Annotated in this window: 39 protein-coding genes, 2 tRNA genes and 1 riboswitch; of the genes, 8 read left to right on the top strand and 33 right to left on the bottom strand. The window is 30.1% G+C overall.

Features of this window, described 5'->3' with window-relative positions:
• Together Q0V67_RS07325 and Q0V67_RS07320 are read left to right on the top strand one after the other, a co-directional pair.
• A partial coding sequence (locus Q0V67_RS07325; RefSeq protein WP_297598297.1) for an ABC transporter permease subunit occupies window positions 1–495 on the top strand: 495 nt, incomplete at its 5' end.
• Window positions 495–1,559, top strand: coding sequence for an ABC transporter ATP-binding protein (locus Q0V67_RS07320; RefSeq protein WP_297598296.1), 1,065 nt, complete (start codon window positions 495–497; stop codon window positions 1,557–1,559). The genes Q0V67_RS07325 and Q0V67_RS07320, both read left to right, overlap by 1 nt.
• A 121-nt stretch (window positions 1,560–1,680) precedes the next feature.
• On the opposite strand, the gene Q0V67_RS07315 is transcribed toward Q0V67_RS07320, so the two are convergent.
• The 8 genes from Q0V67_RS07315 to Q0V67_RS07280 form a co-directional block, all read right to left on the bottom strand.
• Complete coding sequence (locus Q0V67_RS07315; RefSeq protein ID WP_297598295.1) at window positions 1,681–2,409, bottom strand: GntR family transcriptional regulator; 729 nt, start codon at window positions 2,407–2,409, stop codon at window positions 1,681–1,683.
• Window positions 2,410–2,509: 100 nt separating this feature from the next.
• Window positions 2,510–4,126, bottom strand: a complete 1,617-nt coding sequence (locus Q0V67_RS07310) for a PTS transporter subunit EIIC (protein ID WP_297598293.1) — start codon at window positions 4,124–4,126, stop codon at window positions 2,510–2,512.
• A gap of 16 nt (window positions 4,127–4,142) precedes the next feature.
• The gene (locus tag Q0V67_RS07305) at window positions 4,143–6,707 is read right to left on the bottom strand and encodes a glycoside hydrolase family 38 C-terminal domain-containing protein (RefSeq protein ID WP_297598291.1); all 2,565 of its coding nucleotides are present in this window, start codon (window positions 6,705–6,707) and stop codon (window positions 4,143–4,145) included.
• Window positions 6,708–6,785: 78 nt separating this feature from the next.
• On the bottom strand, window positions 6,786–7,502 hold the full coding sequence (locus tag Q0V67_RS07300; RefSeq protein WP_297598289.1) for a MurR/RpiR family transcriptional regulator: 717 nt from the start codon (window positions 7,500–7,502) through the stop codon (window positions 6,786–6,788).
• A gap of 43 nt (window positions 7,503–7,545) precedes the next feature.
• Window positions 7,546–8,874 (bottom strand): 6-phospho-alpha-glucosidase, encoded by a 1,329-nt coding sequence (locus Q0V67_RS07295; protein ID WP_297598288.1) that lies wholly within the window; start codon window positions 8,872–8,874, stop codon window positions 7,546–7,548.
• Between the two features lie 140 nt (window positions 8,875–9,014).
• Window positions 9,015–10,937, bottom strand: coding sequence for an ATP-dependent DNA helicase RecQ (locus tag Q0V67_RS07290; protein WP_297598286.1), 1,923 nt, complete (start codon window positions 10,935–10,937; stop codon window positions 9,015–9,017).
• 58 nt (window positions 10,938–10,995) lie between these two features.
• Window positions 10,996–11,457, bottom strand: coding sequence for a threonine/serine exporter family protein (locus Q0V67_RS07285; RefSeq protein WP_297598284.1), 462 nt, complete (start codon window positions 11,455–11,457; stop codon window positions 10,996–10,998).
• The gene (locus tag Q0V67_RS07280; RefSeq protein ID WP_297598282.1) at window positions 11,454–12,242 is read right to left on the bottom strand and encodes a threonine/serine exporter ThrE family protein; all 789 of its coding nucleotides are present in this window, start codon (window positions 12,240–12,242) and stop codon (window positions 11,454–11,456) included. Before Q0V67_RS07280 ends, Q0V67_RS07285 begins: the two co-directional genes overlap by 4 nt.
• Window positions 12,243–12,361: 119 nt before the next feature.
• On the opposite strand from Q0V67_RS07280, the gene Q0V67_RS07275 reads away from it, so the two are divergent.
• On the top strand, window positions 12,362–12,700 hold the full coding sequence (locus Q0V67_RS07275) for a zinc ribbon domain-containing protein YjdM (RefSeq protein ID WP_297598280.1): 339 nt from the start codon (window positions 12,362–12,364) through the stop codon (window positions 12,698–12,700).
• 25 nt (window positions 12,701–12,725) lie between these two features.
• On the opposite strand, the gene mgtA is transcribed toward Q0V67_RS07275, so the two are convergent.
• The 7 genes from mgtA to Q0V67_RS07240 all read right to left on the bottom strand — a co-directional run bounded on the left by mgtA (window position 12,726) and on the right by Q0V67_RS07240 (window position 21,834).
• A complete protein-coding gene (gene mgtA / locus Q0V67_RS07270; RefSeq protein WP_297598279.1) occupies window positions 12,726–15,341 on the bottom strand; it encodes a magnesium-translocating P-type ATPase in 2,616 nt (871 codons plus the stop codon).
• A gap of 133 nt (window positions 15,342–15,474) precedes the next feature.
• Window positions 15,475–17,064 carry a glycosyltransferase family 39 protein gene (locus Q0V67_RS07265; RefSeq protein ID WP_297598278.1) on the bottom strand — a complete coding sequence of 530 codons (1,590 nt, stop codon included), beginning with the start codon at window positions 17,062–17,064 and terminating at the stop codon, window positions 15,475–15,477.
• A 26-nt stretch (window positions 17,065–17,090) separates the two neighbouring features.
• The gene (locus tag Q0V67_RS07260; RefSeq protein WP_297598277.1) at window positions 17,091–18,485 is read right to left on the bottom strand and encodes a glycosyltransferase family 39 protein; all 1,395 of its coding nucleotides are present in this window, start codon (window positions 18,483–18,485) and stop codon (window positions 17,091–17,093) included.
• 8 nt (window positions 18,486–18,493) lie between these two features.
• Window positions 18,494–19,816 (bottom strand): UDP-glucose/GDP-mannose dehydrogenase family protein, encoded by a 1,323-nt coding sequence (locus tag Q0V67_RS07255; RefSeq protein WP_297598276.1) that lies wholly within the window; start codon window positions 19,814–19,816, stop codon window positions 18,494–18,496.
• The gene (locus Q0V67_RS07250) at window positions 19,816–20,853 is read right to left on the bottom strand and encodes a GDP-mannose 4,6-dehydratase (RefSeq protein WP_297598275.1); all 1,038 of its coding nucleotides are present in this window, start codon (window positions 20,851–20,853) and stop codon (window positions 19,816–19,818) included. The genes Q0V67_RS07255 and Q0V67_RS07250 overlap by 1 nt, the downstream gene beginning before the upstream one ends.
• On the bottom strand, window positions 20,850–21,128 hold the full coding sequence (locus Q0V67_RS07245; RefSeq protein WP_297598274.1) for a lipid-A-disaccharide synthase N-terminal domain-containing protein: 279 nt from the start codon (window positions 21,126–21,128) through the stop codon (window positions 20,850–20,852). The genes Q0V67_RS07250 and Q0V67_RS07245 overlap by 4 nt, the downstream gene beginning before the upstream one ends.
• A complete protein-coding gene (locus Q0V67_RS07240) occupies window positions 21,121–21,834 on the bottom strand; it encodes a glycosyltransferase family 2 protein (RefSeq protein WP_297598273.1) in 714 nt (237 codons plus the stop codon). Before Q0V67_RS07240 ends, Q0V67_RS07245 begins: the two co-directional genes overlap by 8 nt.
• Window positions 21,835–22,035: 201 nt before the next feature.
• Here Q0V67_RS07240 and Q0V67_RS07235 point away from each other — a divergent pair, with 201 nt between their 5' ends.
• Window positions 22,036–24,597, top strand: a complete 2,562-nt coding sequence (locus tag Q0V67_RS07235; RefSeq protein ID WP_297598272.1) for a calcium-translocating P-type ATPase, PMCA-type — start codon at window positions 22,036–22,038, stop codon at window positions 24,595–24,597.
• A 14-nt stretch (window positions 24,598–24,611) separates the two neighbouring features.
• Entirely contained in the window at window positions 24,612–25,538 is a 927-nt protein-coding gene (locus tag Q0V67_RS07230; RefSeq protein ID WP_297598271.1) for a DUF523 domain-containing protein, read from the top strand.
• 71 nt (window positions 25,539–25,609) lie between these two features.
• On the opposite strand, the gene Q0V67_RS07225 is transcribed toward Q0V67_RS07230, so the two are convergent.
• From Q0V67_RS07225 to Q0V67_RS07155, 15 genes are all read right to left on the bottom strand, one after another.
• Window positions 25,610–25,852: a hypothetical protein gene (locus tag Q0V67_RS07225; RefSeq protein WP_297598270.1), complete on the bottom strand. Its 243-nt coding sequence runs from the start codon at window positions 25,850–25,852 to the stop codon at window positions 25,610–25,612.
• A 232-nt stretch (window positions 25,853–26,084) separates the two neighbouring features.
• Complete coding sequence (gene cobK / locus Q0V67_RS07220; RefSeq protein WP_297598269.1) at window positions 26,085–26,825, bottom strand: precorrin-6A reductase; 741 nt, start codon at window positions 26,823–26,825, stop codon at window positions 26,085–26,087.
• Entirely contained in the window at window positions 26,822–27,553 is a 732-nt protein-coding gene (gene cobJ, locus Q0V67_RS07215; protein WP_297598267.1) for a precorrin-3B C(17)-methyltransferase, read from the bottom strand. Before cobJ ends, cobK begins: the two co-directional genes overlap by 4 nt.
• The gene (gene cbiG / locus Q0V67_RS07210) at window positions 27,540–28,529 is read right to left on the bottom strand and encodes a cobalt-precorrin 5A hydrolase (RefSeq protein WP_297598298.1); all 990 of its coding nucleotides are present in this window, start codon (window positions 28,527–28,529) and stop codon (window positions 27,540–27,542) included. Before cbiG ends, cobJ begins: the two co-directional genes overlap by 14 nt.
• 1 nt (window position 28,530) lies before the next feature.
• Window positions 28,531–29,286, bottom strand: coding sequence for a precorrin-4 C(11)-methyltransferase (gene cobM, locus Q0V67_RS07205; protein ID WP_297598265.1), 756 nt, complete (start codon window positions 29,284–29,286; stop codon window positions 28,531–28,533).
• Window positions 29,265–29,990 carry a precorrin-2 C(20)-methyltransferase gene (cobI, locus tag Q0V67_RS07200; protein ID WP_297598263.1) on the bottom strand — a complete coding sequence of 242 codons (726 nt, stop codon included), beginning with the start codon at window positions 29,988–29,990 and terminating at the stop codon, window positions 29,265–29,267. The genes cobM and cobI overlap by 22 nt, the downstream gene beginning before the upstream one ends.
• Window positions 29,990–30,565, bottom strand: a complete 576-nt coding sequence (gene cbiT / locus Q0V67_RS07195) for a precorrin-6Y C5,15-methyltransferase (decarboxylating) subunit CbiT (protein WP_297598261.1) — start codon at window positions 30,563–30,565, stop codon at window positions 29,990–29,992. Before cbiT ends, cobI begins: the two co-directional genes overlap by 1 nt.
• An 8-nt stretch (window positions 30,566–30,573) precedes the next feature.
• On the bottom strand, window positions 30,574–31,206 hold the full coding sequence (gene cbiE, locus Q0V67_RS07190) for a precorrin-6y C5,15-methyltransferase (decarboxylating) subunit CbiE (RefSeq protein WP_297598259.1): 633 nt from the start codon (window positions 31,204–31,206) through the stop codon (window positions 30,574–30,576).
• Window positions 31,196–32,320 carry a cobalt-precorrin-5B (C(1))-methyltransferase CbiD gene (gene cbiD / locus Q0V67_RS07185; RefSeq protein ID WP_297598257.1) on the bottom strand — a complete coding sequence of 375 codons (1,125 nt, stop codon included), beginning with the start codon at window positions 32,318–32,320 and terminating at the stop codon, window positions 31,196–31,198. The genes cbiE and cbiD overlap by 11 nt, the downstream gene beginning before the upstream one ends.
• A 1-nt stretch (window position 32,321) precedes the next feature.
• Entirely contained in the window at window positions 32,322–32,966 is a 645-nt protein-coding gene (locus Q0V67_RS07180) for a precorrin-8X methylmutase (RefSeq protein ID WP_297598255.1), read from the bottom strand.
• The gene (locus Q0V67_RS07175) at window positions 32,954–34,282 is read right to left on the bottom strand and encodes a cobyrinate a,c-diamide synthase (protein WP_297598252.1); all 1,329 of its coding nucleotides are present in this window, start codon (window positions 34,280–34,282) and stop codon (window positions 32,954–32,956) included. Before Q0V67_RS07175 ends, Q0V67_RS07180 begins: the two co-directional genes overlap by 13 nt.
• Complete coding sequence (gene cobD / locus Q0V67_RS07170) at window positions 34,279–35,334, bottom strand: threonine-phosphate decarboxylase CobD (RefSeq protein ID WP_297598251.1); 1,056 nt, start codon at window positions 35,332–35,334, stop codon at window positions 34,279–34,281. The genes Q0V67_RS07175 and cobD overlap by 4 nt, the downstream gene beginning before the upstream one ends.
• 11 nt (window positions 35,335–35,345) lie before the next feature.
• On the bottom strand, window positions 35,346–36,293 hold the full coding sequence (gene cbiB, locus Q0V67_RS07165) for an adenosylcobinamide-phosphate synthase CbiB (protein ID WP_297598250.1): 948 nt from the start codon (window positions 36,291–36,293) through the stop codon (window positions 35,346–35,348).
• Window positions 36,294–37,778, bottom strand: a complete 1,485-nt coding sequence (locus tag Q0V67_RS07160) for a cobyric acid synthase (protein ID WP_297598249.1) — start codon at window positions 37,776–37,778, stop codon at window positions 36,294–36,296. It abuts the gene before it with no gap.
• A 118-nt stretch (window positions 37,779–37,896) separates the two neighbouring features.
• Window positions 37,897–38,074, bottom strand: a riboswitch (cobalamin riboswitch).
• Between the two features lie 106 nt (window positions 38,075–38,180).
• On the bottom strand, window positions 38,181–38,519 hold the full coding sequence (locus tag Q0V67_RS07155) for a YMGG-like glycine zipper-containing protein (RefSeq protein WP_297598248.1): 339 nt from the start codon (window positions 38,517–38,519) through the stop codon (window positions 38,181–38,183).
• A 260-nt stretch (window positions 38,520–38,779) separates the two neighbouring features.
• Between Q0V67_RS07155 and Q0V67_RS07150 the strand changes: the two genes are divergently transcribed.
• The 3 genes from Q0V67_RS07150 to Q0V67_RS07140 all read left to right on the top strand — a co-directional run bounded on the left by Q0V67_RS07150 (window position 38,780) and on the right by Q0V67_RS07140 (window position 41,863).
• On the top strand, window positions 38,780–39,475 hold the full coding sequence (locus Q0V67_RS07150) for a flavin reductase family protein (RefSeq protein ID WP_297598247.1): 696 nt from the start codon (window positions 38,780–38,782) through the stop codon (window positions 39,473–39,475).
• Between the two features lie 71 nt (window positions 39,476–39,546).
• Entirely contained in the window at window positions 39,547–40,902 is a 1,356-nt protein-coding gene (locus Q0V67_RS07145; protein WP_297598246.1) for an MATE family efflux transporter, read from the top strand.
• Window positions 40,903–40,918: 16 nt separating this feature from the next.
• Complete coding sequence (locus Q0V67_RS07140) at window positions 40,919–41,863, top strand: calcium/sodium antiporter (RefSeq protein ID WP_297598245.1); 945 nt, start codon at window positions 40,919–40,921, stop codon at window positions 41,861–41,863.
• A 39-nt stretch (window positions 41,864–41,902) separates the two neighbouring features.
• Here the strand turns inward: Q0V67_RS07140 and Q0V67_RS07135 are convergent, their stop codons facing one another.
• The 3 genes from Q0V67_RS07135 to Q0V67_RS07125 form a co-directional block, all read right to left on the bottom strand.
• Complete coding sequence (locus tag Q0V67_RS07135; RefSeq protein WP_297598244.1) at window positions 41,903–42,556, bottom strand: hypothetical protein; 654 nt, start codon at window positions 42,554–42,556, stop codon at window positions 41,903–41,905.
• A gap of 109 nt (window positions 42,557–42,665) precedes the next feature.
• Window positions 42,666–42,742, bottom strand: a tRNA-Met gene (locus tag Q0V67_RS07130).
• A gap of 2 nt (window positions 42,743–42,744) precedes the next feature.
• Window positions 42,745–42,819, bottom strand: a tRNA-Gln gene (locus Q0V67_RS07125).
• Window positions 42,820–42,875: the final 56 nt, after the last annotated feature.

Below are 42,875 nucleotides of genomic sequence, written 5' to 3'. Positions count from 1 at the left end.
ACTATAATTGGTTTAGGATATGTTATAAGTTATAATGTTACCTACAATATCCCTTTTACAAATATTGTTGTTATTCCAACTCTTACAGGAACTGCTTTTATTATCATAATGGCATTTATCATTAGAAATCTTCCTGTGGGAATAAGGTCTGGTATCAGTTCATTGCAACAAATAGATCCTTCTATTGAAGAAGCTGCTCATATTTTAGGAGCTTCTAGTAGCACTGTCATCAGAACAGTAACTATTCCTATGATCAAAGATGCTTTTTTCAGTGGTTTAATCTACTCTTTTGCTCGTAGTATGACTTTAGTAAGTACAATTATCTTCTTAATTTCTGCTAAATGGAAACTTTTAACTCCTGCTATCATGAATAATATAGATACTGGTAGAATTGGTGTCGCTTCTGCATATTGTACGATACTTATTGTTATTGTTTCATTTGTTATGTTTGCAATAAAATTAACACTAGATTTTAAAAAGACAGGAGCTGAATAATGAATAATCCAAAGAAAGTAACTATAAAAAATTTAACTAAAGTTTTCACTTCAAATAAAAAAGAAGTGATTGCTGTTGATAATATTGATCTTGAAATTCAGCCTGGAGAATTCGTTTGTCTTTTAGGTCCTTCAGGATGTGGAAAAACTACAACTTTGAGAATGCTTGCAGGTTTTGAAGTTCCTACATCAGGAAATATTTTTATAGGTGATAAAGATATTGCCAATTTAACTCCTGATAAAAGAAATACTGCGATGGTTTTTCAGAACTATGCTCTTTTTCCACATATGAATGTTTATGATAATATTTCATACGGTTTAAAAATTCAAAAAAGATCAAAATCTGAAATTGAAGAGAGGGTTAAAGAAATTCTAAAAATTATGAAAATGGAAGACTTCGCTTATAGAGTTCCCTCTCAAATGTCTGGTGGACAACAGCAAAGAGTCTCTTTAGCCAGAGCTCTTATTATGAACTCAGAAGTTCTACTTTTTGACGAACCTCTATCAAACTTAGATGCCAAATTAAGATTACATATGAGAGATGAAATTAGAAAGTTACAACAAAGAGTTGGTATTACTTCTATCTATGTTACTCATGATCAGGCTGAAGCTATGGCTCTTTCTGATAAAATAGTCATAATGAAAGATGGAAAAATTATGCAGGTTGGAAGTCCTAAAGACATCTATCAAAAACCTAATAGTGAATTTATAGCAAAATTTATTGGAAGAGCTAATATAGTTAAAGGTATTGTTATTAGTCAAGACTCAAATTTCAAAGATATTGATATTCATGGGGTAATTTATAAAATTGAAAGTGATAAAGTTCTAAATGTTGGTGATAGTGTTGAAGTTGTTGTTAGACCTGAATCTATTACTACAAATCAACCTGGTCATTCTGGAAAAGTTGTAAAAAGTATTTTTATGGGAGAGGTTCACGAATATGAAGTTATTTTAAATAATCAATTAATTGAAATTTGTGTTCACAGCCCACTTGGAAAAATTATAAAGAATGTGGATGAGACATTAGATTTTAAATTTGATAATTTAGCAATGCATATAATTTAGATGTAAACTCTAAACGCCCAAATAGATGGCTGAGCTTTGCAGAAAATCTTTTCTACTATTTTTAATTTTGTGATTGTATTTGTTAAAGAGAGGAGTTTATCCTCTCTTTTTTATTTAAAGTTTAATTCCCCTCTGCTATAAACTTAAATCTATATTTTTTTTGATTATAATATATTTTAGAATATTCTAAAATATCACCATTTTTTAAATAAGTGATATTTTCTGCCAAAAGAATAGGTTCATTTCTTTTAAGTTTTAAAGCACTTGCCACATAATCACTGGGAATTTCTGCCGAAATCTCTCTATCACTATTTCCAATCTCCAAACCTAAGCTTTTTATATAATCAAATTTAGATTTTAATAAATTTTTTTCTTTTAAATTTGGAAGTAGTTTTACACTTATATAACTCTCTTCAAATACCGCCGGAACCTTATCTATTTGCCGAACTCTTTCCATTCTCCAAATACTATCTCCCTCTTTAATTCCTAAAATATTACAGATGTTTTTAGGACAAGGAATTTTTTCAAACGTTAAAACTTTATTCTCCGGAGTTAATCCCATTTCACAAACTCTTTGAGTAAAACCACGAAGTCTATTTATTGGTAACTCTATTTTCTTTTCATGACTAGAAACATACGTCCCCTTTCCTTGGGATCTTTCTACCAATCCCCTTACTGTCAATGAATCTATCGCTTTTTTAGCTGTCATTCTACTGATACTATATTTTTTTGAAAGCTCATTTTCTGATGGAACCATATCCCCTGGTTTTAATTCTCCACTTTCTATCATCTCTAATAGAATACTTTCGAGTTGATAATATATTGGAATGTGTGAATTTTTATCAATCATTATAAAAGCCTCCTAATCTATATTTTTATAATATCTTAACATATTTTCAAAAAAAGAAGCTAGCATTTTATACTAGCTTCCCAAATTTTAATATTCTGTATTAAGCTTTTGCTGAAAATATATAGTCATCAACAAGATTTCTCATTTTAGTAACTCTTCCACCATAAACTATATGAACGTTGTTGTTGTCAGGAATAATAATTCCGTTTGGCTTAGATTTTTTTATAAGTTCTTCATTAACTAAAGATTTATCTTGTATCTCTATTCTAAGTCTAGAGATACAGTTATCTACATCAACAATATTTTTAATTCCTCCAAGACCAGTTATTAAGTTTTCAGCAACTTTACTGTCCTCTGTACCCAAAACTTTATCATCGTTTGAAATCTCTTCAACTTCTTCAAAATCACTATAACTTCTTCCCATTGTCATAACATTAAATTTTTTAATTACAAAGCTGTATGCAAAGTAGTAAAGTCCAAAGAAGATTGGGCCTAAGAACAAGTATAAATACCATTTTGTCTGCATTCCTTGCAAAGTTCCAAATACAAACCAGTCAATTATTCCACCTTGAATATTTCCTATTGTAACATTAAACATAGCTGGTATCATAAATGATAGTCCTGCAAGAATTGAGTTAACAAACCAAAGCATCGGTGATATAAATATAAAAGTAAACTCTATAGGCTCAGTTATTCCTGTTAAAATAACTGCTGTTAATCCTGGAATAAAATATTTAACTAGCTGTTGTCTTTTTTCAGGTAAAGCACACTTATACATTGCAAATATAACTGCAGGCATTCCAAAGACCATATGTAAAATTTTTCCTTGAGCTAAATATTGAGTGGCTCTTGGAGAGAAAACTACATGATTTTCTAATTCAGCAAAATAAATATTTAAAGCACCAACTTGAGTATGTCCTGCCACATTTTCAATTCCACCAAGAGCTGTAAATCTAAAAGCTTGGTTTAAAATATGATGAAGTCCAGTTGGATTTATTGCTTTTTCTAAAAATCCATATAGAAAAACTCCAAAAATTTGAAATTTTGATATTACTGTTCCCAAACTCATGATAGCATCATTTATAAGTGGCCATATATGAACTAAAGCCATTCCCACTAAAGGCATAAAAAGTGCTGCAGCTATAGGAACAAATCTTTTTCCACTATAGAATGTAAGTGATGGATGTAGTTCTATTTGTCTAAACTTATTATGAATAACAACACCCAAAATTCCGGCAATCATACCACCAATAACATTCATATTATATACAAAGATTCCTAGAACATTTGTAAATTGTGAGTTATGAAGAGTTGCATCAACTGCTGACATGCCTACTGTATCCATCAAATATTTTACGCTAGTTGTAGATGAATTATATCCTTGTACCCCTAAAAGATAGTTCATACCAACTAACATGGCTATATAACCAACAACTGATGAATAAACCGCAACTTCTTTATCTCTTTTAACAACTCCAAGTGGAATAGCCATAGCAAATAATAGTGGAAGTTGTCCAAATGGGATTCCAGCTAATTTTCTGATAAACCCTAAAAACGTTTGTGCTCCACTTCCCTGAAGGAAAGGTAGGAACTGAACTATATTTGGATTTTGTAAAGCTGCTGATAATCCCAAAAATATTGCCATAAATGATAATATTGATATTGGAAATAATAATGTTTTTCCAAAACTTTGAAGACCTTTTTTTAAATTTTGCATATTAATACCCCTTTTGCTATTTTCTCTCAATTAATATATTTAAAATCTCCTGACTTTTTATTTTATATTTTTTTAATGTTTCTAACTTTTCCTCAAACATATTGCTTAAGAAAACTCCCTCGTTAAATAATAATTCTACTTTTTCTTTTGTTGGATTGAACACTCTTATAAATGTTTCACCAGTTTTTTCACTCTCTTTTATTGTACTTAATACACACCCGTTTAGTTTTAACTCTAAATTAGTAGTTATATTTTTTCTAACGTTTGGAATATTGATATTGAATCTATTAAATTCTTTTAATTGATATCCCATTACTGGAGTTAAAAACTCTTTTGCTTTCTCACTATTATTTTTATCAGTCTTTATAAAAGTAAATCCTAATTTAAAATTAAACTTTTCTTTAAATAACTGATTATCTGGAGTTTCAATTTCTATTCCAGAAGGTCTTCCAGGTCTATTTATAAGTTCTCTCTTCCCTAGATGTGAGAAAGTTCTGAATAGAGTTATAAATATTTTTTTATCTACAACCTCATACTCTTTTAATCCATATGAGAACATTGTCGCTTCTTTTTCTTCATTTTTAAGTGATACGTATGAGTTGAAAGTTTCAATGGATACTGGTTTCTCCGCCCATTTATCATCTTCCCAAATATTTAATTCTTTTTTTAAATATACTGGTTTTTCAACTACGCAAAGATGTGAATCAGATTCCACTGTTTCTGTTAAAATCTCTGTATTTAAAACAGCTCTAAACCTTGTATCTTCTAGGTAGTTTGTACAATCTATATCTAATTTTGCTACATCTTCTTTCTCTAAAGAGATGCTTACATTAAATCTAACCTCGCCATCTAAAACTTTTAAATCTCTTGAATCTTGATTTTTAGGAAGATTGTATACTAAATCATAGTTTAAAATAGATTGAATATTTGATTTTAAAACTTCACAATTTTCTATTTTTACATCCTTAGAATCTAAAACTAAATCTTTATGAGGAGGTGAATAATCGTAACTATCCCCTGCATCTCCACTAGTTTCAATATAGAATACATTTTCGACAACCCTTTTTTCATCTTTTATCAAAAGATTAAGTTTGTTATTTTCTACAGATATTTTATAGAAAGAATTTTCTATATATGTATCAGATTTTTTCTCAAACTTCAATGAGTGGTCGTCGCCATCTTTATAGTTTAAATATTTAACTGCTAACCCATCAATTTCATCTATTATAAAGGTAATCTTACTTTTGAAAACTTTAATGTCTAAAAGTCTTGCAGCCACTTGTCTATCTATAAGACCTGCATCGACAATCTCTTGATTTAATAGCAAATATTTTATTTCTTTATCTCCATTAAAAATCTTAAAATCACTAGTCCTTGTAATAAATTCAATTTCAACTTTTTCATTGTATCTTTTGTATGGCAAATAGTTATAAAGAGTTATTATATCTCTGTCTTCATTAGTAGAAGCTAAAGATATAAGTCTCATATAAAGTTCAATTTGAGTATCTAATATCTCTTTTATCTGAGTCAATCTTTGTTTTATATCTCTATTTACTAGATCAGAATTACATCCTCCGATACTATCATGAGCATGGGCTCCAAAAAGTTCTTTTAAACACTTTTCAAATATCTCATGTGGATAGTCTATATTTAATTCTTTTCCGAGTAAAGCTAGTGGCTCTAAAATATTATAAATTTTATATTCCAACTCAGTATTTAGTAGTTTTATATCCATTCTAGTCGATGTTATAGTCTTATGAATTCTTGCGTGTTTACTATGATTTAATTCACCCTCTACACTTTCTAAAACTAACCCTTTTAAACTTTCTATATAACTTTCAAAGTCCGAGATAGAAACATTATCTTCACTATAAAAATCTTTTATATTTTCCATGATTGAATGGATATTTTTTTGAATTGGCATTTGGTCATGACCATTCATTATAAGTCTAGCATCTCCGGCTGAATACTTATCCAGAACTTTCATTATCTTATCCATTCTAACTTTTAACTCATCTTTATCACTTTCTAAATATTTAGCTCCTTGATAACCAGTAGCTAAATTAACTCCAAATATGACACTTCCATCGATACCTTTCCAAAGAAAATCTGATTTTTCAGCTTTCAGTTCACTATAACCTCTCCAGAAAAAAGTACTATCTATTCCGAATTGAGAATATATCTGTGGCATTTGAGCTGAATGACCAAAAGTATCTGGTGCATATCCTACGTTCATCACATCTCCATACTCACTAGCTTTTTTTATACCATAGTATAGATTTCTAATAATAGATTCTCCATGTACTAGCAGTAGGTCTGTTTGAGTGTACCAAGGGCCCACTCTAAGTGCCCCTTTTTTCACTAAATCTTCTGTTCTCTCTCTCCATTTTGGAGCGAATTCTATAAAATCATCAAGCATTATGCTTTGACCATCTAAAATATAGATTATATCCTCATTTTTTTCTAAAAATTCAATAACTTCAAACATGTGATTTCTCAGAAGTACCTGTGTTTCAGCTTTTGTAAAATACCATTCTCTATCCCAATGCGTATGCATCAATAACTTTATATCTCTACTCATTTAATTACCTCTTTGTTCTTTTTTTAAAACTATTATAATCTAATAGAACAAAATATTGTAATCCTATTTTATGGATAATTATCCGTTTTGAATTCTATTTATTAACTCATTAACCATAATTATCATATGTAGCTGTTGTTCCCGAGATATAGCGTCTAATTTATCTATTGAAATATTATGGGTAAAGGTAAAATCACACAGTTCATCGAGTGAACTTTCAGCTTTTGTTATAGCTATGACAGTTTTTCCACTTTCTTTAAATTTTTTAGCTACATGTTTAACTCTTAAAGTTTCTCCTGAGCTCGATAAAATAAAAAGTATAAAATCATCAAACTGTTCTATCATTCTTTCCTCACTCACCACAATAGTTTGAAATCCTAGATATAGTAACTGTCTTTGAAAATATGAAGCTGTTATCTGAGAAGCTCCTAGTCCATATATCAATATTTTCCGATTTTCTTTTATTATTTCTGCTATTCCCTGAACATCTTGAAAATTTATATTTTTTATATAAAAAAATGTATTGTTCATACTTAGACTTTTTGAACTTTCCATCTTTTCTAAATCCTGCTCAATGGAGTATTTCAATTCACTAAACCCCTTAAATCCAAGTTTTTTACAAACTCTATTTACACTTGCTTGAGAGGCATAAGCTTCTGTACATAGTTTAATTACAGAGTATTTAGGAATCTTATTGAAGTTTTTTTCGATAAAATCTAAAATGCTCTCCTCACTTTTAGTAAATTTTGCTTTTAATTCTCTTGTTTGTAATAGATTTATAACTTTATACTCCATTGAAACCACCCTTTTACTTTTATGTTAATTAAATATTAACATATTATTTTAATGTTGGCCAATAATCCTTATTTGCTTTAATTAATTCGTCTAAAATCCTTCTAGCTTTTTTAGCATCAACTATTGTTCTATTCAATGTTAGTGCTTGAAGTGCTTTAGAATACGATCCTTCAAACCATGCTTCAACTGTTAATCTTTCATAAGCAAATTGTTGTTCTATAAGTCCTTTGTAGAATGTTCCAATCTTTCCTACTCCAAATGCTCTAGGGCCATTAATACCTAAATTAGCTGCTACTTCAACCATTACATCATCATCTAAGTTAGAGATTAATCCATTATTTTGAACTATTACTATATAGACTTTATTTTCATTGAAGGCGATAGATTCAGCAACTTCAACAATCATCTCTCCGTGAGCATCGTTATGAACTACATTGGATTCTCCCATACTTCCTCTTGTAGCAATCTCTTTACACTCTTCAAATACCCTTTTTTCTCTTCCATTCATAACTTCGTTAGCTCTAGTGTACTCTGGATTAAGCTTTGACTTTTTATACTCTGGATAGTAGTAATATTGTAAATATGTATTTGGCATATAGTCAGGAAAATCAACCAGCATATCTCTTACCATTGCATATGTGTCAAGCCAAGACTGATCTCTTTGCTCGGCATCAGCTGGTTTAAATCCAGAATTTAAAGTTATATCCTTTAATTTAGGAACTAAATCCACTCCATTTTTATCATATATATTTGTGAACCATCCAAAGTGATTTAAGCCAAAATAAACAGGTTCAAACTCAGTTGAATCCATTCCTAAAAGTCTACCGTATGATCTAAGAAGGTTTATTGGTTGATCACAGATATTTAAAATTTTATTATCATTTGGAAAAGCTTTTTTAAGTGCATCTGCCACGATAGCAGCTGGGTTTGTATAATTTAAAAACCAAGCATCTGGAGCATACTTTCTTACCTCTTCTATAAGTTTTATCATATCTCCAATAGATCTCATACCATAGGCAAAACCACCTGGACCACAAGTTTCCTGTCCAATAGCTCCAAGACTTAAAGGAATTTTTTCATCTAGCTCTCTCATTTTATATCCACCAGTTCTGATTTGACAAAATATAAAATCTGTTCCTGTAAAGGCTACCTCTGGAGATGTTGTATATTCGAAATCCACTGTTGGATATTCCTCTTTAAAAAGAACTTTTGCAAATTCTCCGATAACCGCTTGTCTTTCTGTATTGTTATCAAAAAGCACAACTCTCTTTAGTGGAAAAGTCCCTTTTCTTTTACAAAGAGCCTTTAAAAGACCTGGTGTCCAAGTACTTCCACCACCTGCAATCGTTATAGTAAACTCCTTTTTATTCATAAAACTCACCCCTCAAAATTTGTATAGTTGTATATACAACAAATATACATCAAAAAAAATATCTTGTCAAATTTTTTATAAAAAAATATCTAGATAAAATATATTAATATTCTATCTAGATACTTTTGATATAATCAATTTTATTTTTTTATTTTTGATTTTAAAACTTTATATATTGTATTGAATTCTATATTTTCAAATTTTCCAAAATATGGATCATTCCCTTTATTTCCAAATTTTGGAGTATTTATCCCACTCAAATATTTAATAACTCCTATTAAACTCCAAAACTCTCCCATCAAGTCTTTTAGATATGACAACTCTTCAAAGTCCAGTTTTTCTAATTCTAAAAGTTCTTTAGAATCAATCTCTGGTATTTTTATAGGTTCTCCTTTACAAACTGAACAATGCCCACACTTTTGAATTTTGTTTGTCTCTCCAAAATGAGATGATAGTTTCATGCTCAAACAATCTGTACTCTCAAAAAAATCAATCATTTTATCAAATCTTTCAATCTCTTTTTTCACATTGTTTATAAATAGGTCATAAATTGTTTCAAGTATCAACTCCACCTCTGACGGTCTATTTATTATCCTAAATAATTGATATGTTTCTTTTACCCTATATTCTATTATTTCAGTTTTCTCTAAAATTTTTATAATCTCAGTCAAATCGCTTTTTCTTATTCTTAAATCCTTATTCTCAAAGCCATCAACTTCTAAATAACTCCAAACTTTTTTTCTATCTAAAGATTTAAAAAAATGTTCAACTATCTCTTTAGATATTTTACTTTCAAGGACATTTTTTATAATTTCATCCTGCTCTAAAAACTTTATCTGTAATTTTTTAAATGAATATGACACCGGCATTAAAATATTATTCATCTCTAAATATACCATGAGCGTTTTTAATGGCAACACCTTTATATTATAATCCCGACTTGCATGATATTCACTCAGTTCAAATAGATCTCCCTCAGTTTTTTCTAAATCTATCAAAAACTTTTTCAAAGTATTTTTTTCAATAAAATCTCCATATATAAAGTTTTTAAGTATTGCTAAATCCTCTTTGGTAGCAAGTACTTTACAGAAAGATTTTTCCCCATCTCTTCCTGCCCTCCCAATCTCTTGAGCATAATTCTCTAAAGATTTCGGAAGGTTATAATGTATTACATTTCTTATATCACTCTTATCAATTCCCATTCCAAAAGCTATTGTAGCAACAATAATCTTTGTCTCTCCACACATAAATTTATTTTGAATATTCTCTCTTTGACCACTATTTTTACCAGCATGATAAGACTCTGAAATAAAACCATTACTGCTTAGAAAATTAGATAATCTATCCGCTGTTTTTTGTTGTGTCACATATACAATTGTAGACTCGTGCTTTTTTAACTCCAACTCTTTCAATAGTTTTTTATCCTTTAAATAGTTCTCTACTCCTTCTACATTAAGTTCCAAATTGCTTCTATAAAATCCTGTTATGATAACATCTTCTTCTAAAATATCAAACTCTTTTTTCATATCTTCAATAACTTTTGGAGTAGCTGTCGCAGTAAGTAGCAATACGTTTTTTATATTAAACTCTTTTTTATAGATAGGTAGCTTCAAATAATCTGGTCGGAAATTATGTCCCCACTCAGATATCGAATGTGCTTCATCAATAACCATCAAATCAACTTTTATCTCCTTCAAATGAGATCTAAAAATCTCATTTTTAAATCTTTCTGGACTGATCATCAGAATTTTAATCTGATTTTTTTTAGCTAACTCAATAGCTTTTATAAACTCATCTCTCGTTTGAGATGAATCTATTCTTACGGCTGGAATATTTTTTCTATTTAAAAAATCTAATTGATCTTGCATTAAACTTACTAGCGGAGATACTACTAAGGTTATATTTTTCAATTTCAATGCCGGAAGTTGGTAGCATAAAGATTTTCCACTTCCAGTTGCAAATATAGCAATAGCTGATTTATCATTTAAAATTTTACCTATTACCTCTTTTTGCCCTTCTCTAAAATGGGTAAAGCCAAAATATTTTTGTAGCGTATCTTCCATAATATCTCCCTTTTATTCTTAATTGGTCCTTATATTATAACATAAAAAACAATAAAGACTAATATTTCTTGTCATCATACTCTTTTTTCTTAACTATTCGATAAAAAAGTTGAGAAAAAGTTGAAACACTAAGAATACCAATTGCAATAGAACCAGATATTATAAATGTTTCGATTCCCTTCCCTACAGCTTGGGAAATATTATCTTGAACTATGTAATACATTGTATAATATATCCCCCCGCCAGGAACAAGTGGAATCATTCCAGGATATAAAAATGCTACTGTTGGAACTTTCATTTTTCTTGATAAAAGTTCTGAATATATTGTTATTGACGCGGCTGCGGCTGTATATGATATAAAATAAGTAAAACCTTTTTGATTTAGTAAACTATATACCAACCAACCTATTCCTGCTCCAAAGCTTCCAAATATATTTTTTTTGCCTCTAACATTAAAGATTATCCCAAATCCATATGTTGCAAATATTGCTGCAATGACTTGAATTATTATATAGTTCATAGGAATCCTCCTAATGTTTTTATGATAGATAATGTAATTCCAGAACCAATGGCAAGCGCAGTTCCAATCATAAACGCCTCTACCCCTCTCGCTATACCAGAAACTAAATCTCCGGCTATCAAATCTCTTATTGAATTAGTAAATGCTATTCCTGGAACTAAAAGCATAAGCGTTGAAATAACTGAAATTGAAATATTAAATATAATTCCCCATTTAAAACAAATGTATGCTGACAATGAGCAAACTATACCTCCAACTAAGTTCAAAAAGAAATTGTTTATCTGTAATTTTGCTGAATAATATCCCAACATTGAAATAGACAGCGCTCCTATTATAGAAGCTATACAGTCCCTATAATTTCCATTAAAATAAAATGCAAATGCTCCTGCAGCTAAACAGTTCCCTATCAAAGTATATACAAATCTATTTGCTTTTTGTTCATCTATCTCTTGTATTTGAGTTAAAAACTCTTTAAATGTATATTTATCTATATCTCTAACCAAATTACTTAATTGTGTTATTTTATCCACATTGATTGTCCTGATTCTAATTTTTTCTATATTTGTAAAAAATCGCCTCTCTTTGCCTCTTATTGTTGTTAAAATACTTGACAACACTGCGAAGGAGTTTGATTGGAGACCGTAATAACTACATATTTTATCCACCATATCCTCTGCTCTATAAGTTTCTCCACCAGATTCCAATATTAGCTTTCCAACATAACTAGCTAAATAAAGAATATCATTTTCATTGATCGCCGTTAAATTGTCATTAAGTTTATCCATGAATCTTCCCCTTAAAATAAGTTATAAACAAATATTCAGAAGTTTAACTTTGTTTCCTTGAAAAATTTTAAAATATGTTCTATAATATAAGTAATTTTTATATAGAATGGAGAAATAATATGACAAATTTACCAAATTGCCCAAAATGTAATTCAGAATACACTTATGAGGATGGAAATCTTCTTGTTTGTCCTGAATGTAGTTATGAGTGGTCTATGGAATCGAATGATGACTCTGAGGATACACTTACTGTTAAAGATGCAAATGGAACTCTTTTAGTTGATGGAGATACTGTTTCAGTTATTAAAGACTTAAAAATAAAAGGTAGTTCATCTGTTGTTAAAATTGGTACAAAAGTAAAAAATATCAGATTAGTTGATGGAGATCACAATATCGATTGTAAAATTGATGGTATTGGTGCTATGAAACTAAAATCTGAATTTGTAAAAAAAATCTAAGAGAGCTTATCGCTCTCTTATTTTTTTACAACCAATTTTTAAATTTTTTAATATAATATTTTTTCATAGCTAAAATAAGAAGAAAATATCCAAACAACATTAAAGCAACCCACATAAAATAAGATGGTGTAATTGGAACAAATCCTAGACTTATATTTAATCTTGTATAGGGTACAATTATTGCAAATATCATCACTATAGAGGTCAATAATATCACTTTTATATTGGCATTAGATTCTATAAATGGTATTTTTCTTGTTCTTATCAAATGAATTATCAGTGTTTGCGAAAGAATACTCTCTATAAACCAGCCCGTATGAAATAGTGCCTGTGTCTCTATCGTATTTGCCTTAAATACATAAAACATCAATAAAAATGTTAATACATCAAAAATAGAACTAATAGGACCTATATATATCATGAATGTCCCTATGCTTTCTGCACTCCAATTTTTAGGTTTTAAAATCTCATCTTCATCTACATTATCCCATGGAATTGAGATTTGTGAGATATCATACAAAAGATTTTGAAACAATATCTGGATTGGTAACATTGGTAAAAATGGTAAGAATGCACTCGCTATAACTACACTAAAGACATTTCCAAAATTTGATGAAGCTGTCATTTTCAAATATTTTGTCATATTTGTAAATACCTTCCTTCCACCAATAACCCCTTCTAATAAAACAGTTAGATCCTTTTCCAAAAGAATTATTTCAGCTGATTCTTTAGCTATATCTACCCCTGTATCTACGGATATTCCAACATCCGCCCGTCTTAAAGCAGGGGAATCATTTATTCCATCCCCCATAAATCCAACTGTATTTCCCATCTCTTGGAGTAGCTTTATAATCCTAGACTTATTTGTCGGTGATAATTTACAAAATATTGTAGTGTTGTTCAAAAGTTTTTTCAATTCGATATCTTTTAAACTGTCTATTAGCTCGCCATCTATTGTATTACTTGTATCAATTCCTATATCTCTACAAACCTTTCTAGTAACTAATTCATTATCTCCTGTAAGAATTTTAACACTCACACCATACTCGCTTAGTGATTTCAAAACATCTCCAACGCCGTCCTTAGCTGGGTCTAAAAATCCTAAAACTCCTATAAAAATTACATCTGCTTCATCTTTAACTGTAAAATTCAACTCTCTTTCCATCGATAGTATTTTTTTACTGATTCCTATAACTCTCATTCCGTCATTATTCAAATCATTAACTAAACTCTTTATTCTATTACCTACCTCATCTTCCAAAGGCATTATTACTCCATCAATCTCTGCAAATTTAGATATTGCCAACATCTCTTCAATAGCTCCCTTAGTTATCATAACTCTTTGTTTTGAGTTATTTTCTAAAATAACTGACATTCTTCGTCTATCAAAATCAAAAGGAAGTTCATCTATTTTTTTATATTCATTTTTTATATGCGAATGCTGATCTTCAAAATCAAGAATTGCTCTATCCATAAGATTTTTTAATCCTGTTTGAAAAAAACTATTTAAATATCCAAAATATAACACGTTTTCATCTTGTTCTCCATGTAAATTTAAATATTTTACAACAGATACTTTATCCAGTGTTAAAGTCCCTGTCTTATCAGTACAAAGGATATTCATTGCTCCAAAATTGTGTATTGAATCAAGTTTTTTTACTATTGTTTTCTTCTTAGATAGCTCAATAGCTCCTTTAGTCAAATTTCCAGTCACTATCATAGGTAACATCTCTGGTGTTAATCCAATTGCAACAGATAAACTAAAAAGAAGAGATTCAAACCACTCATTTTTTAAATATCCATTTATAAAAAATACAATTGGAACCATTAAAAACATAAACTTAATTAAAAGTTTTGAGATATCATCAATCCCTTTTTCAAAACTAGTTTCAATCTTCACTCCGCTTAAGCTTTCACTTATTGTGCTTAAAAACGTCATCCCACCTGTATGTAAAACTATCCCCACAGCAGACCCACTGAGTACATTTGTTCCCATCAATGCCAAATTGGATATTTCAGATATTATAATACTTTCTTTTGCTAAATTTACAGACTTCTCTACAGGATCTGATTCCCCTGTTAAAACCGATTGGCTTATAAATAAATCTTTACTTTTAATAACTCTTAAATCTCCAGGTACAATATCTCCTGCTGCTAATTTTATCAAATCTCCAGGTACAATTTTTTTTAAGTCTATATCTTTCCAAACACTATCTCTTAAAACTGAAACCTTAGTCACTATCAATGCTTTTAAATGTTCCGCTGTTTTATTGGATTTATACTCCTGTATAAATTTTATTAAACTGCTGACAAGAATCATAGATAGTATTAAAAATATAGAAACCCAACTCCTATTTTCTTTACTGACAAAAATTACATCCGTAAAAATTGAAACTATAGCTAAGGTCCCCAGTATAAAATTAAATGGATTTATAAATGCTAAAAACAATTGAATATACCACACTTTAGATTTTTGACTAGATATTTCATTTAGTCCATATATCTTTAATTTTTCCTCTGCGATATTTGAATTCAATCCCTCTTCTCCACTTTTAAACTCTTGATATAAAGCTTCTATATTAGATTTTGAATAGAATATCAATGATTGTTTTATCTGCTTTTCCATTTCATATTTTTCCATATGCACCGCCTTTAAAATTAGACTACTTATTTTTATAGTACTCCTCAAATATATTTTATCCTTTAAAAGTGGTCTTAACAAAATACGCTCTTAAGTCGTGAAATTTACAACTTAAGAGCGTATTAGAATATTTTTATTTAATTTTTTCTAAAAAATATAGATATATAATTTTATTATTATTCTTAAATCTATAAAAATCATCTTTTAACTCTATTTTATATTCTTTAAATTTTTTTTCATCTATTTTTCTTCCACTTAAATAATAAAATTTATTTGGTAATTTTTTTTCAGGTGTTAACTTAATCACTTCTTTTCCAACATTCCAAACATCTTCAATTGAAAAATCTTCAGAATATATGGGGTATTCTAATTTAGATTTTTGTAATGTTTCTAACAATAAATGTTCATTCTTATTTTTTCCTCTTATATCCTTCTCAATTATCCAAGTTAAACTCACGTTCACTAATACCAATATTAACCCACTGTATAAAACTATTTTTTTCTTAAATTTATCTTTTTCTCTGAGATAACTTTTAAATAAATCAACTACTATATATATAAATAACCCTATAAATATTAAAAATAACCAATAATTTTTAAAATTAAGCGAATATGATTTCCATTTTAATATAAATACTCCCGCTAAACTCACAATCACTATCAAAATAAATTGAATATAGAAGATAATTCGATCAAATTTTTTAAAAAGCTCCCATTTTTTATTTAGATAATAATCTAAAATTATTCCGACAGGAATGGTTGAGACTATATAAATTGGCAATCCATATCTTTCTTTCTTCATTTTTATAAGCGATAAAAAGAGCAATGTCAAAAGATTCCAAATTATTCCAAATCTAAAAAATTTATTTCTTTTTTCATCCCTAAAATTCCATTTTTTTAAAAATGGAACTATTGAGAAGATTGCCCAAGAACCCATGTATGCAAAATAATTAAAATAATAAAAAAATCCTCTGACATGTTTACTTGTCCAAGTATCTTTCTCTTTATTTAAAACCGAGAAAAAAAGGTCTTTATTCTCAATTATCATTCCAACAGGCCAAATTATTGCTAATAAAATACCTATTACAAAAGATAATAATATTCCAGTTTTGTTCTTTCGTATCTCCTCAAATTTATATATATAGATATATGACAGTACAAACGGAAGAAGCATCCCATAAATAGCTACAGGTCCTTTGCTTAAAAGTGAACAGGCAAATAAAACTCCACTCAATAAAAAATCTGATAATTTTTGAGTTTTAACTCCTGTAACCAAATAAGTTATTACTCCAAACATAAATACATACGGATATGCATCCCACGCATTTTCAGCACCTATTTTTGTTAACATAAACGTTGTTGCCGCAACAAAAGATGTTATAAAAGCTAGATTTTCAGAGTTTGAAAATATCTTTACCAGCTTATATATATAATAGATTAACAGTAAGCAAATTAATGCGACTGGTAGTCGTAGTAACCATTCATCAGAAAAATTATTAGAAATTTTCATAACTGCTGCTGTTAGCCATGTGGGTAGTGGGGGCTTTTCAAATCTATACTCTCCATTAAGTGTTGTCACAAACCACTCATTATTTATAACAATCTCTCTGGCTGAAATAAAATTTCTAGACTCCATTAAGTCCGCTCCTCTTATCCAGAGTGTACTAAAAAATGATATGACACTCAACAACGATATTAACAATATTTTTTTATTTTTTGACACAACTCCTCCAGATGTTAAATTAAATTTTAATTTATTTTTATTAAAATACTGTACTCTTTATTTGTATAAACCTCTTCTACCTTTAATCTCTCCAATTCAGCTCTATATTTGTTTTTAACTACAATCAAATCTCCTTCAGAAAGTTTTTCTACCCTATCCAAAGGTATTTCCTCTATAAAATCTCTTTTAATTTCGTAAGTTATATTTTTAGCATCTACAAACCTATAGCTAAAAACTCTATCGTTTGATTCTACTAAAAAATCCACCACAGGTTTTAATGTATAATTTTTATTATAATATGGCAGTGCTAGTAACAAAATAAATATAACCGATAAATTTATATACAATATTTTTTTTAGTATTTTTTCCTTTGTTCCACTCCAAGTTTTCTCTACAAATCTTAATGATATTATAACTATTGCTGGGTATAGAGGTAACATATAGATCTCTAATTTTCCACTTAAAAAACTAAAAAATACAAGATTTGGAACAAACCAACAAAAACTTATTTTATCGATGCTCTTCCAAGTTTTAAAACTCTTTATTTTTTTCAAAAGAGAATAAATCCCCATTATAAAAAATGGTGCTAATGGTAGAGTTGTTAATGGAAGCTGACGAATATAATAATAGATTGGTTTTGTGTGTGCTTTAGCCTTGACCATTCTTCCCAATGTTTCCTGTCCTAATAATAACTTCACATACTCTTTCCCATCTTCATTTAGTGATAATGCAAAAAACCATCCGCCTAAAATAGCCATTAAAATTATTAAACCCAGAAATGGTCTTAATTTTTTTAAAAACTTCAAATTCTTATCTAAAAATAAAAAGGTGAGTATGGTTATCATTGGGATTGCAAATGCGCCACCACCTTTTACTAAAATCCCTGAGCCAATTGAAAAGTAAAAAATTATTATTTGCTTATCACTTATGACTTCTTTATTATAATATGAATCAAAAAATATATATAAAGTTATAACTATAAACATCATCATCAAGTAATCCATTCTTAAAACTAAAGAAACTCCAAATAGGTAGGGAAGGGTTATCAAAACTGAAGTCGATAAATATGCCATCTCTTCTCCCCAAAGTTTTTTTAAAATTTTAAAACTAAAAAAAGCTGATATCCCCGCTGGTATTACTCCTCCACATATCAAAGCTAAAGGATAAAAATTTTCTTTAGATATTGATCTCAAAAAAGATAATAACCAAAAATATACAGGTGGCTTATCTGGATATAACTCATTGAAATATTTCAATACTAAAAACCTGTTATTTTCTAACATTTGGTCAGTTATTACAAAATATTTCAATTCATTTCTTATATCAGGAAATCTTAAAAATGCTATACCAATAATCAATGCAAAATAACCAATAAAAAATATTTTATATTTTTCCTTAAAAACACTCTCTAATTTTTTCATTTTATCTCCTAATATTGTCCCACAGGAAAATACTTAAACAATGCTCTTACATTGTCATCTTTACTGTGAATATTTCTCAAGTCAAAATAAAAATTATTTCGCATTCTCTTCTTTAATCCCTCTAAGTCCATTCCTCTGAACTGATTCCATTCAGTCATAAGTACAATTCCATCTACACCTTCAGAACACTTAATTTCACTTTCACAAAACTCTATATTTCCTTTTAAATCTTTTAATCTCCATCGTGCTTCCTCAATACCTTTAGGGCAATAAGCTTTTATTTTCACTCCATTTTTTATAAGTCCTCTAATTATATCAATACTTGGTGCATCCCTCATATCATCCGTCTCCGGCTTAAATGTCAGTCCTAAAATCCCTATTATTTTTTCCGAAACAGTTTCCATCTCTTTCAATATTTTTTCTATCATCTTTTGTTTTTGCTTTTCATTTGCACTAATAGCTGCAGATATTACAGACATATTCTCTCCATATTTTTTTCCAATCTCTACAATTGCTTTTGTATCTTTCGGAAAACATGATCCCCCATATCCTGGACCACAATGTAAAAATTTTGGAGATATTCTACCATCCATACCCATAGCTTGTGCAATTTCTTGAGTATTGGCTCCTACCTTTTCTGCTAGAAGTGCCATCTCATTAATATATGAAATTTTTACTGCTAAAAATGCATTGGATGCATATTTTATCATTTCTGAAGTTCTTCTATTTGTAAAAACAAAAGGAGTTTTATTTATATATAGAACATTATAAATTTTTTTCATAATGTCTAGTGCTCTTAAACTTTCAGACCCAACAACCACTCTATCAGGTCTTAAACAGTCATTTACTGCTTTTCCTTCTCTTAAAAATTCTGGATTTGAAACAACATCAAATTCAACTATTTTCCCATTTTTTTCCAGTACTTTTTTTATCTCTTTTTCTACTAGGTCTCCAGTTCCAACTGGAACAGTCGATTTATTGACAACCACCTTATACTCCTCAAGATTTTCACCAATATTTTTAGCACATTCTAAAACATATTTTAAATCTGCTGAACCATCCTCTGCTGGAGGTGTCCCAACCGCTATAAATATGACTTCAGAATTTTCAACTGCTTCCTTTATATCTGTTGTAAAAGTTAATCTTTTTTCTTTTACATTATTTTCCAATATATCTTTTAATCCGGGTTCATATATTGGAAGAACTCCTTTTTTTAAATTTTCTATCTTCAATTTGTCTATATCCATGCAAATTACTCTATGCCCAAACTCGCTCAAAATAACACCTTGAACCAATCCCACATACCCTGTTCCAATTACAGTAACATTCATTATTTACCTCCTAAATACCAATTGACAAACTTTTGTATTCCATCTTTAAAATCTGTTTTTGGAGTATATCCTAAAAGAGATTTTGCTTTATCTATATTTGCAAATGTTCTTTTTACATCTCCTGGTTGCATAGGTAATCTGTTTAAAACAGCTTTTTTATTCAATGTCATCTCAATTATTTCTACCATCTCTTTTAACGATATAGCATCAGATTCTCCTAAGTTAATAATCTCATACACATCTTTATTCTTCTCTAAATATAAAACACCTTTCATAACCCCATCTATAATATCATCTATATATGTATAATCTCGATAGGTATCTCCGGTTCCAAAAAATGGAATACTCTCATTCTTTAAAATTCTATCTACAAATTTATAAATAGCTAAATCCGGTCTTTGTCTTGGACCATAAACAGTAAAGAATCTAAACTGTAATGTGTCTATTCCGTAGAGTTTAAAATAGACATGTCCAAAAACTTCACAAGATTTTTTTGTAGCTGCATAGGGAGAGATTGCAAAGTCAACAACTGCGTCCTCTCTGAATGGAACCTCTTTATTATTTCCGTAAACAGAGCTCGATGAGGCTTGAATAAACTTTTGTACTCCATATTTTTTACAGCACTCAAGTAGATTTAAATAGCCTTTAACGTTAACCTCTTCATACTCCATAGGTTTTTCCAAAGAGGGTCTCACCCCTGCAAGGCCCGCTAAATTGATCACTAAGTCTATTTTGTTATCTTTAAAAAGTCTATCTAAAGTGTCAATATCTCTAAGATCTGAAAAACTAAGATAGTATCCCTCACACTGAGTGATTTCAAGTAATTTTTTAATTTTTTTATCTCTATTCTTTTCTATTAATACTTCAGATAATTTTTCAACTTTATTCAAACTTTCTAAAACATTCTTTACCTTTATATCCTCTGAATAAAAATCATGAAAATTATCAATCCCAATAACTTTATGCCCATGTTTCAACAATTTCTCTACCAAATGCGAACCTATAAATCCTGCAGCTCCCGTCACAATTATTTTCATCTTTCTCCTCCAAGTTTTTCTCTTTTTATTAGATATATATTTCTAGAATAAATCAATACATTTGGGGCCTGCCCTAAAATAAATACTGGATCTTTTTTATAGATTGCATAGATCAATAAAAGAATACTTCCAAACAAACTAAATATCCAAAATGAAAAAGGAATTACACTTTTTTTTGCTTTTTCACTAGCTATCCATTGAATAATAAATCTCATAGAAAAAAGCCCCTGTCCTACAAACCCTATAATTAAAAAAATATTCCAGTTATCAAGCATTTAATTCTCCTTCTATTCGCCAATTTAACATTCTGCTTTTCATCCATCTAGTTGCAAATACATCTTTGAAGGCTTTAAATCCTCTTCCAAAAACTTTATATTTTGATTTCCCATAAAGTCTATCATAATGTCTTACTGGAACTTCTTTTACCTTGTAATCCATATATTTAGCGAGTGTCGGTAAAAATCTATGACTTCCATTAAACATTTTATATGATTTTACGACCTCTTTTTTAAAGAGTTTTAATGGACATCCAGTATCTTCAATATTATCTCCAGTTACAAAATTTCTAAACCCGTTCCCTATTTTGGAAGCTAGTTTTCTTTTAAATCCATCCTCTCTTGTTGCTCTTTTTCCATTCACCATATCGTATTCTGGAATATATTTTAACAGCTCATATACATCTTCTGGATCTGTTTGTAAATCCCCATCCATCATAAGAACTAGTTCCCCGCTAGCTTTTTTAAATCCAGCTTCTATCGCAGCACTCTGTCCATTATTTTTTGTAAAATGGTAAACTTTTATATTTAGGTTATTTTTTTTTAACTCTTCTAAAACTTCATAGCTTCCATCTTTGCTACCATCGTTTACAAATATAATTTCATAATTTTTAAAACCTTTTTTTAAAGCGGTTTCTACTGCATCAACCATGGGATAAATATTATCCTTTTCGTTATAAACAGGAATTACTGCTGAAATTTCCATTTTCCCCTCCACAAATTTAAGTTTTTCTTATTGTACATTGCAAAAATAAAATTTTGGTAAACTTTTAATTTTTTTAATTCTCTATCTTTATATACCCTATCACTTATAAATTGTCAATAGTTGAGTATTTATCAAAAAAATAAAGGAGTGAAGTTTTTTTAAAGTATATTTAAAATATACTTTAAAAAAGGATGGTGATGTATGCACAATCTATTCTCTAAAGAAATTAAAGATTTTTTAGAAGAACTTGATAGTTCTTCTACTGGATTAAATTCATCAATATTAGAGTCTAAAGAAAATAAATTTGGCAAAAATATAATTACTGATATCCCACAAAAAACTTTCCTTACAAGAGTTATTGTCGCTCTTTCAGAACCTATGGTAAAAGTTTTAGTTTTCGCAATATTTTTAACTGTTATAATAAATTTTCTAAAAATTTCTAAAGGCGAACCCCCTGACTGGCCTGAAACTATCGGGGTTACTCTGTCTGTTATTCTAGCTAGCTCTATAACTGTTCTTATGGAGATGAAATCTCAAAAATCTTTTGACCTTCTTAAAAAGATTGGTGAAAAAACTTTTGTAAAAACTATTCGAGATGATAAAATTTTAGAAATTTCTAAAGAAAATATTTATCCCGGTGATATTATTATTTTAAGTATTGGAGATAAAATTCCAGCCGATGGAGTTGTCATTGAAAGCTTTAACTTGGAAGTAGAAGAGGGCATTTTAACAGGCGAAAGTTTTCCCGTTAAAAAACAAATTTTTTCTTTAGATTCAAATCTTGATTTTAAAGTATTTGCCGAAACGTATGTTGTTGATGGAAGCGGTCAATTTGTCATAACAAATACTGGAGATAATACCGAATTTGGAAAGATATCCAAATCAATTCAAAAAGACTATGAAATTTTAACACCGCTACAAAAAGAACTGGGTCTTTTAGGCAAAAAAATCGCTTTAATTGGAACATCTATAGCTATTGTCGTATTTTTATTAAAAATATTTAATTTTAGCGTTCATCAAAAAATATCTTTAGAGAATATCATCGAAGCCTTAACTTTGAGTATTGTTTTAATCGTTTCTACTATTCCAGAAGGTCTTTCTACTATGGTTGCAACAACTCTTGCCTTATCTATGATTAAACTCAGTAAAGAAAATGCTCTTGTTAAAAAATTAGTTAGCTGTGAAGCTATTGGATCTATTGATTTAATATGTTCTGATAAAACTGGAACAATCACTCAAAATAAAATGACTGTCACAGATTCTTTTATCATTAATAATCAATTTTTGCTTTTAAATATTAAATTTAATAATAACTCTTTTTTAAAAAATGAAAATGGTATCGATAAATATTTTGGTAATCCCACAGAAGTAGCTCTTTTAAATCACACAACCCTTGAAGAGCCTCCTAAAAATATTTCAGTCATTCACAAATATCCTTTTAGCTCTGAAAAGAAAAAAATGAGTACAATTATTAAGTTTGAAGATCGTTTTATATATTTGATCAAAGGTGCCCCTGAAATAATTTTAGAATCTTTAAATATTGAAAATAAACAAGAAGTTGAAGAGGAGATTCAGCAATATCAAAAACAAGCTAAAAGAATCATTGCTTTTGCTCACTCTATTATTGATGACAATTCTCATTTTGATGGAGAGATAAACTTTGAAAAAAAACTTATTTTTGATGGTTTCATGGCTATTACAGATCCTATTAGACCTGAAGTTTTTCCTGCAATTAAAATCTGTAAAGATGCTGGCATAGATATAAAAATATTGACAGGCGATAATCTTTTTACAGCAACTTCAATTGCTCAACAATTAAATCTAATAAAAACAAACAATTTAATTCTTGAGGCTAGTGATATTGATAAAATGACAGATAACGAGCTCCAACTACAACTCGAAAACATCTCAATTATTGCACGAAGCAATCCCATGACAAAGTTAAGGATTGTGGATTCTTTAATGAAATCTGGAAAGTCTGTGGCTGTTACCGGAGATGGTGTCAACGATGCTCCTGCTCTTAAAAGAGCTGAAGTTGGTATATCAATGGGAATTACTGGTACTGAAGTGGCTAAAGAAACAGCTGATATAGTTCTTTTAAATGACTCTTTTGCTACCATTGTAAAAGCAATAAAAGAAGGAAGAGGTCTTTATGAAAATTTTCAAAAATTTATTCAATTTCAACAAACTGTTAATTTAAGTGCTCTTTTTTTAATTTTACTTTTTGAAATTTTTGACTGGACTACTCCTCTAAGACCAATACAAATCCTTTGGATAAATATAATGATGGACGGTCCTCTAGCAATTTCACTAGGATTTGAAAAAACTAGAGATAATATTATGCAAGAAAAACCAAGAGATAAGAAAAAAAGTATTTTAACTGCAAATATGTGGATCAATACTCTTAGTAATTCTCTTTTCATTGTTTGCTTTTCTACATTTATTATCAGATTTTTAAAAATACCTCCTTTTTACATTCCCACTTATATCTTTAACTTTTTCACATTTATGGTGATAATAAATGTTTTTAATTGTAAAGAAATTGGGAAAACATCTATTCTAAATAGAGCTTTTGACAATAGAAATCTTAACATTGTATTCTGTCTAATGTTCTTTGTTCAAATAACTATTAACATATTTCTTCCAGAATTTTTCTCTGTCCATAAGTTAAGTTTCTACGAATACTTTAAAATCATTTCTTTTAGCTGTAGTATTATTTTTTTTAATGAATTAGTTAGATTTATTCGACGAAATACAAAATAAAAGGAGTTTTAAATATGGAGAATTTATTAAAACGAAAGTTAAGAATAGGAATATCTGCTTGCCAATTTGGATCTAAAGTTAGATACAATGGTAAAGGTATTGATTTAACTCAATGTCTAGGTCGAGATAGAGGGCAATTCATTTGGACCCCTGTCTGCCCTGAAATTATGAGTGGAATGGGTGTCCCTCGAGCGAGTATTAAACTCTCTGGAGGCGATGGTTTTGATTTTTGGAGAGGAAAAGCTATAATTAAAAATAAAGAGGGTAAAAATAAATCTGAAGTGATTAAAAGTGGGGCTCATGCTTGTTTGGAAACTCTTGAAAGAGCAAATATTGATGCATATATTTTTATGGAAGGAAGTCCATCTTGCGGTGTTTATAGAACAAGTTTAAAAAATCAAAGACTCGGAAATCCACCTGGAGTTTTTGGAGCTCTTTTGCTAGATAGGAACATTTTTTTAATAAGCTCTGTTGATTTACAAAGCCCTATTAGATGGTGGGATTGGAAAAGAAGACTCGTTGCCTTCGTTTGGGTAAAGGAACAAAACATTTGTTCAAAAGATTCTCTAAAAGAGATTTGGGATAAGATCAAATATGTTCTCTATGAACTACACGAAGAGGAAACAACCAAACTAAAAAATAAATTTCATGAAGTATTAAAAAAAGAAGCCATCGACAACGTGGAATTTAATAAAATAAAAGAGGACTTTTTAACACTTCTCAGAAAGCCTGCCGAAATAGAAAATATAAAAAAATATCTTTGGAAAAATTATATTGATTTAAAAAATAAAGAGGGGATTATTGTTGAAAATGTTTTTGAACCTCATATTTTAAGAAATATGACACATATTGCAGAAGAGCTCTTAGGAGTCGAGAAAGAAGCCAGAAAAGCGAATCTATTTTTCAAGAGTTCTCCAATAAATTACAAACCCGATAGATAGTTATAAAATAAAAAAAGACTGCGTCTACTCAGTCTTTTTTTATTTCATCATCACACTTTATCTAAAATAGTTTATCTCATTTTGTTTATTACAAAATTCACATTTTGATTACTTACATCTGAAAGTCCTTCTTCAGTAATAGGTTTTAACTCTGAACTTTTATTTAAATAATTAAAAATCTCTGTTGTTTTTGCAATTGTAGATCTCTTCAAAGAAAATTGTCTATCCTCAGTTGTATCACTCTTTAAACCCTTTGCATATATATTAATAGCTACAGCCATTCCTAAAATAACATATACAATTTTCTTGTTCATCTATATCTTCCTCCATATATTTCTTATAGAGTAAATATACCTCTTTTCATATAAAATGTCAATGACATTATATAAATAATGAATAGTTCAACTATATATGGGGTGAATAGTAAGTATATTAAAAATAAATGTTTTGCAAGATTACATTTAACATATTTTTTATACTATTTAATTATTTATTGTACATATAAATATCATTACTGTCTTATAAATAAAATTTACTCCTATATATTCATTTCATATATTTTAAAAGTTCCAACAGATTTGAGAATTCTAGGGGGTATTCTATCTCTGGTCTAGATAATAAAATAGATTTAGCTCCTACTTCTAACGTGGCATCTAGCTTTTCTTTTTCTCCTCCAGTATTCCCACCTTTTTTACTTATCATATATTTTATATCCAGTTGCCTCATCATTGCAATATTTAATTCTTTACTAAATGGCCCCTGCATTGCAACTATATTTTTTGGCAAAACTCCTATATCTTCTACCTTTTTTATCATATCCCATTTTGGTAAAATTCTAAAATATATCTTTTGTAAATTTTTTAATCCTTTAAATTTTTCAATATTATTGCTTCCCAACGTCACAAATATATTTCCATCAAGTTCTTCAATATACTTCACTAAAGAATTAACCTCTTTAAATTCTAAAATCCCATTTTCATGAAAGAGATTTTCTCTTTCAAATCTTATATACTCCAATTCCAAAGTTTCAGAACATTCAATTGCATTTCTAGAAACCTCTATAGCATAGGGATGAGATAAGTCTACTATTTTTTCTATTTTCATCTCTTTTATAAATTCAACCATCTCTTTCTGGTCCATTCTTTTACAAAAAACTTTTAACTCTTTAAACCCCTCCAATAATTTACCACCATACTCTGTTGCAGTAGTAACTATCAGTTTTTCTTTAAAAGGAAAGGACTCTATAAAATCTCTAGAGTCCTTTGTTCCACCTATAACCCAAATCATATATGATATCCTCTTGGAGTTATCATTCTATCATTTGAAATGTATGTTTTAGAATTTCCTACTACAACTACAGTAAACATATCTATATCATGATTTAAAAATTCACCTAAATTTGTTAGAGTATAATTCTCTTCCTCTCTTCCTACATGTCTTAATAGAGCTACTGGTGTTTTTTCCGCTTTATGTTTTAACATTAATTCTCTAGCCTCTACTATTTGAGTTGTTCTTCCTTTACTTTTAGGATTATAAAGAGATATTATGAAGTCCCCTTCAGCTGCCTTATCTATTCTTTTTGTTATTACATCCCAGTCAGTTAAAAGATCACTTAAACTTATCGTAGCATGATCGTGCATAAGTGGTGCCCCCACGATAGCGGCTCCTGCAACTGATGAAGTAACTCCAGGAATAACTTCAACGTCATATCCTTCTTTTTGTGCAACCTCTATCATTATTCCAGCCATACCATATATTCCAGCATCTCCACTACTTATAAGAGCAACATCTTTACCAGATTTTGCAATTTCTAAAACCTGCTCACATCTCGCTACTTCTTTTTTCATTCCAGAAACATAGAACTCTTTCTCTGAAAATTCATCCCTTACTAAATCAATATATGTTATATATCCCGCGATAACATCCACATTTTTTAAAGTGTTATATGCTCTTACAGTGATATCTTGCATGTTTCCTGGTCCAATTCCTACTACGTATATCTTACCTTTTTTCATATATAAATCTCTCCTCATAAATTGAAAGGGTTACACCCTTATATTTTGCTTTCATTTCTAAAAACTTACCATCTTTTGAAGAAGTTAAAAAAGCACATGGTTCTGATACCGCTCTAACTCCTATCTCTTTTTTTACAAAATCTGATCCTTCAAATAAATTTTCAACCTCTAAAATTTCACTTCGAGAAACAATTTTTAACTCTTTACCCAACTCTTTTACTACCTCTAAAATTCCAACTTCATCAGCTTTTAAATCTACTGTAGCAAAATGTTTAATGCTTTTTAAGGAAAGATTATTTTTATTAAATATTTCTTTTAAAAAATCAAAGATAATCTCTTTTTCGATACCTCTTCTAGCACCTATACCTACTATAATATTTTGAGGGTATAACTGTATCATTTCTACTTTCTCACGATTTGAAACAACTATAACTCCTTCACTACATCCCTCTGAGCATATATTTCTGGGTAAATGCAACTCTATATCCTTCCCATCCACTATTAAAGCTGTTATATTTTTGGCTTTCTCAAGCGATTCTAATTGACATTTTAATTTTTGAGATAGAGTATCAACTGCTATTTTTCCTGTTATATCTGAGCTCGTTGTAACTATAGGTACCACTCCTAAACGACCTCCTAGGTGTTCTACAAGTTCATTTGCACCACCTAAATGTCCTGATAAAAGAGATATTGCAAAATTTAATCCTTCATCTATTACAACAACTGCAGGATCTGTATCTTTAGAAACAATCAATTCAGATATTTTTCTAACTACAATTCCTGTTGCCATTATAAATATATGTCCATCAAATTCATGAAATTTTTCATTTAAAGTTTCTGTAAAGTTTTCCATTTGAATACTTTCATCTATATTAAATTTATTCAGCGTGAAAAGGGTGGAGTTTGGAATTTTTTTTGAAATTCCAACTCCAATAAATCCGGCTCCTCTTGTTACACTCCATATAGCCAGTTTCATTTTAGATTCCTTTTCTATATTCATGTGTAAAGTGCTTATCATATAACAATGACTTTTCGTACTCATCTCCTAAAAAATCCCCTACTAGAATTTGAGCTGTTTTTGTTATATTAGCTTCTTTTACCTTTTCTTCAATTGTCTCTAAAGTTCCTAGAACAATCTTTTGATCCTCCCAAGTTGCTCTTTGAACAATAGCAATAGGAGTTGTCATTGGATAATGTACTCCTAATTTTTTCACAACATCCCCAATCATATGAACAGATAAAAATATTGCCATTGAAGCTCTATGAGAAGCAAGAGACTCCAAACTCTCTTTTTCTGGAACAGGAGTTCTTCCCTCCATTCTCGTACAGATAACTGTTTGAGATATACTTGGTAATGTAAACTCTTTTTTTACTGCTGCTGCGGATGCTAAGAATGAACTTACTCCAGGTACAACTTCATACTCAATTTCGTACTCATCTAACATATCCATCTGTTCTCTATGAGCCCCAAATATAGCTGGATCTCCTGTGTGAACTCTAGCTACTTTCTTTCCCGCTTTTATCCCTGCAACCATTACATCTATAACCTCTTCTAAGGTCATCGAAGCAGAGTTATGAATCTCAGCTCCCTCTTTATGGCACTCTATTACTTGTCTTGGCACTAAAGACCCTGCATATACTATTACATCTGCCTCTTTTACAAGTCTTTGCCCTTTTACTGTTATTAATTCAGGATCCCCAGGTCCTGCTCCTATGAAATAAACTTTTTCCATTGATTGATACCACCTTTTTTTAATATTAAAGTTGTGAAGTAAGGAATAGTTTCCTCTTCTTTTTTTGTTAAATCGAAATTTATTTCTTGTATATCTTTTCCACAGTTTGAAACCATTATTACATTTTCTAAATTTCCTGTCGCCTCTAATCCAGCTCTTAATTTATTAAAATTTCTAGATACTTTCATAAATACAATATTATCTGCTGAATTAATCTCTCCAACTATATCTGTATCTCCATTTAAAGAAACAACCTTTAAAGATTCCTCTCCCATAACTAGAGGCAGATTAAATCTTGATGACATATCTGAAAAAGATGATATTCCCGGCACAGTTTCCACTGGAATTTTCCCATCTAAATATTCTAATATATAAACATAAGTACTATAAGTCATCGGATCCCCTATTGTTAAAAATCCAACTTTCTTACCTGCGTTTAAATGCGCAATAATCTCTTCCGCATTCTTTTGTCTAAATTCTTTTCTAGCTTCAACACTTTTTAGCATTGGAAACTCAACAAATAAAGTTTCTGCTCCCTCTTTCAAATACTCTTTTGCTATTTCATAAGCTGTACTCCCCTCAGCTTTTTTAGCTTCAGGTAAAACAACCACATCTAACTCCTTAAATGCTTTTATAGCCTTTAATGTTAGCATATCGGGATCTCCAACCCCTACTCCTATTCCATAAAATCTTGCTGTTGACATTACTTTATTTCCTCCTTATCTGCTGTTATTATATAAATTGGATTTTCTCCATACATCATTGTGTATGGTCCGATATTTTTCCCTCTAGATACAACAACATTTACAACTTCTATATTTTTAAAATTTAACTCTTTTAATAACTTTGTAGCATCTGCTAAAGTTTCCAATGTTATAGCATTTATAACAATTCTTGCATCTTCTTTAGCATATTTTTTAAAATGATCTAAAATGCTTCTCATCGATCCGGTTGATCCTCCGATAAACATCCTATCATAATTTATTTCTGGAATTGCTTCTGGTGCTCTTCCTACAATAACCTTTATATTTTCTAGTCTAAATCTTTTAATATTTTCTTTAAGAGTTTCAATGCCTTTCTCCTCTTTTTCAACGGAATAAACCATACCATTTCTAAGGTATGTAGCACCTTCAATTCCTATAGTTCCTGTTCCTGCACCCACATCAATAAGGATAGAGTCATCTTTTAGCTGTAATTTAGCTATAGATATTGCTCTTATCTCTTGTTTAGTCATAGGTAATTCTTTTTGAATAAAATCCTTGTCATAAATATGTCCCATATAAACACCTATATCTTTCTTAAAATTGTCACATTCATAAGGTACTCTCTATCGTACCGCTCATAATCTTTTACATCAAATCTTGTTATACACTCATCTTCATAGGATAATCTCTCTCCTACAATAACCTCTATATTCTCAATCCCATTTTTTAAAAGTACTTTTGATATTTCAATAGGATTATTAATACTATCTGTTAAAAGTATAACCCCATTTTTACTATTTTCAAGAGCTTTTATATAATCAAATTCTCTTCCATGAACGCTATGCGGTGAAAAATATTCCCATGTCATCTCTATTTTTGAAAAAAGATACTGAAATGAAGATATTCCTGGTACAACACCAAATTTTATGTCCATAAAATTATTTTTTAAATATGTTAGTAGGCTGTAGTATCCAGTATCACCAGAAACTATAAACGCAATCTTTTTATCTAGATTTTCTAAAACAAATTCTTTCATCAACTGAAGTTTTCCAAGTGTGTATTGCTCTTGATTTTTTAAAAGAGTTTCTATCTCCTCTAATTGTCTTTTTCCACCGATAATAATCTCTGAATCTTGAATTGCTTTTATCCCAGCTCCTGTTATATAGTCTAGGTTTCCAGGGCCTAACCCTATCACCTTTATCTCTCTATTCTTCACTTCTTAACTCCTCTATCATACTATAGAATCCATCACTACTTCCCAAACTTTCTCCTCTATAGTTAAACATCATATTTTCAAATCGAATCTCATCTCTTGAAAATTCTTTGCATCTGCTTGCTACTTTATTTGACAATAAATTAAATAGCTCATCTTTTCTACTGACATATTCACAAGCTTCTTCAGCTGTGTTAGATTTTAATATTTTCAGTATATTTTCTCTTGGTTCATCAACTAAAACTGCATTTGCAGCTAAAATTTCAAGTCTCCCATCTGCTACTCTACTATGAGTATTAAATATTCCACCAGCTATTTTTATAGCTTTACCTATATGACCAATCAACAGCACCTTCTTAAACCCCAATTTCACTGCTGAATCTATCATAAATCCTATATAATTACTAGTTACGACCATATGCTCAATATCAATGTTATTATCCATACAAAACTGTTTTCCATGATTTCCAAAAGCAAATATCACCCAATCTCTTGAGCTATTCTCTTTCAATACCTTTAATTCTGCAAACATTGATTTTGTTAGAGCATCTTCACTCATAGGTTTTACTATTCCTGTTGAACCTAAAATCGATATTCCGCCCAGTATCCCCAACTTTGCATTGAATGTCTTTAAAGCTTTTTCTCTTCCTTTGGGCACATACACAGTAACAACTACATATGTATTTTCATCTAATATTGTTTTTAGCGCTTTTACAATCATCTCTTGAGGTCCTGGATTTATAGCCGACTTTCCTGGTTCAACTTTTAACCCTTTCTTAGTTACTAATCCAACACCTCTTCCACCCAATATAAGTATATTTGAATGTCTATGAGCTTTTTTTATATCTGGTAGACCCTTAACAATTCTCACCTTAGCACATATCTCTATACCATTAGTAACATCTGGATCATCTCCCGCATCCTTTAAAACAACCGCTCTTGCCCAACCATTACCAAGTTTTTTAGAATGCACTGGCACTTTCAAAGTTATTCCATTTAGAGTTACAATTTCAATTTCATTCTCTACTTCTCTACCAAGCAATAAACTAAGAGCAACATATGCAGCCACACTAGCACAAGTTCCAGTTGTATAACCAGATCTTAGTTCTTTATCCATATTAGAATCCTTCTCTCTTATATATTTGATATAAAATTCCATGTAATATTGAAACGGCTACTGGACTTCCTCCTTTTCTCCCTTTTACTATTATATATGGAATTCCACTCCCCGGTAAAATCTCTTTAGACTCTGCAGCTCCAACAAATCCCACCGGAACTCCAACTATTAAAGCCGGTTTTGGAACCTCCCCTGAATCTATAAGCTCCTTTAATCTAAACAGAGCTGTGGGGGCATTCCCAATCAAATATATTTTTGTATCCGGGTCTTTTGCTGCATGTTCTATTCCTACTATAGATCTAGTCACTCCTCTTTCTTTGGCTTCTACTGCAACATCTTTATCCGAAACTAACGAATATGAAGAATATCCAAATTTATTTAGTGTAATTTTACTAAGTCCATTAGAAATCATATTTGTATCACAATAGATTTTACCGCCCTCTTTCAAAGCCTTTATACAAGATTTTACAGCATCCTCCGAAAATTCCAATAGATCTGCATATTCAAAATCTGCTGTGGTGTGTATTACCCTTTTTACAACTGGAAGATGTTCTGCTGAAAATTCATATGCTTTTTCTCCCATCTCTTCCTCTATAATTTCAAAACTTCTTATTTCTATATCTTGTGGTCTTTTTATGTATGACATCTTCTTACTCCTTCTAATATTTCTAAAATTATGTCTAAACTTTTAAAAAAGTGTATATGAGGATAACCAGCTATTAAATTTTTATTTTTATATCCACACATCCATTCTCTTCCATCTTGTTTTATTACCCTAAAAACTCTTTCATCTAAACCTTGATTATCTATTGTCGAATAGTGGAATTCATGAGCTTTGCCTTTCAAGTCGCCCCACTCTACATCCACATAACCAAATCTTTTTATAAAAAGTTTTCCTGTCATTTTAACATCACAATCTAAAATATTTGCCATTGTGTATCTTTGTTCTGATAGGTCTTTTATAGCGGAACTTAAGTACATAAATCCACCACATTCTCCATATATAAACCCACCTTTTTCATGGTAAGATTTTAAAGAATCTATAAATAATATATTTTCTGAAAGTTCTGATAAATAATTTTCAGGATATCCTCCACCAAAATACAATAAATCTACATCTGGAACTTTTTTATCTTTGATAGGTGAAAATTCTAAAATTTCAATCCCCATCTTTTGAAGTAACTCTATATTATCCTCATAATAAAATGAAAATGCCGAATCTTTTGCTATTCCTACCTTTAAACCTCTATATTTATTTTCAAACTCACTAAATAGATCTTGCTCTTTCTTTAAAGAGATATTTGTAGCAATTTCAAATATTTGTTTTAAATCTATTGTTCTTTTTATCTCTTCTTTTAAAATTGATTTTTTTTCTTCTAAATCTTCTATCTCTTCAGCTTGTAAAAGTCCTAAATGTCTGCTACTTATTGCTAATTTTTCATCATTTTTTAAATAACCCACACAAGGAATTCCGGTATACTTTTCTATAGCTTCTTTTAACATAAAATAAAGCTTCTCACTATTCACTTTATTTATAATAACCCCTGCAATATTTACCTTTGGATCTAATAACTTATACCCTAAAATCTCTGCGGCTATACTTGTACTCTTCCCTCCAGAATCTACTACTAATATAACAGGAAGATTAAGAACCCTTGAAAGATGAGCTGTACTAAAATTATCTAAATCATTTCCCAAGCCATCATATAATCCCATAACACCCTCGACAATAGATATTTGTTTAGAATGTTTATAGAAGCTATATTCTACACCCTCTTTTCCCATCAAAAAAAGGTCTAGGTTATAACTTTTATTTCCTGTTACAAATTTATGAAAACTTGGATCTATATAATCCGGCCCTACTTTAAAAGGTGAAACATCTTCAAAAGCTGACATCAATCCCATTGAAATAGTTGTTTTCCCTATCCCACTCCTTGTTCCTGCTAAAACAAATCCTTTCATGCCTCCATCACCTTTTTTAAAGCATCTAAAACCTTTTGGTTTTTATCCCTATCTTTTATTGCAAGCCTTATATAGCTCTCATCCAAAAACATAAAATTGGAAGCATCCCTAACTAGAACACCCGCTTCTATCATTTTTTTTCTAAAACTTTTAGCATTATCTTCCAATAATTTTACAAGTATAAAATTTGTTTCTGTAGGGCTAACCTCCACTTTATCTAACTTTAAAAGTTCTTGATAAAACCAAATTTTTTCCTCTTTTATCCACTCTTCTGTTTCTCTTATATATTTTTTATCCAACAGCATTGTTTTTCCTGCAATTTCTGCTACACCGTTTACACTCCAAGGTTCTCTAATCTCTTTTATTTTTTCTAAAAGTTCTAAATCTAAAGTTATTCCATAACCTAGTCTTACTCCTGGAAGAGCAAAAAATTTAGTTAACGCTCTCAATATAAAAATATTTTTATGTTTAAGGAGGGCTGCTGTCTTTTCTTCCCAACCATCTACAAATTCAACAAAAGCTTCATCTATAAATAATTTTTTTCCCTTTTTTTCCAAAGCATTCGCTATTTTCTCTATTTTTTCTAATTTTTGAAACTTTCCTGTAGGATTATTCGGATTACAAATTACTACAACCTCTTCATCTGTTATAAAATCAAGCAATAAATTTTCGTTCAAAGAAAAGTCTTTACTCAAAGGAAAAAATTTCACATCTCTTCCTGCCGATTTTGCTGCTCTTTCATATTCAGCAAAAGTTGGCGCTATTATCAATACTTTTTTAGCCGCAATAGCTTTCATATAAAGAAATAAAACCTCTGTTGCTCCGTTGCCTACCACTATATTTTCAATTGAACAATCATTATATTTTGCAATTGCTTGTCTCAATTCTGTATAATCTATATCTGGATATCTTTCTAAAGAATCAAAATTTTTTATAACTGCATCTTTAAAACTCTCTGGAACTCCTAATGGATTTATATTTGAACTATAATCCAAAACTTCAATCCCTTTTTCTCTTTTTAATTTATAAATATTTCCTCCATGTAAATCCATCTCTTCACTTCCTATATGATTTGAATTAAACCTGAAAATAAAATTATCCCTACTAAAGATGTTGTAAACATAATTTTATACGATTTTTTTATATCCTCTGCTTCAAACTCTTTAATTTTATCTCCTATCGTGGGCTTATCAAAATATTTACCAAAATATTTTGTTTTTCCACCAAATTGAACTCCAATGGCTCCTGCAAAAGCGGATTCTGGGTGCCCAGAATTAGGACTTGCATGATTTTTTCTGTCTCTTAAACAAATTTTAAAAGGATTTTTAAATCCCATCCCCAAAATTAATGTCGCTATAGGTATTATTAAAAATCCGGATATTCTAGCTGGTACAAGATTAAAGAAATCATCAATTTTTGCTGAAACCATACCAAAATCAATATATTTTTCATTTTTATATCCTACCATTGAATCTAATGTATTGACAGCCTTATAGCCCATTGCAAATGGTAATGCTAGACTAATTCCACCTATACTGATTAAACTTCCTACAAACGCATAAAACATTGGGGCTATAATCCCATCCACACTATTTTCTGCAATAGTTTCCATAGTACTTCTTACAACTTGAATCTCATCCATCTCCCCAGTATCTCTACTCACAAGATATGACAGTTCTTTTTGTGCTTTTTTTAAATCGCCACTTTTCAATATATTGTAAACTTTTATCCCTTCTGAACCCAAGCTATTAGTAGCTAGTGTTGTATAAAGAAAAAATATCTCTAAATATTTTGATGTTTTAGCAAGGTAATAGGATACTATCCCCGTTGTTAAAATAACAATCACTGCTAAAACTCCACCAAAAAAAATTTTATTCTCTCTCTTATAAAAAAGTTTTTCTAAAAAGTTTATATATTTTCCAATTACTCTTACAGGATGTGGAAACCATTGTGGATCTCCCAATATCAAATCCAAAATATACGCTACCCAAACTTTTAGAATAAAACTCATTTAATTTTCCTCCAAAATTTTATAAATAGCTTTCATATCCACATTTTCTCTCAATATTTGCTCAAGTTTATCGAGTTCCTGTAATCTATATTCATCAAAACTTACCTCACTATTCTTCGCTTCTAATCCCTTCTTTTCTCTAATTTTATTTAAAATAAAATCTGTAAATTCAAGATTATCAAATATTCCATGAAGATAAGTTCCCATTATATTATCCTTTACTACCGCTACAAATCTTCCATCTTCTGTCACTGAAACTTCATTTCCAGTGGTAACACCTTGATGTATTTCATAACCATTTATAGATACATCCCCTAAACCTTCAAGCAAACCTGCTTTTCCTAACAATGTCCCAGAGTATTGTTTAGTTAATTTTTCTCTCTCCATAACAGTTTCCATATCTAGTAACCCCAATCCTGGTAACTCTTTTATATCTCCTTCTATTCCATAAGGATCAAGAACTCTTTGACCCAAGATTTGGAAGCCACCACACACACCTATAATAGGAGTGCCTTTTCTTGAGGCTTTTATTATTTCTTGAGCTATACCCTTTTCTTTTATATCTTTTAAATCATCTATAGTATTTTTCGATCCAGGAATTATAATTAAATCTTCATCTCCAATCTCGTGAAATGATGTCACATAATTTATATTTACATCCTTATTTACCATCAAAGCATCAATGTCCGTAAAATTAGATATATGCTTTAATTTTATGACAGATATATTTATTTGTCCCTTTTTATCTTTTATTTTATTAAACTTTTCAGTTACTCCATCCTCATCCTCTATGTCTAGTTCAAAGTATGGCATCACTCCTAAAATTGGAACTCCCGTCAATTCTTCTATCTTTTTAAGACCTGGCCTTAATATATCAACGTTTCCTCGAAACTTATTTATGACAACCCCTTTGACACGCTGTTTTTCATGAGGTTCCATCAGCTCTATTGTCCCATAAATCGAAGCAAAAACTCCTCCTCTATCTATATCAGCAACTAGGATAACTGGCGCATTTACCATCTCAGCCAATCCCATATTTACAATATCATCATGTTTCATATTTAATTCTACTGGACTTCCAGCTCCTTCAATAACACAGATATCATAGTCTTTTTTTATTCCTTCGTATGCTTTTAATATATCTTTTTTTAAACTCTCCTTATATTCACCATATTCGAAGCCTCCCATATTACCCACAGATTTTCCATTTAGTATAACCTGTATTCTTCTATCTCCTGTAGGTTTTAATAAAATTGGGTTCATAGAGTAGTGAGCTTCAATCTCACAAGCCATAGCTTGTAAAGCTTGGGCTCTTCCCATCTCATGCCCATCTTTTGTTATGTAAGAGTTCAATGCCATATTCTGTGATTTAAAAGGAGCTACACTGTACCCATCCTTAAAAAAAGCCCTACATAAACCTGTTACTGTTATGCTCTTCCCTGCTCCCGAAGATGTTCCAACAACCATTATGTTCTTATGTTTCATTTTTATTTCTCCTAGCTTAAATTTAGTGGAAATATAAAAAGTGCAAAAATGAATAGAAAATTGAAATTAGAAATGATTTTAAACAAATCTAAATAGAAATCTGTTCACCGCAGATTTTATATTCGTTAATATTTGTGGCAGATATCCTGACTTAGAATCATCCTACTTTTAGGCCTTCCCATATACAAATACAGTGGCATCGTCTAATTTCGTCATCTTTACAGTGGCGGGACCGTGTGAGAATTGCACTCATCTTTCCTTTTAATCACATTTGAACCATAAATAATATACATATTTATTATGATTATACATAATGATAGTACACAAGTCAATCTTTTTCAAAATTTTTATATAGGTATATATAGAAAAAAGCAGAGACTGTACAAATCTCTGCTTTTACTATTAATAACCTGTATTGTAGTTATATCCTGAATTATATTGTGGTTGATTGTATTGTTGTGGTTGATTATAATACTGTGGTTGATTATATGGTCTTGAGTTATTATAGTTGTTATCTTTAATAGTTTGAGTTTGGTCTTGAACTGATCCCACCAAAGCTCCAGCAGCAGCTCCTATTCCAGCTCCTAGTAATGTAGCTTTACTATCTCCACCAATAACTTGTCCTAATAATGCACCCGTTCCTGCTCCAACAGTAGTAGAACCTATTGTGTTAGAACCAACATTAGAGCATCCTGTTAAAAGTACAACTGATAATACAGATAATATCAAATACTTCTTCATAGCGTTCTCCTTTTCGACATCATAATATGTCTGTTTTTCTTTAAAAATATAGATTAGTATACAATAATATTCATAAATTTTAAAGAGATTCTTTTTTTTATCTATTTTTAAGTTTTAAAAGTAAAATTTTGGACCAAAAAGTTTATTCCGCTCACTTAAATCGATTCATAGACCTAGACATAAAATAATATATCATGTATAATATAAGGAAGATGCATTTTTTTTAATAACGCATCTATCTACTTTTAAGGAGTTGAGTTATGAGTAAAGAACTATTTAAAGGAAGTGTTTTTTTAAACCCAGTTCCTGCTGTTATAATTACATCTAAAAATAAAGAGGGCAAAGAAAATGCCTTTACTGTAGCATGGACAGGAACTATCTGTACAAACCCTCCTATGCTCTCAATAGCAATCAGACCAGAAAGATTATCATATGAATATATAAAAGAAACTATGGAGTTTACAGTTAATCTTCCAAATAGTTTTCAAGTTAGAGAAACAGACTACTGTGGTGTTGTATCAGGAAGAGACATCGATAAAATCAAACATCTAAAACTAACATCTAAACCGGGCCATCATATCAACTCTCCGTATATTGAAGAGTGTCCAGTTAATATTGAATGTAAAGTTACACAAATCATACCTCTTGGGACACATGATCTTTTTCTTGCAGAAGTTGCTGGTTCACATATAGATAAAAAAATTATTGATGATAATGGAAAAATCCATTTCGAATGGGCAAATCTTATAAATTATTGTCATGGAGAATACTTTCCAATGTCTAAAAAACCTATAGGACAGTTCGGATTTTCCGTTGCGAAAAACCCCGCTTTAATCGACAAATATAGTCATATAAAATCATATATTGAATATACTGAGGAGAAAAAAAATAAAAAAATTACTCCTGACCGAAAGAAAAAAGACATAAAAAAAACTAAAAATAAAAAGAAAAAATAATTAAACAAAATAAAAAAAGCAGATGGGCAGCTTATAACCCATCTGCTTTTTTCTTATCAAAGGAGTGTTCTATGTTACAAAAATTCAAGTTCGAAAAAAGTTTTATAAAGATGTTGATGTCTTTAGCCATCCCTATTATTTTACAAAGTTTAATAACTGCCTCACTTAACCTACTTGACAATGTCATGGTTGGAAAATTAGGTGAAAATGAAATTGCCGCAGTGGGACTTTCAAACCAATTTTACATGATTTTCTTCTATTCTGTAGCAGGTATTGGAATGGGAGCATCTATTTTTATGTCGCAACTATGGGGAAAAAGAGATGTAAAAAAAATTCATGAGTTTTTAGATTTATCTTTACTTATTTCCACAGTAGTTTCTGTATTCTTTGCTGCAATAGCATTTATTTTTCCTGAAAATATCATTCATATCTTCTTGAAAGACGCTAATGTTACAGCCCTAGGAGTCAGTTACTTGAAAATTGTCTCAGTCAGTTATATAATTTCATCTATAACATTAGCTTACTCAATGGCTCTTAGAAGTACTGCCCAAACAAAAATTCCTATGTACGGAAGTATTGTTGGTATTATTTTTAACGGTATTTTAAACTACTTACTTATTTTTGGTAAATTTGGATTTCCACAAATGGGTGTTTCTGGAGCTGCTCTAGGTACTACAATCTCAAGAGTTATGGAGTTATCTTTTGTCTTATTTATGATTTATAAATTTGATAATATTATAGCTACTAAATTTGTAAGTCTAAAAACGCTGACACTCAATAAATTTAGAGAGTTTTTTAAAATTGCATCCCCTGTTATTTTCAACGATATTATGTGGATTTTAGGAATTTCTACATACTCTATAGCTTATGCTAAACTTGGTGTTAATGCAACAGCAACAATGCAAATTGCAATTACAGTCAACAATATGTTCAACATTTTTGGTATTGGTATCGGTGTTGCTTCAGCTATAATTATTGGAAATAAAATTGGAGAAGGTAAAACTCAAGAAGCTCATTTCTTATCTATAAAAATATCACAATTTGGAGTTTTACTCGGAATAATTATAGGTGTATTATTTTATTTTCTTTCACCTTTGGTTGTTGGAGTTTTCAAAATCACGCCGGAAACAACTAAAAATGTTATCATTGTATTAAAAATAATGGCTGTCTTTATTCCAGCTAGATTCTACGCAATTATACAAGTTATCGGGACCTTAAGAGGTGGCGGAGATGTTGTTTACGCCATCGCAACAGAGATGATTGGTATTTGGGTTATTGGAGTCCCTATGGCTTTTGCTGCAATCTATTTTGTTCCTGGTCTTTCAATTACAACCTTATACTTTATAATTTGTTTAGAAGAGTTGGTTAAATGTGCCATTACTTATCCTAGAGTTAAGTCTTATAAATGGATTAAAAGTTTAGTATAATCTAGAGGAGGTTTTTATGATTTCTTTTTTTATTTTAATTATAGGTATCGTATTTCTGGTTTTTGGAGCTAATTTTTTAGTGGATGGAGCTTCTGTTATCGCAAAAAAATTTAACATTCCCAATATTGTTATAGGTTTAACTATTGTTGCTTTTGGAACATCTGCTCCAGAGCTAGTTGTCAATGTAATTTCAGCTTTAGATGGCCATTCTGCAATAACTTTAGGTAATGTTATTGGAAGTAACATTATAAATATACTTGTTATTTTAGGAATTACAGCTTTAATTTATCCATTAGCTGTTTCCAGAAATACAATCAGATATGAAATTCCTATCGCTCTTTTTTCAGCTGTTATTACATTTATTTTAGCAAATGACAAAAGATTTTTAGGAGGAACTGAAAATATTATTAACAGATTTGATGGTGGGATTTTATTATTTTTCTTCATACTCTTTTTAATGTACAATGCGTATCTCACTGTTAATAATCGTGAAGAGAGCGAGTTGGAAGTTAAAAATTACACAATTCCTATTGCCTGTTTTGTTACTCTATCTGGCTTCGCACTGCTAGTATTTGGAGGAAAATTCATTGTCGATTCTGCTGTTGAGATTGCTCGAAATTTTGGTATTTCTGAAAGAATCATCTCTGTTACAGTTGTTTCATTAGGTACATCTTTACCTGAGCTTGCCACATCTGTTGTTGCAGCTTTTAAGAAAAATACAGACATAGCTATAGGAAATGTTGTGGGTTCTAATATCTTCAATACACTATTTATTTTAGGAATTTCTGTCGCTATCACCCCAATTAAAATTCCTGCAAGCTCTAATATTGATTTGATTTTAAATATTGTTGCTGCATTACTACTTTTAATCTTTGTTATAAGAAAACAAACGCTTAACAGATGGCATGGATTCTTTTTTTTAGCAATCTATTCTGTGTATCTATATTCACTGTTCAAATAGGTAAAATAAAAAATGGAAAACACTAGTGTTTTCCATTTTTTATTTTAATATCTTATTTTTCATCAGCTTTATTTCACTTAAAACACTTCTATGCTCTAATGTTTTTATATCCTGATTATTCAACTTAAAGAAAAATTGTATTAAAGGTCCAACGCAAAGAGACGATATAATTGTCCCCACCCCCACTGTTCCTCCCAAAAGATACCCTAAACTAAGAGCTACAATCTCTATACATGTTTTAATTTTCCACAAAGGATATTTCATTCTCTTCGTTAAAACAACCATCAATCCATCTCTAGGACCACATCCTAATCCTGTAGAGATATAGAGATAACACCCATAACTAAATACTCCTATCCCAACTACTAATATAACAATCTTCTTTATAAGAATATCACCTTTTGGAATAAAATCTAAATACATATAAAAATCTATAAAAATTCCTACTGTTAAAAAATTTAAAATCGTTCCACTTCCTATTGGTTGTTTTAAAAAAATACTAAAAAATACAACAAATCCGCCAACCAATAAATTAGCCTCTCCTAAAGTCACTCCTAAAACCCCATTTAACCCTTGATTTAAAACATCCCAAGGAGACAATCCTAGATTTGAGTTTAAAATTGTCACAACTCCCAAAGCACAAAGCATCAATCCAACCATAAGTTTTAAATATTTAAAAATCTCCTCTTTCATTACTACCCCTCTTCTTTTATAATCAATCATTATATCATTTTTTCTATCCCAAAGTATATTACAATATAAAAAAAAAGCATAGCTAAATACTATGCTTAAATTATTTAAATGGTGCCTAGAAAAGGATTCGAACCTTCGACCGCTCGGGTATGAACCGAGTGCTCTAGCCAACTGAGCTATCTAGGCAATGGCTGGGGTGGCTGGATTCGAACCAACGCATGACGGAGTCAAAGTCCGTTGCCTTACCGCTTGGCGACACCCCATAATGGTGCGTCATACTGGGCTCGAACCAGTGACAACACGATTAAAAGTCGTGTGC

The sequence above is a fragment of the uncultured Cetobacterium sp. genome, assembly GCF_947072685.1.
Lineage (GTDB): Bacteria > Fusobacteriota > Fusobacteriia > Fusobacteriales > Fusobacteriaceae > Cetobacterium_A.
This window is presented reverse-complemented; position numbering and strand designations above follow the sequence as displayed.

What these genes read in the sequence shown, in the direction of transcription:
- Q0V67_RS07240 (WP_297598273.1), bottom strand. Translation starts at nt 21,834, where the DNA reads ATGGAAATTTCAGCAGTAATTCCTGTTTATAACGAAAAGGATAATATT.
- Q0V67_RS07230 (WP_297598271.1), top strand. Translation starts at nt 24,612, where the DNA reads ATGGAGAATTTATTAAAACGAAAGTTAAGAATAGGAATATCTGCTTGC.
- Q0V67_RS07315 (WP_297598295.1), bottom strand. Translation starts at nt 2,409, where the DNA reads ATGATTGATAAAAATTCACACATTCCAATATATTATCAACTCGAAAGT.
- Q0V67_RS07250 (WP_297598275.1), bottom strand. Translation starts at nt 20,853, where the DNA reads ATGAAAATAATTGTGACGGGAGCTGCAGGATTTATAGGTTCGCATTTG.
- cbiB (WP_297598250.1), bottom strand. Translation starts at nt 36,293, where the DNA reads ATGAGTTTTATTCTAAAAGTTTGGGTAGCGTATATTTTGGATTTGATA.
- Q0V67_RS07290 (WP_297598286.1), bottom strand. Translation starts at nt 10,937, where the DNA reads ATGGAAGATACGCTACAAAAATATTTTGGCTTTACCCATTTTAGAGAA.
- Q0V67_RS07235 (WP_297598272.1), top strand. Translation starts at nt 22,036, where the DNA reads ATGCACAATCTATTCTCTAAAGAAATTAAAGATTTTTTAGAAGAACTT.
- Q0V67_RS07225 (WP_297598270.1), bottom strand. Translation starts at nt 25,852, where the DNA reads ATGAACAAGAAAATTGTATATGTTATTTTAGGAATGGCTGTAGCTATT.
- mgtA (WP_297598279.1), bottom strand. Translation starts at nt 15,341, where the DNA reads ATGGAAAAATATGAAATGGAAAAGCAGATAAAACAATCATTGATATTC.
- Q0V67_RS07310 (WP_297598293.1), bottom strand. Translation starts at nt 4,126, where the DNA reads ATGCAAAATTTAAAAAAAGGTCTTCAAAGTTTTGGAAAAACATTATTA.
- Q0V67_RS07180 (WP_297598255.1), bottom strand. Translation starts at nt 32,966, where the DNA reads ATGTCATACATAAAAAGACCACAAGATATAGAAATAAGAAGTTTTGAA.
- Q0V67_RS07320 (WP_297598296.1), top strand. Translation starts at nt 495, where the DNA reads ATGAATAATCCAAAGAAAGTAACTATAAAAAATTTAACTAAAGTTTTC.
- cobD (WP_297598251.1), bottom strand. Translation starts at nt 35,334, where the DNA reads ATGGATTTACATGGAGGAAATATTTATAAATTAAAAAGAGAAAAAGGG.
- cbiG (WP_297598298.1), bottom strand. Translation starts at nt 28,529, where the DNA reads ATGAAACTGGCTATATGGAGTGTAACAAGAGGAGCCGGATTTATTGGA.
- cobK (WP_297598269.1), bottom strand. Translation starts at nt 26,825, where the DNA reads ATGATTTGGGTTATAGGTGGAACAAAGGACTCTAGAGATTTTATAGAG.
- Q0V67_RS07135 (WP_297598244.1), bottom strand. Translation starts at nt 42,556, where the DNA reads ATGAAAGAGGAGATTTTTAAATATTTAAAACTTATGGTTGGATTGATG.
- Q0V67_RS07275 (WP_297598280.1), top strand. Translation starts at nt 12,362, where the DNA reads ATGACAAATTTACCAAATTGCCCAAAATGTAATTCAGAATACACTTAT.
- Q0V67_RS07305 (WP_297598291.1), bottom strand. Translation starts at nt 6,707, where the DNA reads ATGAGTAGAGATATAAAGTTATTGATGCATACGCATTGGGATAGAGAA.
- Q0V67_RS07245 (WP_297598274.1), bottom strand. Translation starts at nt 21,128, where the DNA reads ATGCTTGATAACTGGAATATTTTTTTAATTATAGGGTTTGTAGGACAG.
- Q0V67_RS07260 (WP_297598277.1), bottom strand. Translation starts at nt 18,485, where the DNA reads ATGAAAAAATTAGAGAGTGTTTTTAAGGAAAAATATAAAATATTTTTT.
- cobI (WP_297598263.1), bottom strand. Translation starts at nt 29,990, where the DNA reads ATGTCAACAGCAAGATTTTATGGAATAGGAGTAGGGGTTGGAGATCCC.
- Q0V67_RS07285 (WP_297598284.1), bottom strand. Translation starts at nt 11,457, where the DNA reads ATGAACTATATAATAATTCAAGTCATTGCAGCAATATTTGCAACATAT.
- cbiT (WP_297598261.1), bottom strand. Translation starts at nt 30,565, where the DNA reads ATGGGACATATTTATGACAAGGATTTTATTCAAAAAGAATTACCTATG.
- Q0V67_RS07280 (WP_297598282.1), bottom strand. Translation starts at nt 12,242, where the DNA reads ATGGATAAACTTAATGACAATTTAACGGCGATCAATGAAAATGATATT.
- Q0V67_RS07150 (WP_297598247.1), top strand. Translation starts at nt 38,780, where the DNA reads ATGAGTAAAGAACTATTTAAAGGAAGTGTTTTTTTAAACCCAGTTCCT.
- Q0V67_RS07140 (WP_297598245.1), top strand. Translation starts at nt 40,919, where the DNA reads ATGATTTCTTTTTTTATTTTAATTATAGGTATCGTATTTCTGGTTTTT.
- Q0V67_RS07145 (WP_297598246.1), top strand. Translation starts at nt 39,547, where the DNA reads ATGTTACAAAAATTCAAGTTCGAAAAAAGTTTTATAAAGATGTTGATG.
- Q0V67_RS07155 (WP_297598248.1), bottom strand. Translation starts at nt 38,519, where the DNA reads ATGAAGAAGTATTTGATATTATCTGTATTATCAGTTGTACTTTTAACA.
- Q0V67_RS07255 (WP_297598276.1), bottom strand. Translation starts at nt 19,816, where the DNA reads ATGAATGTTACTGTAATTGGAACAGGGTATGTGGGATTGGTTCAAGGT.
- Q0V67_RS07300 (WP_297598289.1), bottom strand. Translation starts at nt 7,502, where the DNA reads ATGGAGTATAAAGTTATAAATCTATTACAAACAAGAGAATTAAAAGCA.
- cbiD (WP_297598257.1), bottom strand. Translation starts at nt 32,320, where the DNA reads ATGGATAAAGAACTAAGATCTGGTTATACAACTGGAACTTGTGCTAGT.
- cobM (WP_297598265.1), bottom strand. Translation starts at nt 29,286, where the DNA reads ATGGAAAAAGTTTATTTCATAGGAGCAGGACCTGGGGATCCTGAATTA.
- Q0V67_RS07175 (WP_297598252.1), bottom strand. Translation starts at nt 34,282, where the DNA reads ATGAAAGGATTTGTTTTAGCAGGAACAAGGAGTGGGATAGGGAAAACA.
- Q0V67_RS07295 (WP_297598288.1), bottom strand. Translation starts at nt 8,874, where the DNA reads ATGAATAAAAAGGAGTTTACTATAACGATTGCAGGTGGTGGAAGTACT.
- cobJ (WP_297598267.1), bottom strand. Translation starts at nt 27,553, where the DNA reads ATGAAAAAAGGTAAGATATACGTAGTAGGAATTGGACCAGGAAACATG.
- Q0V67_RS07160 (WP_297598249.1), bottom strand. Translation starts at nt 37,778, where the DNA reads ATGAAACATAAGAACATAATGGTTGTTGGAACATCTTCGGGAGCAGGG.